Here is a 55870-nt window from a genome sequence, read left to right as displayed (position 1 = left end):
ATCCAGCGGTCGGTGATGGCATTGACGGGTTCGGCATTGAGGTAGTGCAGTTTCTCGCGGCCCCGCCGCAGCGTGGTGACCAGGTTGGCCGCCTCCAGCACGGCGAGATGCTTGCTGACCGCTTGGCGCGTCATGTCCAGTTCGGCTCCCAGTTCCCGCAGCGTCTGGCCGTTCCGCTCGTTCAGGCTGTCCAGCAGCCGACGACGGCTGGGGTCGGCCAGCGCCTTGAAAACCTCGTCCACGAACACCTCGCGTCTGTGCCGCTCGATATGCAACCCATCGGTTGCCGAATTCAGAATAGGCATCCATTCGGTTGCCTGTCAACGGTCACCGTGCGCACCCCTCCGCAGCAGTGCGGATCCCGATTTCACACCCCGCCGGGTGTGCCCGATTAGCGAAAGTCGCCTTCCTGCCCGGCAAACGGCAAGATGTCGAACGTGCTGCGCAGTTTCCAGGTGACTAATCACCGCTCTCTCGCCGAACCACAGGAGTTGCGGCTCACCCGTGGCAACGGGCCGGTCGCCACACCGGTCACTGCCGTGTACGGCGCCGCCGCCACCGGGAAGACCGGCCTCATCGACGCCCTCGACCGAATGCGCGATGCCGTGCTGAACTCGGTCACCGGCTGGGACCCCTACTCCGGACCGGTTCGAACCCCGCATCTCGGGTTCGCCGATCGCCCTTCGGAATTCATCGCGCAGTTCGTCGCGGAGGGCTGCCCGTACACCTACGGCTTCCGACTCGACAACGCCGATGTCACCGCCGAATGGCTGCACTCGCATCCACACAATCGCAAGCGGATCGTGTTCGAGCGCGCCGGCGAGGACATCCGGATCGGACCGCAATTCGAGGCCGCCCGATACGGATTGGGCGCGGTGGTGCCGCTGGTGCGCCCGAACGCCCTGCTGCTGAGCCTCTCCGGCCAGCTGTACGCCGAACCCCTGGTGCCCGCCTACCGCTGGTTCCAGTCCCTGCTGGAAGTGCAGTGCGGACAACCCGATCCGGCCGAGATCGCGCAGCGCGTCGGCAGCCACATCTCCCGATCCACCGATCACGCGGTACGGCTGCTCACCATGGCCCGCGCCGCGGACCTGGGCATCACCGATCTCCTGCTACCGGGCGACGATCCCATGTACGCCGACTACCTACGGGACCTCGACACCGATATCGCCTCCACCACAAAGGAAATCGAGAACTGCAATCTCTCCGCGAGCTACGCGGAGGAACTGTTCCTCGAACACGGCATCACCATCACGTTGCTGCAGCGAGAACTGTCGAACCTGTACGCGGCCCGCGACGCCCTCTACTCGCGGATGGTCGCACGCCGGGGCGTCGGACTGGGTCTGGTGCACGAGGGCATCGACACCGCCTTCGACATCGCCGACGAATCCAGCGCCACGCTGGCCATGCTGCGGCTGCTCCCGCCCATGCTGGACGCCCTCGACACCGGCGGCGTCCTAGCCGTGGACGATATCGACGCGTTCCTCACCCCGGAGACCGCCGACAGCCTGATCCAGCTGTTCCAGAACCCCGAGACCAATGCGCACGGCGCGCAACTCATCTTCACCACCGCCGATCGCGGGCTGATCGACCGGGGCAACGGGCGCTCGCAGTCCAAGCGGACCACGGTCTGGCAGCTGCGGCGCACCAGCGCGGGCATCTCCGAGCTGAACGCGCGCTGATCCGGCACGGTCGCGGGCAGAGTTCGCCGCGACCGCGCCCACACGGGCAGGAACCGGGCATATCGCCCACTCAGGCGGCCCGCCTACGATGGGGGAATGCTCATGCAGCTGACGTTCTTCCTGCTGATGGCCGGTGCGCTGGTCGCCGCGATCACGTACTACCGGCGCGGCCAGGGCGGGGGCGCCACGCCCGGTACCGCGCTGTTCAACGGTGGCGGCGGACGGGCGGGGGCCACCGAGTCCGGAACCCTCTATGTCACCGGGGTGAGCCCGCTGCCGGATGTCCCGGGCGAGCAGTACGTCACCATCAGCGGCAGCATCTCCGGACCCTCGGTGGTCGCCCACGAGGTGTACGGGCGATTCGCCTGGGACACCAACCAGTGGCCCTCGCCCGGGGATCAGATTCCGGTCGCCTATCCGGAGGGCAAGCCGGACCGCTGGCAGCTCGGGCACCCGGGCGCGCGCCCCTACTTCGGATCCCGCCCCGAGAAGCCGAGGAACTGACCCACCGAGGATTCGGAACCGGCCGTCAGCGCCGAACCGCCTGGAAGGTCCCGATGCGGGGATCGCCGTTGGCCAGGTTCCGGCCGTACGGCGCGACCTGGTCGTCCCAGGTGCGGAATTCGGTGTCCCACTCCTGCGCGGCGAGCAGCCATTCGACGGTGTCGAATCCGGCCGAGGCCGACGCCGCCGGGGCGTCGTCGCCGTCGCCCGACACCATGCGCCGCAGTTCCGGATACGGTCCGGCATTCGCGTCGAGAGCGAAACGACCGGAGCCGAAACGACTCCCGGGAGCGGACAGCTGCGTGAGGGTCTCGACCACCCGCCGATGATCCGGCGGGGTCAGGTACGCCAGCACGCCCTCGTCGACCCAGAGAGTGGGTTCGGAGGCACTGAATCCACTGTCCGACAGTGCTTTCGGCCAGTCGCCGCGAAGATCGGCGGGCAGGACGCGACGCGCGCAGGTCGGGATCGCATTCACGCGGGACAGCACCGCTTCCTTGAAGGCGAACAGCTCGGGCAGGTCGATCTCGAACAGGCGCAGGTCGGCCGGGAGGTCCATGCGGAAGGCCCGCGTGTCCAGGCCCGCTCCGAGCAGGACGACCTGACGGCACCCACCGTCCACGGCCTCGCGCACGCGATCGTCGAGCAGGCGCACGCCCGCGCTGCGCCCCTCCTGGAACTGCTCGGCCAGTGCCTCGAGGCGCGTCCAGCGCTCCGGCTCGAAACCCGCCCTGGCCGCGTCCGCGAAGTGCCGCGCGAGCGGGTCGAGGTAGAGCCGATCGGCGCGTTCGGATTCCCGGGCACGGATGACCGCGACCCCGATGGCGGTCATGGCCACGCCTGCGACCGGCACCGTGAATGCTGATTCGGGCATGATTCCTCCCTTATTTAACTTGCCGCCCGGCTAGGTAATTGCGGCTGTCCGAGACGTTAGGCTCCTCCTAGCCGGTCGTCAAGCAATCCGACCCCGAGAAAGGAGCCCGATGGACGGGCGTCGCAGCGATACCAGGGAGCGCATTCGTGCCGTGGCCATGGAGCTGTTCACCGAACGCGGGTACGAGAAGACCTCGCTGCGGGAGATCGCCGAGCGACTCGGGGTGACCAAAGCCGCGCTGTACTACCACTTCCGGACCAAGGAAGACATCGTCGCGAGCCTGTCGGACGATCTGCGCCGGGGCATCGACGACATCGTGTCCTGGGCCGACGCCACACCGGCGGGACCCGAACGCGCACAAGAGATCCTGACTCGCTACGGCGCGCTGTTGCACGGGCTCGGCAGGGACATGGTGCGCTTCTGGCACGAGAATCAGCCCGCGTTCCGCGAGCTCGGATTCGGGGTCGGCCTGCGCTATCAGTTCCGGGTGCTGGCCGATCTCATGACCGCGCCGGAGCACGCGCCGCTGGCGGTATTCCATGCGCGCCAAGCACTTCTGGCGCTCAGCTGGAGCATCTCCATGATGGGCGATCTGCCGCTCGACGACGACGAATGCTACGGCGCCGCCTCCGCCATCGCCTCGGACATACTGCGCCGGATGTAGGCGAGTTTCGCGCCGGAGCGGGAAACCCGCTCCGGCGCACCCACTCATTCGAAGGTGAGGGACTCCGGCTCGTCCGAGTAGGCGTGAGCGATTCCGGCGGCGAGCGTCAACGCTTCACGCGCCCAGGACAGCGGCGCACCCGCCAGACCGCAGACCGGAGAAACCAGGACCTGTTCGGCGAGCAGCCGACGGCGCAATCCGAGGCGATCCATCAGCCGCACACCGGATTCCGCGAGATCATGCCAGGTCACCGGCTTGTCCGGCGGCGACGTGGGAACCAGGCCCAGGGCCACGTATTTGCCGTCGTCCATGAGTTCGCCGATTCGGTCCAGATCCGCGGTGCGGATCGTCGACATGTCGAAACCGACGGCGGCGGCGGCGCTCCGGCGCAGGAAATCCAGCGCGGGGGAATCGGCGCAGGTGTGCACGAGCACCGGTCCGGCCTGCCGTTCGATCACCGAGTCCACGATGTGCAGGGCTTCGGGTTCGGGCATGGCGCGCACCGTGTTCATCACACTGACGCCGCGCAGCGATCCGGCCAGCACATCGGTCAGCAGGGGTTCGTCCAATTGCACCAGCACCTGGGCGCCGAGCCGTTTGCCGAGCTCGGCGGCATGATTCGCCAGCCCCTCGGCCATCGACTCCGAAAGATCGCGCAGCGCACCGGAATCGGTCAGCACCCGGTGCCCGAGCGGCAGCTCCACCTGCGCCGCGAGACTCAGCGGGCCGGTCGCCTGCACCTTGACCGTCCGGCCCGTACCGGTGAGACCCGCTGTCTCCCATGCTTCTTCCAGCGCGTCCAGGTCCGCGCGCAGCAAATCGTGTGCCCGGCGCGACACCGCGCCCGGCCGGACCGCCAGCCGATATCCCCGCGTGGTGCTGTCGAACCGCATGTCCACCAGCAGCGCCGAGACCCGCCCGATCATGTCCGCGCCGACGCCGCGCCCCGGCAGCTCCACCAGGTGCGCCAACTCCCCCAGTTCGCCCACCACGGTCGCGGCGGCCTCCCTCGGATCGGTCCCCGGCCATGACCCCACTCCGGTGGCGATTCCACCCCGCAGCACCCGCGCAGCACCGTCGACATCGCTCATTCGTGCCATCCCTATCGCTCGTCCGACCGAATTCCCGTACCTGACAAAACTTTTCGAACCATCGAGGGTCGGTCCGGCGAACCGATCAGCCCGGCCGACCCTGATGACAGACATACATCGGCGATCGTGCGGGCTCGACCGCACGGAAGTGTCCTCGAGCGGGGCCGTGTGCTCCTCAGACGCCGGGACCGGCAGGTCGCCGCCGTGACGCCGGTCGACGGACCCTCACCGCCAGTCTCCCTGCCCGCGTATCGACGGCCGCGACCGGATCCACGAGCCGGGCTTCCACGATCGCGCCCGGATCGTCCGTCGACCTCGAACCCGCGAGCGCCACCGAATCGACTCGGCACGCCGGTGCGCGGCGCGGCACGCCGGCGACCTGGCCCGGCATGCTGCACCCCAGACTCAACGGGTGCTGTCCGCGACCGCTTCGGTTGCGTACGAATGTGTTTCACGCTCGGTGCCGGAGATGGTGCCGCTGCCGATGACCTCGTCGCCGCTCGCGGAATCCGGGCGGTACAGCACCACGGCCTGGCCGCGCGCCACACCGGTGAGCGGCTCCCGCAGGCGCACCACGAGACCGTCGCCGACGGCTTCGCCCACCGCGGGTGCGGTGCCGCCGTGCGCGCGGACCTGCACGATGCACTCGATCGGGCCGTCGGGGGTCGCACCGGAGGTCCAGACGGCACGGTCGGCCAGGATCGTCCAGACCTCGAGATCCTTGGCGGAGCCCACCCGCACGACGCCGGAGTCCGGGTCGATATCGGTGACATAGCGGGGCTTGCCGTCGGCGGCGGGGCCGGGCAGGCCCAGACCCTTGCGCTGGCCGATCGTGAAGCCGTGCACGCCTTCGTGATCGGCGAGCTTGGTGCCGTCGGCATCGAGCACCGCACCCGGGCGGATGCCGATCTTCGCGCCCAGGAAGGCCTGGGTGTCGCCGGAGGGGATGAAGCAGATGTCGTGGCTGTCGGGCTTGTTGGCCACCGCCAGGCCGCGCTCGGCGGCTTCCTCACGAATCCGCGGCTTGGGGGTGTCGCCGATCGGGAACATGGCGCGGCCGAGCTGATCCGCGGTCAGCACCGCGAGCACGTAGGACTGGTCCTTGTCCTCGTCCACGGCGCGGCGCAGCACGCCGTCCTCGAGCCGGGCGTAGTGACCGGTCACCACGGCATCGAAGCCCAGCGCGACCGCGCGGTCGGACAGCGCCGAGAACTTGATCTTCTCGTTGCACCGCAGGCACGGGTTCGGGGTCTCACCGGCGGCGTACGCGGCGACGAAATCGTCGATCACGTCTTCCTTGAAACGATCGGCGAAATCCCAGACGTAGAAAGGAATTCCGAGCACGTCGGCGGCGCGACGGGCATCACCGGCGTCCTCCTTCGAGCAGCAGCCGCGCGATCCGGTGCGCAATGTGCCCGGTGACGCGGACAGCGCCAGGTGCACGCCCACCACCTCGTGCCCGGCCTCCACGGCGCGGGCGGCGGCAACCGCGGAATCGACACCACCACTCATCGCAGCAAGTACACGCATATTCAGAAGCCTCCCTTCGCGCCGGCCAGTCCGGCCGCCTTCGCCCGCTCCATGACCTGCGGCAGCACTGCCAGCAGGGCATCGATATCGGCGTCGGTCGAGTTGTGTCCCAATGAGAATCGCAGCGACCCGCGCGCGAGCCCCGGTTCCACGCCCATGGCGAGCAGCACATGGCTCGGTCCGGCGACGCCGGCATTGCAGGCCGATCCGGTCGAGCATTCGATCCCGGCCGCATCGAGCAGCATGAGCAGCGAATCGCCCTCGCAGCCGGGGAACGTGAAGTGGGCGTTGCCCGGCAACCGGCGCTCACCGGTCGCGCCGTTGAGCACCGCATCGGGAACCAGGTCCCGAACCCCGGAGATCAGCCGGTCCCGCAGACGTTCGGATTCCGCTGCGCGCACGGCCGATCCGGCGACGGTCTCGCGAATGGCGGCGGCCAGTCCGGCGGCGGCGGGCACATCGGAGGTGCCCGAGCGCAGGTCCCGCTCGTGCCCGCCACCGTGCAGCAGCGACACCACCGGGACCGTGCGGCCCAGCAGCAGCACGCCGACGCCGTGCGGTCCGCCGACCTTGTGCCCGGCGAAACTCGCCGCGGCGAGCCCGCTCCGGGCGAAGTCGATGGGCAGCTGCGCCGCCGCCTGCACCGCGTCGCTGTGCATCGGAACGTCGAATTCCTGTGCCACGGAGGCCAATTCGGCGATCGGCTGAATGGTGCCGACCTCGTTGTTGGCCCACATGACGCTCACCAGCGCGGTGTCATCGGCATGCGCGGCGAGGGCCTCGCGCAGCGTGCGCGGCGAGACGACGCCGTCGGCGTCCACCTCGAGCCAGGTCACCTGCGCGCCCTCGTGCTGCTCCAGCCACTCCACGGTATCGAGCACCGCGTGATGTTCCACCGCGCTGACGAGAATCCGGGTACGGGCCGGCTCGGCGTCGCGGCGGGCCCAGTAGATGCCCTTGACCGCCAGGTTGTCGCTCTCGGTCCCACCCGAGGTGAAGATCACCTCGGACGGACGCGCGCCCAGCCCCTCCGCGATCGACTCGCGCGCCTCTTCCAGGAGCCGTCGCGCGGCGCGGCCGGAGCCGTGCAGCGAGGACGCGTTGCCCACCTGGCCCAGCACAGCCGTCATCGCCTCGACAGCGACCGGGAACATGGGTGTGGTGGCAGCATGATCGAGGTAGACCGTCTGGGCACCTACCGGACCCGGGAAAGCCGACTTCATAACCGATAAAGCCTATCCCATCGTTGACCTGCGCAAGCTTGGGGTATCCCCGCGCTGTTCGCGGGATCACGGCGAGTCCGCGCCCCGTTTCGGGAACAGGCCGACCACCGCGCGATATTCCCGCACGACGGGGCATGGTTCGCGCTCGCCGCCGCGTGATCGGTCGATGACCGGACGCGTGAGGTGTCACACACCGTGCCCCTTGCCGCCGCCGGGGCGAGACCCGGCCGGGCATGGTCCGGCCCAGTCGCGAGCAGTTCGAGCTCTCGTCGGGGGTCTCTCGCGATTCGCGGTGACCCGACGCGTGGGATCGTTCGCCCTTTTCGCGGGATCGTTCCCGTGTCACTCGGCATGCCCGCCCTACGACCCCGATTGCGATATTCCACTCGGGATTGTCCACGGCGTCAGCACCCGCGCCCCTGCGATCCATGAACCTCTCGGACGATTCAATTTCGGCATTCTGCACAACGAATTCGGCATATTCAGCGCATATTTCACCCATTTCGGACAAAAGTTCGGTGTTTCGCCGAGGCAGTTCCGGGCTCGTGTTCGTATAGGGTTTGGTTCGTGTTCAGCGACCGTCGTACTCGTGTTTCGTTGGGCCCCTTCGATGCTCGAGCTCTCGTGCCCACCGCCGCCGGATCGTGGGCTCGCGAGCGTGGCGAGCGGCGACATATCGCGGTGACCTGACTCGCCCGGGTCGCCGGCCACTGCCTCACCCGCGCTCAGCGAAGCATCCGCACGCGAGAGAAAGGCCTTCATGTCCAAGCCCCGTGCACTCGGATATCTACGCCGTGATCTGTCCGGCGCGCGCCAGCAATGGGACGAATCCCAGATCCGCAGCCTGGCGGCACGATTCGGCTACGACCTGTGCAAGACGCTCACCTTCGGCTCCTCGGACGACGCCTCGGACAAGCAATTGCGCATCGCGGTGAACCGCACCCGCGCCGCCGCCGTGTTCGTGCCCAGCGCAACGCATTTCGGCCCCGCGGGTATCCCCGCCACGCTGATCGAACTCGTGGATGTGGTCACGGTCGACACCACCGAGACCTTCACCCGCCCGACCTCGCCTCGTGCGCAGCGGCGGCGGTGGAATCACCTCGGCGGCGGAATCATCGCGCGGGGGCGAGCGGCGGGCCGCGATCCGGCCACGGTCCAGCACGGAACCCTGATGAATCACACCGGGAGAGATCGAGATGAGCTCTGAACGCCACCGCGTCGCGGGCGCGCACCGCTATCGGCGCATGCACCACGAGGTACTCGACGCCGCGGAGACCCTTTTCACGACAGCCGATTTCCGCACCGTCACCCTCGCCGACATCGGCGCCGCCACCGGCCATCGAGCGGGCTCCATCTTCGCCCACTTCGCCACCACGGAGGCCGTGCTGATCGAAGTGCTGCACCGCCACTACGAGCGCACCCTCTCCCCCGAGTTGATCCGCCTGGCCACGGGCGACACCCTCGAAGGCATCCTCGACTTCGCAGGCCGCCGGAACGTGGCTGTACCGGCCCGCTGACCTCGCAGATGGCGACATCGGGTCGCACTGCCGCCGACGAGCCGACACCCCTGCGGTCAGATGAGGGTGCCCACGTCGTGGGCGACCAGGTTGTCGAGGGCTCGCTCGGCTATGGCCGCGATGGTCATGGAGGGGTTGCAGGCGGCGGTGTTGCCGGGCATGAGGGCACCGTCGAGGACGTAGAGGCCGGGGTGGCCGTGAACGCGGCCGTCGAGGTCGCACACGGTGCCGATGCTTGCGCCGCCGAGGGGGTGCCAGGTGGAGGAGACCAGCGAGTTGGTGTCGGTGAGGGTGGCGGTGGGACCCGCGATCCGGCGGACCAGAGGATCGATTCGGGTGTTCTGGATGAAGGCGTCGCCGTCGGCGGGCCAGTGCAGGGTGGCCTCGTCCTTGGCGGAGTCGTAGGAGAATCGGCCTCGGCCGTCGCTGACTCCGTAACCGACCAGCATGGTGCTGGCGGGGTCCGCCGGGAGCGGAGGCAGGGAGGCCTGGATGACGGTGCAGGCGGTGTGCGGGTCGTCCCAGTTCAGGCTGCCGTAGACGACCGGTCCACCCTGCGCGCCACCGAAGTTCGCCGCCGGGTCGGTCCAGACGTAGATGCGGTCCGCGTTGGTTCCCCAGCCGTTGCCGAGTTCGTCGGGGAGGTCGGGGATCTGGCCCTTGGCCGCGGCGCGCACCAGGAGTTTGGTGGTGTTGAGGCTGCCCGCGGCCATGATCAGGGCCTTGGTGGTGAGGATCTTCTGTTCCAGGACCTCGCCGGTGGTGTCGAGGCGGTCGACATACACGCGCCAGCGGCCGTCCTGCGCGAGTTCCACATCGGTCACCTGGTGCAGGGTTTCCACGCGCACCCGCCCGGTGGCCTCCGCCGCCGCGAGGTAGGTGACATCGACCGAATGCTTGCCGCCGTTGTTCACGCCCATGGCGCCGTCACCGTTGGTGTAGGACGCCTTCATCTCCCCGCGCAGTTCGGCGAGCGCGAAGTTCCAGTCGATGGGCATCGGAATCTTCGACAGCGGAAGCCCGGCCTGGCGCACTCGATCCGCGAAAACCCTTGCGGCGGTGTAGTTCGAGCTCTCCACCAGCTCATCGGGAGCGACGGCGAGACCGAGCATGCGGGCCACCCGGGGGTAGTGCACCCGGTCCATGGTGGCCCAGTCCAGCTCCTGCGGAAAGTGGGTGTTGAACACCGCCTCGGTCGGCTGCAACGACATGCCCTGGTAGATCAGCGATCCGCCGCCGACACCGGCCGCGCACAGGGCGGTCATGTTCTCCCCGGGCACGGCTTCCACCAGCCCGGTGTAGGGCTCGAAGATCAGGGGCCGGCCGAACAGCTCCGGGCTCGACCGATACCAGAGCACCCGCTTGTCCAATGCCGAAGCGCGCGGGAAGGTTTCGGCGTTCGGACCGGTCGGCCAGCGCAGCCCGCGCTCGAGCACCAGGACCGGAACACCGGCTTCGGCCAGGCGCAGCGCGGACACGCCGCCGCCGAACCCGGAGCCGATCACCACCACGCGATGGTCCTCGCGGGTGAGCGGAATCGAACTGCCCCGCAGGGAGATTCCGGGCGAGGCCGAGAGTGCGGGTGAGGCTCCGGCGAGCTTCGAACCGGCAAGGACGGCGCCGGCGGCGACCGCCCCGGTCAGCAGTGATCGTCGCGACATCGCGGACATGGCACACCTTCGTCGATGGGGGCAGCGGAGATCGGGGACGGCGCCATCCGGTCTGCGATGGCAACGCCCCGAATCACGCTGGGGTGGAAGAGGTTCGGGCGAGGCCCGTGGGATCAGGAGCCGATCGTGGAGCGCTGGTCGGCGGGCGGGGTGTAGACCGTCGGGGACAGGGTCATCGCCAGGAATCCGTTGTCCGCGCAGGTGGTCCAGAGTTGATTGCCGCGCCACTCCGGCGGCGAGAAGCACCAATCGGTGGACAGGTCGCCGAGGGCGAGCATCCCGGAGCGGGCGCTGGTGGCCTGCGCGGGATCGAACCGGCCCTGCAGCATGACCTGCACGACCGTGGGCGAGGCCAGCAGCGGCGGGCCGATGACCGAGGCCAGCGCGTGCGGCGAGTTGTAGAGCTCGGTGTTCTGCCCGGTGCGCGCGGGCGGGTTGAAGTAGGCGATCTCCCGGATCGAGGCGGGATCGCGCACGTCGAACACTCGAATGCCCGAGGAGGTCCAACTGCACGCCAGCGCGGTGGGATTCACCGGCCGATCGGCCGCGCAGTAGTGCGCGTCGTACGCGAACAACGAACCACCCGCCGCCGAAGCCAATGCGGTGTCCTGATTGTCGGGCAGGTCGATCTCGAGCTTGATGGTGTTCACCAGACGCGGATCCGCCGGATCGGCGACGTCCAGGACCTTCACACCACCCGACCCGGCCTCGTTCACGCTGAACACGTACGGCACGCCGTCATAGGTCACCGGAACGTTGTGCTGGGTGGCCCAGCCGTCGGTCCAGGTGATGTCAGACAGCTGGCGCACAACGGGATTCGGGTCGCGGCGCTGCACCGCGCTGATGTCCAGCACCATCAGTCCGCCGAGGTTGTTCGCCAGATACATCAGATTGCCGTCGGGGCTGAACCCCATGCCGTGCATCGAGAGTCCGGGCACGTTCTGCCAGATGACCCGCGGATTCGACGGATCGGTGAGGTCGACGGCGCTGACCAGTCCGGGCGCGACGCCCGAACTCCAGTAGGTGTTCCCGTCCGGGGAGAAGCCGCCCTCGTGCGCCGTGATCGGCACGGGCAGAGCCAGATTCGTGCCGGGACCCGGGTTGAGCAGGCGCGGATGCGCGCAGTCGGACAGGTCGTACACCGAGATCAGGCCCGCTCCGGTCAGCACGGGTGCGCCCGCGCCGACCAGCAGTTTGCGAGTCTCGTTGACCCGCAGGCTCTCCCAGGTTCCCGCCAGCATGGCCGGTTCACTCAGAGTGGCGGTCAGGACCGGGTTCGCCGGATCGGCGACGTCGAGCACCTGCACGCCCTGCTCCGGGCCGAGCAGATCGCCCGGGAAGAACGTGCCGACGTAGACGCAGTGATCGAAGCCGACGGACACGATCCCGCCGCCGCGGCCGCTGTAGCCGCCCACCCGCGTGAGGTTGCAGCCGTATCCGGCGCGGCTGCGGCCGCTGTCCCGCTCGGCGGCGGGCACGTCGCCCTGCAGACCCGGTTCGGGAGTCGAGCCGGGGCCGCAGTCCGCACGGCCCACCGCGATATCGGTGAGATCACCGATCTGACGCACCGTGCCACCGGACTCCGGTTGCGCGGCAACGATTCCGGTGGGCAGCAGGGCGATCAGGGTGGCTCCCAGGAGGCCGAGTCGCCGGGCTCTGATCGTGAAGGACGTAGTCATAGGTTGGCCTGCCCTCGACGGTGAGGGAACCTTTCGATCACTCGGCAAACGATCACTCGGCAACGATGCGGCGGGGGTTCCCGGCAGCACGGATGAGTGCGCCGAGCCTGTCCTGCGATCGCCATCCGGACTGTGCTGTCCGGATAGCGATCACAGTGTGCTTCAGACGACGGACCGCGTCAATACGTAGCCCACTTAACCGGAGTACGGATTCGCTGATCGGCTGTCCAAGGAGCGCACCGTAAGTCGAGTATCTGATCGCATTGGTCGGCATGGCGCGGGTGGTTTCAGGTGGGCAACTGTTCAACTCTGTTGCAGCGGTGGAGAGAACGATCGCCTATCCGCGTCGGCTGATCTTTCGCAGCGACCAGGCTGCGATCAGGGTGGCGGCGATCTCGAGGGTCAACCATCCAAGCATCGTCGTGTTGGGCCAACCATCCGCGAACAGGCTCACCACGCGCCCGAACGCTAAACCCCCGCACACGACAGCTCCCAGACACAGGGCCGGTATTCGCACTGCCGACCGGTGCAGGCCCAGCGCGAAGACAGCCGCGAAGGCCAGGTGCAGGCCGCCGTAGGTGGCACGAGCCTCGTTGAGGCCGGTGACGGCCTCGGCGTGCAGGCCCACTGCTGACACCGCCGGGCCGGGGACGATGATCCCCTTCAGTCCGAGCGCAGCGAAAGCGATGGTGGCCAGCGTGAGGTAGACACGAATGAGAATGTCCGGCAGAGCGTTCGGGCTGGCCTCGACGTCCGGGCGTGTCATTGCCCGCCTCCGCGCGGCCCGGAGTGGCGGGCGGTGCCCGGGACGGGCGATCGCGTCGGCTCCAAATAGGGAGTTCGCATACTGTCCTTTCGGTGGTTCCGGTGCGCCGCGTCCGGTCACGCAGGCGCGGGATCCGCCTGTGTGCGGTCGGGAGTGCCCGCTGAGAGCGTTGGCGTTGGCGTCGGCTATGCGTGCCGCGGGCGCCACGCAGTGGCGAGCAGCAGTGCGGCACAGCCGATTCCGGTTCCGGTGGTGATCGCCAGGGCTGTACCCGCAGCGGGATGGATCCCGAGCACGTGATCTACCGACCAGCGTCCGGGTCCCAACGCGGCGAGGGCCAGTGCGGCAACGGCTAGCACGGCAACGTATTCCCAACCCTGGCCAGGGTTGTAGATGAAGAACCCATTGCCGCGGTGGCTGGTGATCAGCGCGACGGCCATGGTGGCGACCACGGCGGACGCGGCCAGCGGTGTGGCCGCGCCGAGCAGCAGCAGGATTCCCGCTCCGGTCTCGGTGACCGTCGCCGCCAGCGCGTGGACCTTGCCCGGTCGTAGCCCGATGCTGTCGAACCAGCGAGCGGTGCCGGCGAGCTTGCCGCCGGAGAAGGCATGGCCCAGTCCGTGTACGAGCATGACCGTGCCCAACACCAGGCGCAGCAGCGCCGCGGCCGTGTCGACTCCGTTCACCCGTTCACCGCGGGTTCGGGCCGCGGGGCGGCTTCGCGGGCCTTCGCGGGCTGCCAGCCCGGCGGGGCGAAGATATATCCGAGCTTGTCGCGCAGCGTGCGGGCACCGCGCACGTCCCGCGCGATCTTCGCGAATTCGCCGTACTGCAGGGTGATCAGGTTGTAGGTCCCGATTGGGGTGGTGAGCCCGTAGGTCGGCCGGTGCAGCTCCTGCTGGAAGGTGCCGAACATGCGGTCCCAGATGATCAGGATGCCGCCGTAGTTCTTGTCCAGGTACAGCGTGTCGCTGCCGTGATGTACGCGGTGATGCGAGGGGGTGTTGAAGGTGTACTCGATCGGACGAGGGAGCTTACCGATTGTTTCGGTGTGAGTGAAGAACTGGTAGATCAGGTTCACCATGAAGGCGACGTAGATCGTCCAGGGCGCGAAGCCCAGCAGCGGCAGCGGGGCCCAGAAGATGGCCTCGGACCAGGGATTCCACTTCTGCCGCAGCGCGGTGCCGAAGTTGAAATATTCGCTCGAGTGATGCGCTTGGTGTGCGGCCCAACCCAGGCGGACGCGGTGCGAGAAAAGGTGGTTGCAGTACCAGGCGAAGTCGACGACGACCATCAGTAGCAGCCAGCTCCACCAGGTGTCGGTGGGGATGTGCCACGGCGCCACGTACTCCCAGAGGAAGACGAACACCACGAGTGTCGCCAGCTTGAATATCAGCGATGAGACGAGCGACCCGACGCCCATGCTCAAGCTGGTGCGGGTGTCCTTGGCCAGGTATCCGGTCGTCTTCTCGTGGTCGTGATCGCGCAGTGAGAATGCCTCGACCGCGACCGACAGGATGAACACCGGCACCGCGTAGAGCAGCGGAACGTTGATCTGATGCCAGACGTTCGACAGCATCGAGCCTCCTTGAATTGACTAAATCGTAAGTTACCAATTAGTCAATTCGGGGTCAATGGTGCGCTCACGCGGCCCGGAATAGACGACTCAGGTCAGTGTGGCGATGAGGCGATGGCTTCGCGCCGTCATCGCCTCAGCGCTCTGCTCGGGATGAGCCAGCCACCAGGCGACCAGCGCGGAGACCACCCCGGTCCATGCCGCGGTCAGCGCGGAGCGATCCGCGGGATCGAATAGGCCACGGTCATCGAGGAACGCGGATACACCGCGCGAGGCCTGCTCGGCGATGCGGGCACGAGCATCATGCGCGGCCTCGAACACCGGCCCCTCGGTCGGATGTGAAGCATCGAACACGACTTTCCAGTCGTGCGGCCGCGGGCGCAGCGCGGTGAAGATCGCGTCGAGCGTGCGCTGGGCCATTTCCAGGGTCGAGGGCGCACCATCGAGGGCCTCGTCGATGGCGTCGCCGAGCACCGCCGCAGCCCGGTGCTGGCATGCCAGATACAGGCCATCCTTGGTGCCGAAGTAGCTGTACACCAGCGGTTTCGAGACCCCGGCCGTGGTGGCCACCACGGCCAGTGACAGGCCCGCGTACCCTACTCGCGCGATTTCGGCAGCTGCCACGTCGAGGATCTGTGCCTCCCGCTCGGCGCGGGGGACTCCCTTGCTTCCCGCCGTGTTCGTCCTTGCTCGCGTCGCGCCCGCCATCGCGCTCCTTCCCGGTGTCCGGTCGTTTTGACACTGAATTGCACTGGAAGTAATTTACCGATTGGTCAATTAGCGAGGTTACCATCACGGTCACCCCGTTCACCGAGCATCACACCCGACAGGTGCCACATGAACAATCCCCTGATCACCGCCCTGCTCAACCCCGCGCCCTCGCTACGCGGCCTCACCCGCACGCCATCGACAAACCTGCACGGCAAGACCGTGATCCTGACCGGAGCTTCCTCCGGCATCGGCGAAGCGAGCGCGCACATGCTGGCCGAACGAGGTGCCACCATCGTCGCAGTAGCGCGCGACCATGACCGCCTCGCCCGCACATGCACCGCGATAACCGACGCCGGCGGCACCGCGCACCCGCTGTCCTGCGATCTGACCGATCCCGATCAGATCTCACACCTCGCCGCCACGGTGGTCGAGCGCTTCGGCGCGCCCGACATCGTGATCAACAACGCCGGCCGTTCCATCCGCCGAGCCGCTCTCGATGCCGTCGATCGCGCCCACGACTACGAGCGCACCATGGCGGTCAACTACTTCGGCCCGGTCCGGCTCACCCTGGCCCTTCTACCGACCCTGCGCCTGGCCGGCCGCGGCCACATCATCAACGTCGGCACCTGGGGCACCACCGCAGGTGTGATGCCCAAGTTCAGCGCCTACCATGCCTCCAAGGCTGCCCTCGCCGCCTTCTCCCGCAGCCTCGGCGCCGAATGCCACGACACCCCGATCGCCGTCACCACCCTCGGATTCCCGCTTGTGCGCACCCCCATGATCAGCCCCACCGGTGACTACGACACCCAGGCCGCCCTGACCCCCGAGCAGGCCGCGCGCTGGGTGCTCACCGCCATCGCAGAACGCCCTGTCGAGTTGTACCCCAGCTACGCCGCGGCTCTTCGACTGATCTCGGCGATCTCGCCACGCCTGACCGATTCCCTGGTGCGCGCCGCAGGGATCTGACGGCGGAGAATTCGAGAACACGATCATGCATTCGGCCTGCAGCTGTTCACTTCGCCCGTTGTCTTCGTTCAGATTCGCTCAGTCCGGCACACCCCGTGTGGTGTTGTGCTGCTGCAGGTCACGAGGGTTCGCCAGGGTCGGTAGAGGAAGAGTTGCGGGAAGCGAACCAGGCGAGATGGCTCGGATCGTCCACCGCGGCGGGATCGACGATCTGATCGAGCTCGGCGCCCTGTAGGAGCCGTTTGATCGGGATCTCGAGCTTCTTTCCACTGCGGGTGTGGGGGATCGCGGGTGCCTCGATGATCTCGTCGGGGACATGGCGCGGAGACAGGGTCGTTCGAATGGCGGTAGTGATCCGATCTCGCACCTCGTCGGTGAGTTTGATCCCGGTGGCGGGTACGACGTACAACGGCATCCAATAGCCACCGTCAGGTTGTTCCACACCGACAACGAGCGCTTCGGAGACCTCGGGGAGGGCCTCGACGACTTGATATATATCGGCGCTGCCCATGCGCACTCCGTTGCGGTTGAGCGTGGCATCCGATCGGCCGTGGACGACGATGCTGTTGTGCTCGGTGATCGTGACCCAATCCCCGTGACGCCATATCCCGGGATAGGCGTCGAAATAGGTTGCCCGGTAACGGTTGTGGTCCGGGTCGCTCCAGAACGAGAGCGGCATCGAGGGCATCGCGGCGGTGACGACCAACTCACCGACTTCGCCTCGCAGCGATGCCCCTCGGGCATCGAACGCGTCCAAGGCCACCCCGAGGTAGGGAGCGGACAACTCACCGGGCCGGGCAGCGACGGTGCTCACCCCGCCCGCGAAGGCAGACACGATGTCGGTTCCGCCGCTGATGGACGAGATCGCGATACCGCCGCCGACAGTCTCACGCAGCCACATCTCCGAGGAAGCCGGCAGCGGTGCCCCGGTGACGCCGATCAGCCGTACCGCCGACAGATCGTGGTCGCGCGCGGGCGCAGCGCCGGCTTTCTTGCAGGCCAGCACGTAGCCGGGGCTGGTCCCGAGCACGGTACATCTCAGGTCGCTCGCTCGCGCGAACATCGCATCGGGGCCGGGGTGAGTGGGGCTGCCGTCGTAGCAGACGATGGTCGCGCCCACCAGCAAGCCCGCGATCTGATAGTTCCACATCATCCAACTAGGGTTGGTGTACCACCAGAAGGTGTCCTCGGGCCCGATATCGGACTGCAGGGCAAGGGCTTTGAGGTGTTCCAGGACTACACCACCGTGGCCGTGGACGATGCCCTTGGGCTTGCCGGTGGTCCCCGAGGAGAACAGCACCCACAGCGGATGATCGAAGGCGACCGGCTCGATGTCGAGTGCAGTACCCGCACTCGAGGCGACCGCCTCCTGCCAGCTCAATGTCTCGGGTATCGCTTGGCCCAGCCGGGCGACCGCGAGCGTGCCGCGCACGGTCGGCAGCGCGGCGCGCAGGGTACGGACCTCGGCGCGGCGGTCGTGTTCCTTGCCGCCGAACCGGTAGCCATCCGCGGTCACCAACACGACCGGGTCGAGTTGCCCGAGCCGGGCGGCAGCGGCGTAACCGGTCCCGTCCTGCCCGCACACACTCCAGATCGCGCCGAGACTGGCCGTGGCCAGAAAAGCGATCACCGACTCGGCGATGTTGGGCAGATAGCCCACGACTCGGTCCCCGCGTTGCACCCCCAGCGACTGTAATGTCCGCGCGAACGCTGCGGTGTGGGTGAGTAGTTCCTGCCAGGAGTACTCGCGCACCGGGGCGTCTTCGGACACTGCGATGATCGCGGGCCGGTCGGCGCGCGCGTGTGCTGCGACCTGCTCGACGTAGTTCAGCTGTGCACCGGGAAACCACGAGACCTCAGGCATCTGCCCGCTCTGGACCGGCCCCGGAATGTCCCCGAGGTCGAAGTAGGTCCAGATCGCATGCCAGAACGTGGGGATATCGTCGATAGACCACTGCCACAGTTGCTGGTAGCCGTGCGTGCGTACCTCGTAGCGGTTTTCCAGGAACCGCGCGAAGACGGTGATGCGGGCATCGGCGATCGACTGTGGTGTCGGAACCCATTGCGGGAGAGGGTCTTCAGGCAGAATCTGTGTCATCGTGCGGTGCATTCCTTGTCGGTCACGGTGTGGGGTGCCGGGGTACGCGGCTGCCGTCTCGCAGGTGCGGGAGTTGATCCCGGTCGCGGATACGATGGCGTCCGCACGCTGGCCGGCAGTGATCGTGGTCGGCGATACCGCCGGCTCCGGCGCGCGATCTCGGGTACGGGTTCGTCAGTGTCGAGGGGACGGCGGCCGCGGCTCCAGAGCCGCGGCGATGCGTGGACTGTCGAATCTGATAGGGAGCCCGTGTCCCGGAACGAGAGTGTGGGCGTGTGCCAGTGCGAGGTGCGTAGCGGTGTCGTAGGTGAGCGCCTCGTCGTGATTGAACACCGCTGGTAGTAATTGAGGGCCGGCGTGAGGTAGCAGCGGATGTCCGGTGACGAGTGCATCTCCGGAGAAGAGAACTCCTTCGGAGGGCATGAGGTAGGCGGTGTGACCGCTGGTGTGCCCGGGGGTGGGGATCGCGACGAGCCCGCCGGGCAGTGCCGCGACGATGACGGGATCGACCGCTTCAGCCTGCGGGACGGCCATGCCTACGCGGCCGTGGACCGCCCATAGGGTGTGTGCGACCCAGCGGCGACCGCGGGCGGTGAGCAGTTGTTTGAGCATCCCTGTGGGCGTGATCTGTTGCAGGTATTCACGTTTGGCGTGCCGCACTTCCTCGGCGCCGGTGTAGACCGGCATGCCGACCTGTTCGATCAGCGCCGGAATCGCGCCGATGTGATCGAGGTGGGCGTGGGTGAACAGTACGGCCTGAACATCGGCCGGTCGATGCCCGATCTGGCTGATCGAGTCGAGCACGTCGGCGGTGTCGCAGGGATATCCGGCGTCGACCAGGGTGATCCCGGAATCGTCGCTGATCAGTGCCCAGTTGACGTTGGTGCCGGCTACGACATGGACGGAGTCGGAAACCTGATCGATTTTCATATCTCGCCTATTTCTCGATGTCGTGCTCGATGATTCCGACGCCCTCGATTTCCAGCCGCAGATGATCCCCGGGGGCGAGCCAGCGGCCCAGTTCCATCCCACTTCCACCGGGCAAGGTGCCGCTGGACAGCAATTCGCCGGGGTAGAGCTGTTCGCCGCAGGACACGTGCGCGATAGCTTGGGCCATCGAGTATCGGGCATCGTGAGTTCCGGTGCGGGCGACGGTTTCACCGTTGATCGCGACCGTGGCGGTCAATCGATCGAGGCGATCAGCGAGCGCGGGCCCGGCGGCCGCGGTGCCCGACATGGAGGTGAGGAAGTGCTTGGCTCGTTGCGGACCGAAACCCGATCGCATCTCCGCCAACTGGACATCGCGGGCGGAGAAGTCGTTGATCACCACCACCGCGGCGATCGCGGCTGCCGCCTGTTCGACGGTGGCGTCGCGCAACGGGGCACCGAGCACGACGCCGAGTTCGAGTTCGAAATCCAGTGCCTGCGTATAGGCAGGGGCGGTGACCGGCACCCCGGACGGGACGATCGTCAACGCGTTGGACATGTAGTAGATCGGTTGCCGGTACCACAGAGCATGTGGTCGGAACGCCGGAAAGGTGTGTCGGGTGACCGTCTCGTAGGCGGCGGCGACCCGGGACACCGCAGGCAGGAACCGGCGGGCCAGGCCACGTGCGGCGTCGACGGCGTGCTGTTCGAAGATCATGAAGTCGCGGAACGAGACCGGGCACACCGGCAGGACGAGAGCCCCGTCGCCCAGCCCGAGGGTCTCGTACCGCGATAGCTCGAAGTCCAGTGTGAATGCGGGCTCGAGTCTCGGAAATGCTTGGCCGCCAGCGGATTCAGTGACAGCGTGCCATCCAGTTCCGGTGTCGATTTGGGTATCGATGCGGTGCGCGCCGCGATCGAGGATGCGCCGCATCCGAGGGATCGCAGCGCTGGTGGTGTGGGATGAGTGGGTCATGCGGTGACCCCGTCTCGCACCCTCAGGTGCTCGCGAAAGAATTTCGTCGACAGCGCCGTCCACTCCTCGGCGTGGCCCATGGCGCAGTGATCATCCTCGGCATAGAGCACCAATTGCGCGTCCGGTGCCTCGATGGCGATGTCGATCGAGTCGCGAGTGTCGGCGAGGGTGTCGCGGGCGCCGTTGATCACCAGCAGCGGGATGTCGATGTGGCGATAGTGTTGGGCGAGTGAGAATTTCGCCAGCTTGCGCGACAGATCGGCAGGGCCACTGGCTCCGAGGGTCGAGATCAGCGTCGAGACGACGATCTCGGGCATCCCTATCGAGTTGAGCAGCCCGAAACTGCGGTCCGAGAGCGGGCCGTTGGACACCGCTACCGCCAGTCTCGGGTCGACGGCGGCCATGCGCGTCGACCAGTAGGCGCCGAAACTGAAGCCCAGCATGCCGATCCGGTGCGAATCGATGCGCGAGTCCGCGCACAGGTGGTCGATGACGGTCGAGTAAATGGTCTCGGCATCGGTGGTCAGAGGCTCGGTATAGGAGTAGGTGCCGGGCATTTCCATCACGAACACGCCCATGCCGGCGTCGCGCCGCGACAGCAGCGGCAGCAGCGCTTCGGCGACGGTGCCTTCCAGGCCGTTGGTAACAAGGATCGTCGGCACCGACGCCGCATCGGCAGGCAGCATCAGCAGCCCGCGGACGGTCTGAGTGCCGACCGGGATGTGCACCACTTCGATGCTCACGCCCATCGCGGTGTCGAGTGAGCGCAGCAGCACTTCGCACAGCCGGTGGGAGCGCTCGTAGGCGGCCAGCCTGGCCGGGCTGTACCCCGGCCAGGCGGCGATGAACTCGTACACCAGTGCTTTGATCAGCCCGTCGAGCGCGATCGCGGCATCGGCGGCATCGGGATGTGTCACGCAGAATCGGTCGACCGCCTCGGGATCGGCCACGGGTCCGCGGTCGGCCAGGATTGTCACCGCGGGTGCGAGCAACTCCCCGAAAGCAGGCAGATCGAGCGGCGCGGCTGCATCGAGCAGCAGCTCTGTCGACGGTCCGCCCAGGCGCAGCAATGCCGTGTCGGCCCGCGCGAGGTGTGCGCGGGCGAAGTCTCCCCAGTAGCCGGCCCAGCGGGCGTCGTCGAAGGACCGGCAGCCGTGCAGTTGACGCTGGAATTCCTCGGGGTCGATCCCGCCGAGGTGGGTGAACCTGTCGGCGAACAACCGGGGCAGGAACGCTCCCACACCCATACGCTGGGCCGCACGCTCGGTGGTGTGTGTCATCGCACGAGCGCTGACGAGCACTCGTTTGCCGATCTCCCGCACAGACGTCATCGTGGTGCCTCTCGATCTCGAAATAGCAGAAAGTTCTGCTTTTGTGAGCGTAAGCACGTCGGTAGCCAAAAGCAAGAACCTCTGCTTTAGTATCGAATCTATGTCCGAAGCCGAGAACATCGAGCCGCTGCGCCGGCCCGGAGGCAGGGCGGAGAAAGTTCGCGAAGCCGTGCATAGCGCCGTGCTCGAAGCTGTCGAGGAACGCGGCGTGGACAAGGTCGGCATCCCCGACATCAGCCGACGCGCCGGTGTTCGCGACAGCTCTATCTACCGGCGCTGGGGAACGCGAGAGAACCTGGTACTCGATGTGATGCTCAGCGCCAGCGAGCGCACCCTTCCGCTACCGGACACCGGGTCGCTGCGCGGAGATCTCACCCTCTTCGCCACCGCACTCATCGACTACCTCGACACCCCGTTGGGCACCGGCCTTGCGCGCGCTCTGGCATTCATCACCGACTCCGACGAGATCGCCCAAGCACGAAAAACCTTCTGGGAGAACCGCTACGAAGCGAACCAGGTCATGGTCTCCCGTGCGGTCGAGCGCGGTGAACTGGCCCCTGGCACCGACGCAAGGACAGTCATCGAATCCCTGATCGCACCGATACATTTCCGCCACTTTCTCACTCACGAACCGATGAACGACCGCTTCGTCGATCAGCACATCACTCGGGTGATCCGGTCATTGCGGTCCGATCCGGCCGAACAAGCCACGGCCGATGACTCATCCGCTACCGCACGTCGAACAGGCAGCCAATGACCGACCGCGAATCCCAGAAGCCTCATGCGAATGGACTGCGCACCCGTCGAGCAGTCATGGGCGAGGAGTACGTCGCCCGAGCCATGGCCCGTACTGCCCACAGCGAATCGACAGACCTCCAGCACTTCGTCACCGAGCATGTGTGGGATGCGGTGTGGAATCGGCCTGGTCTGAACCGGCGTGACCGCAGCCTGCTCAATTTGGGCATACTCACAGCTTTGCGAGCACACGACGAGCTCGCTGGCCACGTGCGCGGCGCTCTCAACAACGGGCTCACTCGCACGGAGATCGCCGAGTCGATCATTCACACCGCCGGATATTGCGGCGCGCCTGCCGCGCTGGCCGCCATGCGGATTGTCCAGCAGGAGTTCGACAAACGCTGATCGCAATTGTCCTGCCCGCACGACCGAGTCCTTCCAGCTCCGGCAGACCTGCAGTCGCCGGGAGGTGCGCTGCCGACCTGGAACTGCCCCGGGTCAGCAGCGCACCCATCACCAGCGCAGCGAAATCGAGCCAGAGGCGCAGTTCTCTTTTGACCGCGCATCGGAATGAGCGGCCAACCGTGCCCGGCGTTCTCACGACGGGAACGCCGGTAGACCGAGATTGGTCCGCGAAGGTGCGTTCGCGGTGCGCTCGTTCATCTTGTCCAGGCTCACGAGTTTGGCTGCGGCGGCGTGCAAGCTGACGCGCAGTCCCTCCGCTTCCCCCGTCCAGCCGTTGGCTTTCGCTTCGGCGATGCGATCGCGCAGATTTGCAGTGATCTCGATCAGGCGAGGTCGGGCGCGCGGATCCACCCTCAGGCTGGGGCACCGGATACAGGCGTGCTCGTGGCGGCAGGGACTCCCATACGGGCGCGAGCAGGTGCCCAGTTCGAGCTTGCGCAGCTCGAAGTGCTGCTCGAACTCCCGCCATTCGACCTCTGTGGGGTTGCGGTACTCGGCTTCGGGGCGCAGCGCTCGACGGTCGTCCAGGAACGCCCGATACGAGCGCACGAGATGTTCGTCGAAGACCGCTACATAGGTTTGGGTGGTGTTGATGTTTCTGTGCCCCAGCAGTTTTGCTGCGATATGAATCGGCAGGCCGTTACTAACGGCGTCGGTGGCCCACAACCGCCGAAAGTCATGAGGGGTGTAGCGCAACGGCTGCCCCGCGGCGTCGGTGAGTCCGGCGCGCGCCAGGGTATCGCACAGGTAGTTCTGGACCGCGGTGTAGCTGAATGTCTTCCACGTCCACACGTGCCGACGCTGGAACAAGTGCGGAAGCGCCGGCCCGGTGACCTTCTCGTGCGCGTCGTAGCGCGCGGTCAGCGGGACAGTGCCGCCGTTGTGGGCGCGCAGCCGGGAGATGACCTCCGCGAGAACGCGGGCCAATTCCGGGCTGACCAGCAACAGGCGTTCTTCGTTGCTCTTGGAGGGAACGATCTGCAGCATCGGCACGACCTCGCCGGAGCCGGGCAAGGTGTAGGCGATAAGGCCGAGATGGGTGATTTCGAGCAGTTCCTCGATGCGGATACCGGTGTGGCGCAGCACTTCGATGACCGCCCATGCCCAGAACGCGTCCTGCTCGGCTCGGCCGATATCGACAACCACTCCGGTGGTCAGATCCTCGATGAGATCGGGCGGGCGAACGGCCAACCGGCTCGGGTCCGGCCCGACTGCGGGCAGCGGCCGCCGATAGGCTCGACCCTCATGGGTGAAGGTGTGCCCCGCTGGACTCCGCGCGGCCGCGCCCAGCAACGCGCCCTGCGCGACCCGGTGCCGCTCGGCCACCTCGACCAGCACCGGCAGCTGCTGCATGCGCTCTCGGATTCGCTGTGCCATCACGGCCTGGCGCCTCTTGTCCGCCTTGGCCGCGCCCCTGGTGTCGTTCTTACGGATCGGGTTGGGGAAGCTCCACTGCGCCCAAGATGGATCATGGACCGCCCAATCCTGCAGGTCACGGTAGAACGCGCGCACCATGATCAAGACTTGGAAATAGTGGTCCTCGCTACGGACGACACCGAATCGGGTGGGAGCGGTACGCAGCCGCACCTTCCACGCCTCGATCACCGAACGGGGCAGACGCAAAGTGGTGAGCTCGGGGTGGTGGGTCTGGATGTCGTACCAGAACGTGGCAAGCAGCAAGGTCGCCATGCTCGACCAGGTGGCGTAGTCCACGTGTGGTCGCCGCTCGTCGAAGTACCGGGTGAACACCTCGCGGACCTGGGGTGGGTGCACCCGGTAGTGATCGACGATCTCGGCGGCGGTCAATTGGCCGCGGCGAGTGGCATTTTCGAGCGTGGGATGTTCGCCGAGGTCGGCGATGCCGTACAGCAGCGACCACCCCAGCGACAGCCCTTTGGGTACCTGCCTGCCAGCTCGTCGGTGCCAGGCGCGGTAGGCCAGCAAGTCCTCTGCGGTGAGCTGGTCGGGATCCTTGCCGGTCCGAGTGGTAATTCTGCTGATCGTGGTAAGCGCTTCGCGGCAATGGATTTCGTCGATACCCCGAGCTGAGGCACGCTCCTGCATGAGCGCGTACAGATCCGGCCGATACAGTAGACGGTGCTTGTTGTAGATCCTCGACGACCCGCACCCGTTGAGTAGGTCATAACTGGGAAAGACGATCCGTAACAGAATCAGCGCGCTGATCCCGCCGAACAAATCGATCCGCTGCCGCTCCGGCGGCAGCGGATGCTCGATCTTCACCAGTTCATCGACCCAGTCGGTATTGCGATCTGAACCCGAGACCAACCAGCGCCGCTGCCACCCGTCAGCATCCACGCGCGCGAGCCAGGCCAGCACGTCGCGGGCACCGTCGACCACTCGGCGATTGGTGCTGCTTGGAGCCGACCACCATGACTGCTGCGGAATCAGCGCGAGGATCTGTGGAATCGACCAGTCGTCGCGCGCGCCGCCGCCAGTCACCTCGGTCTCTGCCAGTTCGTCGTGCCACACGACCACCGGCAACCGGCTACGCGGCCCTCCCGCGTGTGGTTCGGCGACAGCCTGTTTGCCGAGATCTGCGGTCACAGGCCACCTCCGAACAGCACAGACAGGTCGTGATCGTCATAGCCGGGTGCGGGCACGGGCAGAGGACGCGCAGGATCGGCGCGCTCTGCCAGATGGCGCCGAATCCTCGTGATGGTCTCGGCTTCGTCCTGCACGAGGTAGATCTCCGCGGTGGTCGACAGGTGCGCGTGCCCAAGAATGGTTTGCACATCGCGTTCACTCAGGTGCTCATCGCGTGCCATACGCAGGGCAGCGGTGTGACGCAGGTCGTGCATCGACCAATTCGTTCCCAACACCTCGTTGGCGCGGGTCAGGACTTTACGCAACGCTTCATAGGTCAGCGGCTGCCGACGCAGACCATCACCGTGGTCACGACGCCGAATTGTCTGCCACAGTGGGTGATTCGCTTGCATCGGCATCCCCAGCTCGGCGATCCAGATCCGCAGCCACACGAACGCCTCGGCGCTGGCAGGCAACCATTGACTCGCGCCGCTGCCCTTGCGAGTCACCCGCACCAGCTGCTCGCCCCAATCCAGATCGACTGGTCGCAACCCCAGGATCTCCGCAGAGCGTGCGGCGGTGCTGACCGTCAGCGACAACAGCGCCCGGTCGCGACTGTGACGCAATGCTGCGAACAGTTGCTGCCACTGCGGATCTGGGATCTCGCGTGGGCGCTGTTTGGGCAGCTTCGGGCTGTAGCGGAGTCGGCCCCCTGCCCGGAAAGGTACGAGCGGGTTGTGGTGGGCGTTGGGTTGTGCGCCTCGGCGGCTCAGCGGCACCGGGTTCAGCAGCGGGCCCTCACCGATCTCGATCCAGAACTCGTAGAACGAGCGCACCACGGCATTGGAGTGCCGGATCGTACGGGCAGCGTAGCGGTCATCAAGGTACCGCTTGCGGGTGATCGGGTTGATCGTCCCCATGGTGCTGCGTGACTTCGTCCTGGGTGAGGTCCGCGTCTTGGCGTGAAAACCCATCCACAGCAACAGATCCCGACATTCCGCAGGAGCCGCCATGTCCCAGCCCACCTCCACCGCAAGTAGCCACCGCCACCAGCGCAGCAACGTGTAGGCATAGCTACGCACCGAGCGCGGACTGTTGCCTTGCGCGACGAAATCGGTCAGGAACCGGCGGATCGGCACCACCGGCACCCCGCCGGCGTCGATGACCAGAAACGGCACCACTCCCTCGGTCTGAATTACGCTGCCCCACCTCGGCAGGCGAACCTCGCGGATATCACGCTCGACCGCACCGTTCAACCTCATCACCTCTCCCGGTCAGACCCAAGAGGTTTACCGGGCTACCGGTTCGGGCGGTACCCGAAACGCCGAAGACTCGGTTGTTAGTCCGGTCAACAGCTCGGTGTATTCGCCCGGCCTGGGTGAATACGCGTGTTTCCGCAGGATCCCGGTCACCGGGACGGGTCATGCGTGTCCGGTATCGTTACGCCGATGACAGCGTCACCTCGACCGAACAGGGGCCCCGGGGCGGCGGCGGACAATCGGGCGGCGCTGATCCGCGCGGCCCGGAACGTCTTCGCGGAGAACGGTTTCGAGGCCCCCATGACCTCGATCGCGCGCACCGCCGGCGTCGGGCAGGGCGTCCTGTATCGGCATTTCCCGACTCGGGAGAGCCTGGCGCTGGCCGTCTTCGACGAGAACATCACCGAGATCGAGGCCATCGCCGACGATCCGGCCGCCACCGTCGATGACATCCTCACCGCCGTCGTCGAGCAGATCACCACGTCCGCGGCATTCATCGCCATGATCGACCCCACCAGCACCGAGGACGTGCGCCTGTTCGAGGCGGCCTGGCGCATGATCAACCTGATCACCGTCAAGCTCGAGGACCCCGGCCTGCGCGGCTCGCTGCGCGGGGACATCACCACCGCCGACGTCATCCTCGCCATTTCGATGCTGGCGGCGATCCTCACCAAAACCGAACCGCAGTCCCGCGAAGCCACCTCCCGTCAGGCGTGGCGGCTGCTGTCGCGGGGACTCACCGGCTGAACTACTTCGCCTCGGCCATCGCGATCGGAGTCTCGGCGACCTCCGGCTGCCGGGCGGGCGAACGGGTGGCGTCGGTGACGGTCGGCCCCTGCTCCAGCCGATGCACCAGACCCGCGAAGGCCCGGTTGGTGCTGTCCCCGCGCACGGCCCGCTCACAGCGCCGGGCCAGCTCGTGCCGATCCGTGCCGGGCTGTTCGAGCGGCTGCAGCACGATCTCCGCGACCACGCCCTTCGAGCGCAGGATGCGGCCGATGGAGTCGGCCATGCTGTCGTTGCCGACGAACCCGGGAACGGTGGAGAGTTCACCGTGGCGGTCCACGTAGCGCAGTTGCAGCGGCTGCACCGGGGTGCCGGTGTCGATCGCGGCCTGGAAGAGCGCGGGACGCATGCGGCCGTAGCCGCGCCCGCACCAGGTGGTGCCCTCGGGGAAGATGGCGACCCGCTCCCCCGCGCTCAGCCGGGTGGCGATCTGTCGCACGACGGCGGGGAGTTGACGCAGGCGCTCGCGCTCGATGGGGATCACCCGCACCTTGCGAGCGACCGCGCCGAGGACCGGCCAGTCGATCAGATCGGCGCGCGCGACGAAGCCGAGCGGCTCGACCGCGGACAGGGCGATCACGTCGGTCCAGCCGATGTGCCCGGCCACCACGAGGACACCCGCATTCGCGCTTTCGCCGAAACCGCTGCGAGCCTTGGGCTTTTCGCCGGATGCCGGATCGGCGGCGACCATGTTGTCGACGATGCGGACGCGAATTCCGCAGCAGGCCAGCAGCGCCCGGGCATAGCGCGCGTGCAGCGCCGCACGACGCCGACGCGGGGTGGCGAAATGCACCAGCGGGAAGCTGGCCACCACCCCCGCCAGACCGAGCACCCGCGCCGCGACGCGGAGGTCTCCGGCCTCAGCGGTGGTGTCGACGCACTCCGGACCACACGGGCTGCTCGGCATCCACGCGTGCGCGGAGGCCGAGGCCGGCGGACACGGCACCGAGACAGAACCGGGAGAGAGCAAGGCGGGCATCATGATTCATCACCGGCCGTCCATGGTCGCCACCGCGCCCTGCAGGCGCTCGAGGTAGCGGGTGTTGATGGTTTCCAGGCCGAGCAGGGCCACGAAGTCGGCGACCGCGAAGTCCGGATCGTGAGCGGGCTCGCCGCAGATCTGGGCGCCGAGGCGCAGGTAGCCGCTCATCAGGGGCGGCATCTTCGGGCGCGCCGGGGGCGTCAGATCGTCGAGGGAGATGCCGTCGACGATGACCGGGTTGTACGGGCGCACATGGCGTTCGGCCTCGAGCGCGTGCTTGCGCAGCAGCAGATCGCGCACGCCGCGCACGTTCACGCCGGGGGCATCCTCGGGGGTGGCCTGCATCGGCACCGAGACGCAGCCCATGATCCAGTCGTACCCGGTGAGCTGGATGTAGTGCAGGATGCCCGCCCACATCAGGGTGAGCGTGGAACCGTTGCGGTGATCGGGCACGACGCACGCGCGACCCATTTCCACGATCCGGTTCCCGGTGGGATCCAGTGCGGTGAGGTCGAATTCGGTGGCGGTGTAGTAGCCGCCGGCGGCGGTCACCTTGTCCGGCGGCAGCATGCGATAGCAGCCGACGAACTGATCGGTGAGATCGTCGCGCACCAGCAGGTGGTCGCAGTGGTCGTCGAAACGGTCGGCGTCCAGGCCGGTTCCGTTGTCGGGGATGGTGAATCCCGGCTCGTTCGCGAACACCTGGTAGCGCAGGCGCTGCGCGGCCTCGCGATGTTCGGCGTCGGAGGACACCACGAGTGAGTACTGGGACCGGCCCGACGTACGGGGCGCGGCCGGGCCGGCATATGACTGGGGCGGGAGCACCTTCGGGCTCGACGCTGCCATGGTGGTCATACCGTTGATCAAGCCAGTCCCAGACTGCGCCGGAGCGACGACCAGATTGCCTCGCGATGCCAGTCCGGTGAACGCGACACAGACCACACCCGGAGTTCATCCGGACTCCGCCGAACGTTCCCTACCAGGACAAACGCTCGTATTGTTGCGGGGTACGGGGACCGAAGAGCCGGTCCTGAACACCCACCGGCGCGGTCGTCCGACAGCGCCGTCCCGGCATCCGCGGATCCCCGGCGCAGGGATCGAAACGCACCGCCTCAGACCGCGGAACTCGCTGGGTCAGGTCACAGTACGCCTGCCTCGCGAGGGCCTTCCAGCGGCCCCGCCCCCGGCGGATCAGGGGCGGAACAGCCGTGTCACGCGTTGTCCCGGGCGAAGCTGCGCGCTCCCACGGTCATCAGGACCAGTGCCAGGGCCACCGTCACCACCGTGCCGACCCACACGTCCGAGCTGCCGAAGTCACCCCGGAACAGCGCTCGCGCCGCATCCACGGTGTGCGAGAAGGGATTCACCTTGGCCAGGTTCTGCAACCAGGTCGGTCCGACGTTCATCGGCAGCAGGATTCCCGAGAGCAGCATGACCGGAACCGAGATCGAGTTGATCACCGAGGCCAGGGTGGATTCCTGCTTCGCCCACAACCCGAGCGCATAGGAGGCCGAGGCCAGACCGGCGGCCATGATCGAGATGAGCAGCACCGAGAGCACCAGCCCCAGCGGATCGGGTCGCAGCCCGAACACCGCCATCGCCACCACGACCAGGATCGCCGCCTGCACGATCAGCAGCACCATGTCCTTGAGCACCCGGCCCAGCAGCAGCGCGCCGCGCGCGGCCGGGGTCACCCGCTGCCGCTCGACCACACCGGCCCGCAGCTCGGACACGATGCCGAAACCCGCGAAGGCGGAACCGAACAGCCCGATCTGGATGATCAGCGCGGGAGTGAGGATCTTCCACGGATCCGCGCCCTGCCCCAGCGACGGCGCGATGCCCTTCACCAGCGGACCGAACAGCAGCAGGTACAGAATCGGTTGCGCCACACCGATGATCACCCACACCGGGTTGCGCAGATTGGCGCGCAGCTGAGACCAGAAGATCAGTCCCGTTTCACGGACGAAGGTCATGACCGATCTCCTTCCCGGAGCGAACGCCCGGTGAGCGTGAGGAACACATCGTCGAGGCTGGGACGCTTGACCGTGAGCGCACCGGGCGTGATGCCCTTCGCCCCGAGCGCCTGCAGCAGCGGAACCACCGCGGCGTCACCCTGATCCACGGTCAGGTGCACGAGAGCCATTCCGGCCCTGCCGTTCTCGAGTTCCTCGGTGCGCATGCTGTGTCGCACGGTGACCGCCGACTCGGCGACCTCGATCGCCGAATCCGCACTGGCACTGGCGATTTCCAGGCTGATCACATCGCCGGAGATGCGCCGCTTGAGTTCGTCGGGCGTGCCCTCGGCGACGATGCCGCCGTGATCCATCACCAGGATCCGATCACACAGCGCGTCCGCCTCGTCCAGATAGTGCGTGGTGAGCACGACCGTGGTGCCCTCGTCCCGCAGCCGGCGAATGTGATCCCACAGGTTCGCGCGGCTCTGCGGGTCCAGGCCCGTGGTCGGCTCGTCCAGGTAGATGAGGGTCGGCCGGTGCACCAGGCCGAGCCCGATGTCCACCCGCCGTCGCTGCCCGCCCGAGAGCTGCCCGCACTTGCGTCGCTCCAGCCCGTCGAACTCCAGCGCCTTGGCCAGATCGGCGACATTGCGCGCCGCCTCCGCCTTGGACAGCCCGAAAAGCCGTGCCTGCAGGATCAATTCGTCCTCGACCAGTTCCAGGTCGTTGGTCGAGCCGCCCTGGGGCACGTAGCCGATGCGCGAGCGGACCAGGCGCGATTGGGTGCGCAGGTCCGCGCCCACCACGGTAGCCTCGCCCGCGGTGGGCGCGAGCAGGGTGGCGATCATGCGCAGCGTGGTGGTCTTGCCCGCGCCGTTCGGGCCGAGCAGCCCGATGATCTCGCCGTAGTGCACGTCGAAGTCGATACCGGAGACCGCGTGCACGGCTTCGGTTTTGGTCGTGAACGTCCGCGCCAGCCCGCGAACCCGGATGACCGGGTCGGAGGGTTCGCCGCGCACGGGTGATGTCGTTTCCACCCCACCCACGGTAGAAACGACATCACCAATAGTCAAGGTTGACTATTCAAATTTGATTAATACCCATCGGCCGGTCACCGCACCGGAGGCGGGCCCATCGCGCCCGACCACACATCGAGCTCACCGCTCTCGATCCGTTCCAGCGTGCGGCGCGACCACTCCAGATCCGCGCGCACGTGCCCCGCCGCCAGCCGCATGGCATCGGCCACGTGATGCGGCACAGTCTCCACCGGATCACCACTGCCCGCCAGAATTCGCGACTCCTCGCGCTCGAGATGAATCAGATCCGCCTCGAACTTCAGCACCCGGGCGCGCAGCGCGGCCATCACGTCCTCCTTCGGCGCGGACGGGAACAGCGCCACCGGCGTCACATACGGATGTTTCAGCGGCTCAGCGGAATACAGCGCGTCGCGCAGCATCTCGCCGAACTCCTTCTCCCCCTCGGCGGTCAGCCGATAGGTGGTGCGCTCGGGCCGCGCCCCGTCCTGCCCCACCCCGTCCAGGGCGATGAGCCCGTCCCGCTCCAGCGTTTTGAGCGCCCCGTAGATCGATCCGGGCTTCACATTGGCCCAGTCGTCGGCCTGCCAGGACAGCAGCTCGCGGCGAACGTCGTAGCCGTGCACCGGTTGCAGCAGCCGCACCACGGCCAGCACCAGCAGTCGGGTTGTAGGAACAGCAGCCATCTTCGCAGGTTAACTCCCGCACCCCGCCACATACACAAACACGAACGAGCCGCCCGGCGATGCCATGCCGGACGGCTCGTTCGACGATCGTGGTCAGGACGCGTTCGACCCGGCCAGAACCTTTGCCTTCGTGGTCTTTTCCACCTCGTCGAAGCCGGGGCGACCGTGCCCGATGAAGGCCACCAGCCACGAGAAGATCGCGGCGAAGCGATTGCGGAAGCCCACCAGGTAGAACAGGTGCACCGCCAGCCACGCGAACCAGGCGATGGTTCCGGTGAATCGAATGTGATCGTTCACCCGGGTGACCGCGCTGAAGCGGCTGATCACCGCCATGCTGCCCTTGTCCCAGTACTTGAACGGAGTGGCGACCCGGGTGGCGCCGCGAATGATGTCCGCGACGTGGCGGCCCTCCTGCATGGCCACGGGCGACTGGCCCGGGTAGCCGTTGAGCGAGGTCATATCGCCTATCGCGAAGATGTCGGCGTGCCCGCCGACGGTGCAGTCCGGATTGATCAGCAGGCGCCCGGCCCGATCGGTCTCGCACCCGGTGGCCTCGGCCAGCAGGGTCGCGAATCCGCCGACCTGCACGCCCGCCGACCACACCACGGTCTCGGCGGCGATGCCGCGTTCGACACCGTCCTTGCTCTTCACCGTCACCTTGCCGACCTCGATATCGGTGACGAAGGTGTCCAGCATGACCTCCACGCCACTGCGGGTCAGCGACTTCTTCGCGTACTCCGAGAGCCCGCCGCCGAAGGGCGGCAGCACCGCGCCCGCACCCTCGACCAGGGTGACCGACACATCGAGATGGAAGAACCGCTTGGACAGCTCCTTGAGCTGTCCCGCGACCTCGACGCCGGTCGCACCCGCGCCGACGACGACGAAGCTCAGCAGGCGCTCACGGGTCGCGGGATCGGCGTCCTTGGCCGACTCGAAGACGCGCTCGATCTGCGCGCGCAGGCGCTTGGCATCGTCGATGGTCTTGAGCGAATAGGTCTTGTCGGCGAAATCGTCACGGCCGAAATAGGACTGGCTCGCACCGGTCGCGGCGATGAGCTTGCCGTACCGAATCTTGCGCTCCCCCTGGGGAGTGTCGTAGGTGAGCACCGCGGCGTCGGCGTCGATACCGGTCACCGTGCCGAGGCGGGCCTCGCCGTTCTTGTGGTGCCGAATGATATTGGCGATGGGGGGAGCGATCTCGTCCGAAGCCAGCACACCCGTCGCAACCTGATAGAGCAGAGGCTGGAAAAGGTGCTCGGGGGTACCCGAGAGGAGAACGTAGCGGACCCCCGATTTATTGAGCTGCTTCGCGGCGGCGAGACCACCGAACCCCGATCCGACGATGACGACATCAGCGGTTTCGATTCCCGCATCCACGTGTTGCATGACAGCCTCCTTCTCTCATTACCAACCGTGGATTGAACCAGGAATGTTCCAGGGGTCAGGGCGCATAATTAAGATGACTCTTATCTAGGTTGATCATGAATTGGAGATGTGCCGTGGAGCTGCGACAACTGGCCTACTTCGTCGCGGTCTGCGAGGAGCTCAGCTTCAGCCGGGCCGCCACGCGAAGTTTCATCTCGCAGTCGGCGATCAGCCACCAGATCGCCCGACTCGAACGGGACCTCGGAGTGCCGTTGTTCGAGCGGTCGACCCGCTCGGTCGTACCCACCGACGCGACCACTCGGCTACTTCCTCTTGCGAAGCAAATGCTGAGCCTCGAATCCGCCATTCGCGCAGCTGTGCGGGCTTCCGGACCACGAATTCGCCTCGCAGCCAATATGTCCTTCGCAACAAGATCGCTCTCGGCCATCGCCGGAGCACGCGAGGCGCATCCCGGCGCGGAGATCGAATTCGTCATCAAGCCCTTCCGCCAGCGCATTCAGGCCGTGGCGGACGGCGACTGTGATCTTGCTCTCATTCGGGGCAGCGTGGATCAGCCGGGACTGACCGTGGAGGGGCTCTGGGTCGAGGATCTGGTCGTCGCGACCTCCACCGCGCACCCGCTCGCGGGACAGGAGAGCGTCACCCTCTCGGAGCTCAGCGCGTACCCGCTACTACTACCGCCGGAGCTCGATCAGGTGCTGCTGCACAATGTCGTGCGGTCCGCGTTCGCCGATCTGCCGACCGGGCCGGCGTACGGGCCGCCCATTCCGCTGGACCACACCGCCACCATGGAGCTGATCAATCGGCCCGACGCGTGGACCATCCTGTACGCCGACAGCCAGATCGACGGGATCGCCACCCTGCGGGTGACCGGACATCCACTGCGGATCCCGGTATCGGCCGTGCTGCGCAGCGATGTGCGGCGCACGCCCATCCTCACCACGCTGCTGGCCTCACTGCACTGCGCCTGAGGGAACTGGCGGATTCGCACCGGCAGTACGCAATTGAGGCGGCACGCCGCGGTTCTCCGACCTAGGCTGACCAGCATGAGTCAGGAGAACATGCGGGCGTCCGACGCCGACCGCGAGGTGATCGTCGGCCGACTACGCCAGGCCATGGACGAGGGCCGCTTGAACCTGCACGAATTCGACGATCGGCTGCAGCAGGTCTACGCCGCCAGGACCTACGGCGAATTGACCCCGCTGCTGAGCGATCTGCCCGCCGTGAAGAACTCACGCCTGCCCGCGAGCGGCGACCAGGCCGGCCTGGCGGTGCCGACCTGGGTCAAGATCATCTGGACGCCCTGGGTTTTCGTGAACGCACTGTGCGTGCTGATCTGGGTGGCGACCGGAGCCGGATACTTCTGGCCGTTCTGGGTGGCGGTGCCGTGGGGCCTGGCGCTGTTCATTCCGACCACCATCGGAATCCTGGTGGGACGCGACAATCAGCGAAACCTGCAGGAGCGCAAGGAACTCGGGCCCCGGGACGAACCCCGGCAGTGACGGGCTCGAGGCCGTGACGGCTCAGGCCAGAGCGGTCGCCACCGCCAGGTGCAGGGCCAGATCCTCCGGCTCCTGGTCCTCGTGCGCCCACACGATCTCCTCCATGGCGCGCATGAACGCCCAGCCGCGCGCGCGTTCGGGGTCGACCTCCATACCGGTCGCGGTGCGCTCGACGACGGTGCGGGCCTGCTCGGGCGTCGGCCAGCTCTGCACCTGGATCATGATCAGGAAGCCCGCGTCGAAGGCGGCCTCGCCCAGATAGGCCTTGGGGTCGATGAGCAGCCACGGTTCTCGTTCCGCAGCAATGATATTGCCGAGATGGGTGTCGCGGTTCACCACCAGCAGCGGGCCATCGGGCACGCGCAAACGAGCGCACCAGTCCGCGGCCAGCTCCCGCAGGTGCGCCGGAATCAGTTGCGCCAATTCCGGTTTCATATCCGAGAACATCCGGGTCCACTGCGAGACCATGTCGGCGGCCAGCGGCAGCGCCGGATAATCGGCCGGGATCCCGGCGGGCTCGCGGCGCAATCGCTTGTACAGCGTGCACGCGAACTCCACCTTGTCGATATTCCTGGCCTCACCCTCGAGGCTCGGAAAGCCCGGCTGGTACACCAGTTCCGTGCCCGGCTTCGCCCATTCGAGCAGCATCGAGTTACTGCCGGAATCGAATTCGTACATCCGGACCGCGCCCTCACCCGCGTAGCAGAACAACCCCGCGGCCTCACCGATGTTCTCGGGGTCGATGACGGGCACCTTCAGCACGGCCGTCGAGTCGTCGTCGCGGCGCACCGGAGCCACGAACGAGTGCGTGCCGCCGCTGAATCCGTCCCCGATCAGGGTCACGTCCCATTGCGCGCAGAGCTCCTCGACCACCGTCGGTAGATCACGCAGCCAGCGTTTCCCGCGCTCCCCGAAAATCTCCCGGATAGTGTCGGCGACATCCTGCGGCAGTGAGATGGTCACCGCTCCAGCCTGCCCGACAGCAAACCGGACGGGCAACCACTTTCGCGAATCGCGTCTGTGCCACCGAGACCGACGCGGGTGTGTCACCGAGGGCGACGCGCCGGTTCCACCGCAGGCGGAGCCGCCGTGTCATCCAGCGGCTGAGCGGCTGTGTCATCTGCGGCTGAGCGGCTGTGTCATCTGCGGCTGAGCGGCTGTGTCATCTGCGGCTGAGCGGCTGTGGCATCAAGGACGTAGCGCCGTTGTCATCACGGGCTGACCTATCGTGTCATCGAGGACGTACCGCCCGTCTCAGCCACGGGCGAACCGACCGTGTCATCAGGGCAAACCGCCCGTGTCTCAGCTCGATTCGGCCGGCGCGGCCGTCTCGTGCACGGTCCGCCACAGGTAGGTGCGGCCGTCGGTGACCAAGACCGCCGTCACCCAGCGGGTGGTGCGGGTCTCGCCGAGCTGGTTCTCCGCCGCGAAACGCACCACGATCAGGTTTCCGCTGCGCGCGATCTCGCTGACGTCGGAGACCCCGATCTCCAACCCGGGCTGCACGTTTCGCGCCGACCACAGGCCCGCCAGCAATGTCTCGCGATCCACCGCCTGCCCGGTGGTCACCACCGAGGTGAACCCTTCGTCCAGCGCGACCGACAACCGGTCGAACACCTTCGGCGGGGCGTCCGAACCCAGCCATTCGGCCAGATCCCAGTGAAACGCCGCGACCACTTCGGTCAGCCCGGATATATCAGACATGCGCGACAGTCTCTCCGACCACTCAGCGGACCGGTCGACACGACGCGCGTGGTGCATCCGGCTCACCGGAGGACCGAGCCGAACCGGCCCGTTTCCGGCGAGTTACCCCCAACTTGCCAAAACAGTTGCCGCGAAGCTAATCACAGGTGGGGCACGGTACATAACTGTCCGGTGGATCCGACATCGGCGCACTGTATGGTCCCGCCCGTGCGAGAGATGACAGCGGAACAGTTCCGCGCCGTATTGACCGGACTGAGTGCGGATTTCGGCCGTTGGCGCCGAGCCGACGTACTCGCGGCCTGCACGGCCGCGGGATGGACCATGACCGAGAAGTCCGACAAGACCGAACTAGACATACCGGGAGCCGAATACGGATGGGCAGCGGCGAATTCGCTGGCCGTCGATCCCGGCGAACCGGAGATGGAAGCGATCGGGGCGGCCGTCGCGCACGACGAACCCGAACATTTCCAGCGCTATCTGGATACGGCCGTCGCGATCTGGGGCGAGCCGTCCATGTACGGCGGCAACTGCGACGTGTTCGTGCGCTGGCGCGAGAAGTACACATTCCGTGAACTCTCGATGCACCACGACGGGCGGATCGGTGTGCGCGCGGCGTCCATCGAGGTGTTCGACGAATGGGACTACCGCACCTGGGATCTCGAGGACGACCTCGAGGAACTCCCCTTCACCTGGGCGGCGACCAACCAGGGGCCGGGCATGACCGGATTCTCCTGCGGTGAGAAGCCGCTGACCGAGTGGGATTCGCTCACCGCGGCGATCGTGCTGACTCTGCGCGACATCCACCTCGGCATGCGCGCACTGGGCACCGCCGAACCCGACGACGACGATCAGGTCGACGAGGTGGTCATCTCCTTCACCGCCGATCAGGAGGACGGGGCCGAGCGGGCCGAGGAGGACGACGCCCACGCCCGCGAGGTCCAGATACTGCTCTCCATAGATCTGGTCACCCTGCTGGTCAACGACGCCGCCGCGCTGCGGGACGAACTCGACGCCACCGGCTTCGCCAAGGACCCCGTCGACGGTTTCCGCTATCTGGAGCTCCCGATCGGCGAGGACGCCATCATCGAAGTCGCCGACCGCGCCGTGCATTTCCTGCAGGCACTGGGCTTCGACTCCCCCGAGGAACTGCGTCACGAGTCCTGGCGCGACCCGAGCCCCTTCGACGACTTCTGGATCACCAGCTTCGGCGTCGGCAGCTAGCGAAAGCCCAGTGCACACGGAAGTGGCCCCGGCGCAAAGCCGGGGCCACTTCCGTGACAACTGATTTGGCGAGTCGGGGGTAACTCACCGGGTACGAGCTGACCCGACCCCTACCTCCAGTGAGCCGGGTGCACAACGCAAGTCACACACGACCGGCCCGCAGAAGGTTCGGAGAGGCGGTCAGCTAGCCCTTGTGGGCCTTGACCGCTTCGGTCAGCTGCGGGGCGACGTTGAACAGGTCGCCGACGATTCCGTAGTCGCTGATCTCGAAGATGGGGGCTTCCTCGTCCTTGTTGACAGCGACGATGGTCTTCGAGGTCTGCATGCCCGCGCGGTGCTGGATCGCGCCGGAGATGCCCAGGGCGATGTACAGCTGCGGGGAAACCGTCTTACCGGTCTGACCGACCTGGAACTGACCCGGGTAGTAGCCGGAGTCGACGGCGGCACGGGACGCGCCGACGGCGGCACCGAAGGCGTCGGCCAGCGGCTCGACGACCTTGCCGAAGTTGTCGGCCGAACCGACGCCACGGCCACCGGAGACCACGATCGCGGCCTCGGTCAGCTCGGGACGGTCGCCACCGGCGACGGGCTCACGCGAGACGACCTTGGTGACGCCCTCTTCCTGCGCGGGCACCTCGACGGCGACCTTCTCGCCGGCGCCGGCCTGCGGGGCGGACTCGATGGCGCCGGGACGAATCGAGATCACCGGCACATCGCCGGTGGCCTTCGCCTCGACGGTGAACGCGCCACCGAAGATGGAGTGCTGGGCCGAGCCGTCGGCGTTGACCGAGATGACGTCGATCAGCAGACCGGAGCCGATGCGCGCGGCAAGGCGGCCCGACACCTCCTTGCCGTCGGCGGTGGCGGCGACCAGGATCGCGGCCGGAGCGGCGGACTCGGAGAGCCCGGCCAGAACGTCGACCTTCGGGGTCACGAGGAAGCCTTCGGCGTCATCGGACTCCGCGACGTAGATCTTCTCGGCGCCGGCGGCGGCCAGCGCGTCGGCCAGCTTGTCGGCGGTGCCGGGGGCGGCCACCACGACGGCGGCCGGGGTGCCCAGGCTACGGGCGGCGGTGATCAGTTCGCTGGTGACCTTCTTGGGCGCACCATCGGCGTGCTCCACGAGCACGAGTACTTCTACCATTGTCTTTCTCCTGAAGTTCGTTGCGGCTCGGGGGGCTTTAGATGATCTTCTGACCGACCAGGTAGGTGGCGATCTGCTGGCCGCCCTCACCCTCGTCGACGATCTTCTCGCCCGCCGTGCGCGCCGGCTTCGGGGTCACACCGGTCACCTGGGTGCCCGCGTTGGCGACGCCAACGGTCTCGGGGTCGACGCCCAGGTCGGCCAGCGTGAAGGTCTGAACTTCCTTCTTCTTCGCGGCCATGATGCCCTTGAAGGACGGGAAGCGCGGCTCGTTGATCTTCTCGGTCACCGAGACGATGGCCGGGAGGGAGGCCTCGAGCTTGAACACGCCCTCGTCGGTCTCGCGCTCGCCGGTGATGCGGTCGCCGTCGACAGTCAGCTTGCGCAGGTGAGTCAGCTGCGGCAGGCCGAGGTACTCGGCGATGATCGCGGGAACGGCTCCGGCGCGACCGTCGGTCGCCTCGTTGCCGGCGATGACCAGCTCGATGCCCTCGATCTGGCCGAGAGCGGCGGCCAGGATGTAGGACGTCTGCACGGCGTCGGAGCCATGGATGGCGTCATCGTTGATGTGGATGGCCTTGTCGGCACCCATCGACAGCGCCTTGCGAATGGCTTCGGTGGCACGCGCCGGACCAGCGGCCAGGACGGTGACCTCGCCGCCCTGCGCCTCCTTGATCAACAGCGCCTCTTCGACCGCGCGCTCGTTGATCTCATCGAGGATGGCGTCGGCGGCCTCGCGATCCAGGGTGTAGTCACCGCTGGACAGCTTGCGCTCGGACCAGGTATCGGGAACCTGCTTGATCAGTACGACGATGTTCGGCATGGGTCTTCGTCGACCTCCTGTTCTGGTGGCACGGGGTGGCGGGCACGCGATCCAGCTGAGCCGCGCGTCCGCAAAGTAGCTCCGGCAGGAGATTACCCTACGTTAAGTTACTCATGGGTAACTTAGGCTGTGATGTTCTCCATCGCCAGATCCGGCTGCTGCTGTGATATGGGTAACCGCTAACGTCGGGGGCATGAGCGAGGCCGTGACACACACCGAAAACGACACCGATCCCCTGCCGTTGACCGGTGAGCGGACGGTGCCCGGCATCGCCGAGGAGAACTACTGGTTCCGGCGCCACGAGATCGCCTACACCGAGCTGCTCGCGCGCTGCGCGGGCAAGGTCGTGCTGGAGGCGGGATCCGGAGAAGGCTACGGCGCCAACATGATCGCGGGCGTCGCCCAGCGCGTGATCGGACTGGACTACGACGAGAGCGCCGTCGCGCACGTGCGCGCGAAGTACCCGCGGGTGCAGATGCTGCACGGCAACCTCGCCGAGCTGCCGCTGGAGGACGCGTCCGTCGATGTCGTGGTGAACTTCCAGGTCATCGAACACCTGTGGGATCAGCCGCAGTTCATCCGCGAATGCCTGCGGGTGCTGCGCCCCGGCGGCACGCTGCTGATCAGCACGCCGAACCGGATCACCTTCTCCCCCGGTCGCGACACCCCGCTCAACCCGTTCCACACCCGCGAGCTCGATGCCGCGGAGATGACCGAGCTGCTGGTGGACGCCGGATTCGACGTCGAGCTGATGGCGGGCGTGTTCCACGGTCCGGAAATCGTTGCGCTGGACCGCAAGTGGGGCGGATCGATCATCGACGCACAGATCGAGCGCGCCATCGCCGGCGTGCCGTGGCCCGAGGATCTGGCCGCCGACGTGGCCGCCGTGCGCACCGAGGACTTCGCGCTGCTGGCCGATTCCGAGCGCGAGATCGACGAGAGCCTCGATCTGGTGGCCATCGCGGTGAAGCCGTCGTGAGCGAAAACTCCAGCGGCGGAGCGGATCAGCGCTCCACCGTGCCGGGCCAGTTCACCCTGGTCCTGCACTCGCACCTGCCGTGGCTGGCGCATCACGGGCGCTGGCCGGTCGGCGAGGAATGGCTGTACCAGTCCTGGGCGTCGTCGTATCTTCCGCTGGCCAAGGTGCTCAGAACCCTTGCCGCCGAAGGACGTTCGAATCTGCTGAGCCTGGGCATCACGCCGGTGCTCGCGGCACAGCTGGACGATCCGCATTCGCTCTCGGGCATGCACCACTGGCTGGGCAATTGGCGGCTGCGTGCGGACGAGGCGTCCATGTCGGGCAATACCGCGCTGGGCAGCCATGAGCATCGGCTCGCGTCGGAGGCGATCGCCGATTTCGAACAGCGGTGGCGGCACGGTGCGTCGCCGGTGTGGCGCGAGCTCATCGACGCGCAGGCGATCGAACTGCTGGGCGGGCCGCTCTCGCATCCGTTCCAGCCGCTGCTGGATCCTCGACTGCGCGAATTCGAACTGCGAGAGGGCCTGGCCGACGCCCGCCAGCGCTGGGGTCATACGCCCGCGGGCATCTGGGCACCGGAATGCGGATTCACCCCCGGAATGGAAAAGGGATACGCCGCGGCGGGTGTGACGCACTTCATGGTCGATGGTCCCGCCCTGCGCGGCGACACCACCGTGGGCCGGCCGGTGTGGGATTCGGATGTGGTCGCCTTCGGCCGCGATCTACAGGTCAGCTATCGCGTCTGGTCGCCGAAATCCGGATATCCGGGGCAGTCCGCCTACCGTGATTTCCATCACTACGATCACGCCACCGGTCTCAAACCGTCGCGGGTCACCGGCAAGACCGTGGCCGGTCCGGACAAGGCCCCGTACGACCCGGCGCTGGCCGCCGAGGCCGTGCGACGCGATGTCGGAGACTTCGTGGCAACCGTGCGGGAACGCCTGATTTCCGAGTCCGAGCGAATCGGCCGGCCCGCCCTGGTGGTGGCCGCGTTCGACACCGAACTGTTCGGGCACTGGTGGCACGAGGGCCCGCAGTGGCTCGAACAAGTCCTGCGCGCACTGCCCGAGGCGGGTGTCACAGTGGGCACGCTCGCCGATGCCCGGGCCGCCGGTTACGTGGGTGAACCCGTCGAACTGGCCGATTCCTCGTGGGGTTCGGGCAAGGACTGGCGGGTGTGGGCCGGGGATCAGGTCTCGGATCTGGTCGCGCTGAATTCCGAAGTGGTCCGGCTCGCGCTGGACACGCTCGACAAGATGCGCACGCACCAGGACGGGCTGCGCGATCCGGTGGCCGATCAATTGCTGCGCGAGGCCATCCTCGCCGTCTCGAGCGATTGGGCCTTCATGGTGTCCAAGGACTCCGCGGCCGGATACGCTCGGGACCGAGCCCATCAACATGCCCACGCGGTGCGGGAGATCGCCGCCGCGGTAGCTGCCGGGCAACTCGCCAAAGCAACCCAGTTGGCGGCAGGATGGTACGCGGCCGACGGATTGTTCCCGGCACTCGATGCGCGCCGACTCGACGCCGCCTCATAAGGACCCAGATGAAAATTTTGATGGTGTCGTGGGAGTACCCACCCGTAGTCGTGGGTGGGCTCGGTCGCCACGTCCATCACCTGGCCTGCGAGCTGGCCGCGGCCGGGCACGAGGTCGTCGTGCTGGCCCGCCGCCCGATGGGCACCGATGCCACCACCCACCCGACGCACTCCTTCATCGAGGACGGCGTGCTGGTCGTGGCGGTCGCGGAGGATCCGCCGTGCTTCGACTTCGGCGACGACATGCTGGCCTGGACCCTGGCCATGGGACACGCCATGGTGCGAGCCGGGATCGGGCTGAACAAGCCGGGCATCGGCGAGGGCTGGACGCCCGATGTGGTGCACGCGCACGACTGGCTCGTCGCGCACCCCGCGATCACCCTGGCCGAGCACTACGACGTGCCGCTGGTCTCCACCATTCACGCCACCGAGGCCGGACGGCACAGCGGCTGGGTCTCGGGCCGGGTGAACAAGCAGGTGCATTCGGTCGAATGGTGGCTGGCGCACGATTCCGACGCGCTCATCACCTGCTCGGAGTCCATGAAGGACGAGGTGCAGCGGCTCTACAACCCCGACCGGACGCCGATCACGGTGATCCGCAACGGTATCGATGTGGGCTCCTGGACCTTCCGCGAGCGCGCACCGCGCTCCGGGCCGCCGCGTCTGCTGTACGTGGGACGGCTCGAATACGAGAAGGGCATCCAGGACGCGATCGCCGCGCTGCCGCGAATTCGCAAGGCGCATCCGGGAGCCACGCTGACCGTGGCCGGTATCGGCACGCAGTTCGATTGGCTGCGCGAACGCGCGCGCGTGCATCGGGTGGCGCGCGCGGTGAACTTCATCGGACGGCTGGACCACGCGGATCTGCTCGGCTGGCTGCACGGCGCGGACGCGATCGTGCTGCCCAGCCGCTATGAGCCGTTCGGCATCGTGGCGCTCGAGGCCGCGGCCGCGGGTACACCCCTGGTCACCTCGAACGCGGGTGGCCTGGGCGATCTGGTGACCGACGGAGTCACCGGCGCATCCTTCGAACCGGCGGACGTGAACGGCATCGTGGACGCGGTGTGCTCGGTGCTGGACGATCCGGCCGCCGCACAGGACCGCGCGTGGGCCGCCCGCGAGCGCCTGACCGCCGACTTCGCCTGGGATGTGGTGGCGCAGGAGACCGCACTGGTCTATCAGTCCGCCAAGCGTCGCGTCCGCAACCCGACAGGCCGGCCCGTGATCGTGGAACGCCCACTCCCCGAACGGGATCCGAACCAGCCGTACTGACACCAGGACCGATCGGACCGGGGCCGCCCCGCCGATCGCCGCATATCCCCATGCCCACTGAACTAGAACGTGTTCTAATTGTCCGGTGGGTGGACAGGTACACGGTCACGCCGATCCCGCGTTTCGGACGGTGCGTGAGATCTTCGAGGACAGCCTCGCGGACGGGCAGAACCTGGGCGCGGGCATCGCGGTATACGTCGGCGGACGGCTGGTGGCGGACCTGTGGGGCGGCATCGCCGATGAGCGCACCGGACGCGAGTGGACGCGCGACACCCCCTGCGTGACGTTCTCCTGCACCAAGGCCGTCACCGCGACGGCGGCGCTCATGGTGGCGACCGCCGAGGGGTTCGCACCCGATGATCCGGTGGCGCGGTGGTGGCCCGAATACGCCTCGGCCGGAAAAGGATCCACCACCATCGCGGACCTGCTGACGCACAGCGCCGGGCTGCCCGCATTCGAGCGCGCGATCTCGGTAGCGGACGCCGCGGACCCTGAGCTGATGGCCGCGACCCTGGCCGCGCAGACTCCGCTCTGGGATCCGGGCACCCGGCACGGCTACCACGCGCTGACCTACGGCTGGCTCGCCGGTGAAATCGTCCGCCGCCGTGCCGATTCCAGCGTCGGAGAGTACACGCGCCGGCACCTGTCCCCCGACCTGCACATCGGCGCGAGGGGACCGATCCTCGAACAGGCTGCGCGAGTGACGTATCCGCCGCCGGAGCAGACTGCGTGGACCGCCGACCCCGGGCCGATCGACGCCGAGACCGTGGCGCGGATGTCCGGTGCGTACCGAGATCCCGGTTCGCTGGTCCTGCGCGCCTCCACCAATCCCCGCGGGTCGTACAACAGTCCGGAGGTGCTGGCCGCAGGCTGGCCCGCGACCGGTCTGGTCGCCACGCCGCGCGCGCTCGCCGGGTTCTATCGCGATCTGGTGCGGGGCGAACTGCTCCCGATCGAGGTGCTGCGCGACGCGGTCCGGGAGCGGATCCGCGGGGTCGACGCCGTGCTGCTCATGGAGACCGCCTACGGCCTCGGGTACACCCTGCCCGCGCAGAACATGATCGTCCCGGAATCGGCCCGCCCCACCGTGTTCGGGCATCCTGGTGCGGGCGGCTCACTGGGACTCGGAGATATCGAGAACCAGGTCGCCCTCGCGTTCGTTCCCAATCTGCGGCGCGACTGGCTGGCCGGAGACCGCCGCGCGTACCGGCTCGTCGAGGCGGTCTACGCGGCGCTCTGACGGAGCGGCGGGAGCCCGAAGGCATTGCGGCGGTGGGCAGTTCCCCTGGCCACTGGAACGCGATGGCGGCGAAACGGTGTGCAGCCCCTCGGGCGGTGGCCGCCCTCGCATGGCCTAGTCCATCTTCTTCAGGGCTTTCTGCACGGTGAGGAAGGTGCGGGTGGTGATGTCCTTGCCGTAGGTCTTCTCGATCACGGCCATGAAGCCGGTGGTGCTGGGGTCGGTGTTGTCGATGACCGAGAGCAGTGCGCCGGCCTTCTTGTCGTAGCCCAGGAGGGTCACGGTGGGGCCGACCGCGTCCGACAGGGCTTTGGGCATGCCCGCCTTCGGATCGCGGGTGAAGGTGACCGTCAGGTAGGTCTCGCGGCCGTGGGTGAGACCGGTGAAAGGGTCCGAGTCGACCAGGGCCCGCAGCTGATCCTGGGTGCGCAGGAGTGTGCCGCCGGGGATGCCCAGTTCGGCGGTGAGCGCCTGCTGGATTCGGGTTTCCAGTGCGGCGGCGTCGGTTTCGTCGGTCCGGAAGACCACATTGCCGCTCGAGAGCAGCGCGCTCACCTTGTCGAAGCCGAGTCCTTCGAACACACCGCGCAGCTTGTCGTTGCGCATGTTCGGGTTGCTCGGCATGATCCCGCGAAGGAAGGCGGCATAGCGAATCATGCCGCCGAACCTACCGGGGACTCCCGACACTCGTCAGGAGGCGGACACGCCGTTCTTCTTGCGTTCGATATCGGCGAGTGCGGCCAGATGCGCGGCGCGGGCCTCGGCGGCGGCGTCCCAGGCGTCCTTGCGGTTCTTCACCACGCGGGCGGGCGCGCCTACGGCGATGCCGTAATCCGGAACCTCGCCCTTGACCACCGCGTGCGCGCCGAGCACGCAGCCGCGACCCACGCGGGTCGAGCGCAGCACGGTCACCTTGGCGGCGATCCAGGTGTCGGGGCCGATGCGCACCGGAGACTTCACGATGCCCTGATCCTTGATCGGCAGGGTGATGTCGTCGGTGACATGGTCGAAATCGCAGATGTAGCACCAGTCGGCCACCAGGGTCGATTCGCCGATCTCGATATCGAGGTAGGTGTTGACGACATTGTCCTTGCCGAACACCACCTTGTCGCCGATGCGCAGCGAACCCTCGTGGCAGCGGATCGCGTTGCCGTCGCCGATGTGCACCCAGCGGCCGATCTCCAGGCGAGCCAGATCCGGGGTCGCGTGGATCTCGACATTACGGCCGAGGAAGACCATGCCGCGCAGTACGACGTGCGGATTGGCCAGCTTGAACTTCAGCAGGCGGTAGTACCGCACCAGGTACCACGGCGTGTACGCGCGGTTGGCGATCATCCAGTCGAGCGAGGCCTTGGTCAGAAAGCGCGCCTGCTCCGGATCCCGGCGACGCGACCCTGCCCAACGCGTGCGCAGCGGTGCGCCCCACATGCTCGTCACGAACGTGCTCCCTAACTAGTGCCGACAATGCCGCATCGGACGTTTCGACGAGGGTATCGGTCCCGCCCGCGCGACACGAAAGTAGGCTGTGCTCCGGTTGCACAGCCCCATGACATTTCCATCAGACTCCCGTACCGGCAGAAGGGACACCAGCAGGTGCGAAGCGGCAGGCGGCAGACCGGACGTGCTCTCGTTCAACCCTTGGTGGTGGCCGCCGTCGGGTTGCTCGCACTGACCGCGTGCGGAAGCACCACGGTCGACGACATCCGGGTGGGTCCGGGCAAGGGATGGCCGCAGGCCTTCCACGACTCGCGCAACTCCGGAGCCAGTCCCGTCACCGGGTCACGGAACCTGGCCTTGAATTGGACTCGCCCGCTGGGCGGTCCGATCGCCGAGCCGGTGACCATCGGGCCGGACGGGCAGATCTTCGTCACCACCCGCACACCGTCCTGCAACATCTTCTCCTTCCAGATGGAGACCGGGCGCAAGCGGTTCTGTAATGCGATGGGACCCAGCGCCATCGCGGGTGGCACGGCGGTGGACGGCGCGACCAATGTGTACGTCGGCGACGACGGCGCGGTGATCACCTACAACGCGCTCGGGCAGCCGCGCTGGCGCACGCCGGTCGCGGGTGTGCCGGTGTCGGTGCAGTTCACCGGTGACGGAAAAGTGTTGTCGGTGACCCAGTCCGGGCAGGTGGACGTGCTCAGCCGCCAGACCGGGGACCGCGAGGTGTCCACGTATCAACTGCTGGGCGAACCCGATTTCCTGAAGACCCCCGGGCTGAACCGGCCGCCGGACGATCAGGGCCTGGACGATTGCGCGACCGGCGGCCCGCAGTGCCCCGTCGCGAACGTGTCCGCGATGGACGAGAAGACCGGCCGTTTCTACGCGACGGTCTGGCAGCCGGGCGACGGCATCGCCGATCTGGTGGCACTCACGTACGACGGCAAGGAGATTCGCCGCGACTGGAGCGCGGCGATGCTCACCGACGGCAGCGGCACCAGCCCGACCCTGTCCCCCGACGGCTCCACGCTGTACGTGGGCGACAACGCGAATCACCTGATGGCCGTGGACACCTCGGACGGGCACACCAAATGGGTTCAGGATCTGGGCTTCTCGGCGCGGGGTGCGGTGTCGGTGATGGACGGCGTTCTCGTGCCCGCCGGTGACGGGGGCCATCTGATGGCGATCCGGGACAAGGGCGACAGCACCGAGATCGTCTGGGAACGCAAGGATCTCGAACTGCGCGGCCGTCCCGTCCAGACCGCCGGCGGTACCGGATACACCGTCGCCCCGATGGGCGACAACCTCACCCTGGTCACCTTCGACACCCGTTCGGGCGCGACGGTCCGCTCCAACGATCTCCCCGGCGCCGAAGGCAGCACCACCGGCACCTCCGTGGGCGCCGAGGGTGAAGTCGTGGTCAGCACCCGGATCGGCGAACTCTTCGTCTTCAAACCCGAGAAGTAGTGGGCAGTCCGCGGTTCATCCTCGAACGCTCTCGGTGATGGTGCCGTTCCCCGCCCTCGCTCATTCAGGGCCGGGACGGCACAGCGTCACGGTGTGGCGCAGAGGAAGACGGTGGCGGTGCGGCCGATTCTGGTGATCACCAGGGTGTGCGGGACGGAGCCTTTCGGCTTGATGCGGGCGCGCAGGGCGTCGGGGTCCAGGTCTACACCGCGGGTGAGGATTTCCAGGGGTCCGCAGTCTCGGCGGTGGAGTTCGGCGCGCAGGGGTTTCTCACGCAAGTCCATGCGGTCCAGGATGCGGAAGCCGCGCACCCCCTCGGGGGGCTTGTCGCCGGTGAGGTAGGCGATGCGGGGATCCAGTTGCCAGAGGGCGTGTTTCGCGGCGTAGTGGCGGACCAGGCCCGCGCGGACCACCGCGCCGTCCGGGTCGATGATCCATTCGCCGGGCTCGTGTTCGGGGATGTCGTCCGGGTCGGCGTCGGTGAGGGTCCAGGCCGCGCCCGAGGTGGACAGCACGGTGGCGCGGCGGGTGACGCCCGGCGAGGTGAGGCCCGGGGACCACAGGCAGGCCTCGCGGACGCCGCCGGCGAGAGAGGTCACCTCGATCTCGCCATCCCAGGCGAGAGTGTCGAAATCCAGTCCGGGAGCACACTTCACCGCCAGATCACGGCCCGCGTACGCCTCGAGCAAATCCGGCAGCGGCGGTTGCAACTTCGCCGGATCATGGGTGCGGCGACCATCGGCACGACGCGCCGGATCCGCGATCACCACCTCGGCGTCGCTGCACGGCACGAGCGCATCGGCCTTGGCCAGCACCACATTTCGGACCACGGCCAGTGCCGCTCCGGTCGAGGTCTCCGGCGCATCGGACGCGATCGTCCGGGCGGCCGAATCGTGCTCTGCCGCACGCGTATCGACCGGGCCGGAGCGGCCGACGGGCAGATCCGGCACGCCCGCATCGGGGCTGCCGCCGAGAGCGACGCGCAGATTGTGGGCGGCGAGATCGAGGCGGACGAGGTCCAGATCGCTGCCCATGACCGCGGGGCAGACTCGGGCCAGTTCGATCAGTTCCGCACCGATGGAGCAGGTGACATCGTGGACGGTGCGGCCCGCCAAACGGCCGGCGCGGTGGCGCGCCACGAGAGTCGGGGTCGCCTGTTGCAGGGCGTCGTCGGTGAAGAGCCAGCCGGAGGCGTCGGCGAGTTTGGCCGAGGCGCGGCGGCGCAGGCGGACCGTCTCGACCAGGGCGGCCGAGCGGTCGCCGTGGTCGCGGCGAATGCGTTCCAGGTCCCGCAGCAGTGACGCCGAGGTGAGGGGTCGAGTGTCGACGTCGGTCAGCGCGGCCGAGCCGGCCGCACTGCCGAGGTAGGCGACATCGTCGCGAGTGAAGCCGTAGCCCACGGGGTTTCGGCGCCGCTTACTTGCCGGACGCGGCCGGCTTCACGCCGGTGATCATGACGTTGTAGAAGAACTTGCGGGGCACGACGTGCCGCAGCACCTTCTCGTCCAGCTTGCTCAGACCCAGCCACGCCTTGTACTGGGCCAGGCGGTAGCGCATGGTCAGCTTGGAGTCCGGCACGGCGGCCTCGAAGGTGCGCACCGGCCAACCCCACAGGGCGGCGGCGAACTCTTCGGTCTTGGCCTTGACCTGGATCGCACCGGCGCTGCGCGCGATGCCCTCGAGGTCGGACGGATCGAAGGTGTGCAGATCCACGACGGCCTCGAGCGCGGCGGCGCGGGAGGACTCGTCCAGCTCCTCCTGCGTCTTGCGCCAGTCGGCCAGGAACGGCAGCTTGGTGATCTCGGTGGTGATCTTCCAGGTGACCTGGCCGAGGCGGCGCGCGTAGATATTGCCGATGGTGGTCGGCTCACCGGCGAACACGAAGCGCCCGCCCGGCTTGAGCACGCGCAGGCACTCCTTGAGCGCCAGCTCGACATCGGGGATGTGGTGCAGCACGGCGTGGCCGACGACCAGATCGAAGGTGTCGTCCTCGTAGGGAATGGTCTCCGCGTCGGCGACGCGACCGTCCACATCGAGGCCGAGGTTCTTGCCGTTGCGGGTGGCGACCTTGACCATGCCCGGGCTCAGGTCGGTGACCGAACCGGACTTGGCGACGCCGCCCTGCATCAGGTTCAGCAGGAAGAAGCCGGTGCCGCAGCCGAGCTCGAGCGCTCGGTCGTAGGGCAGCTGCGCGTCCGGTACCACCGCGTCGAAGCGACCACGCGCGTATTCGATACAGCGCTCGTCGTACGAGATCGACCACTTGTCGTCGTAGGTCTCGGCCTCCCAGTCGTGATAGAGCACCTGGGCGAGCTTGTTGTCGGAATACGCGGCCTGGACCTCGGCCTCGGTGGCATGCGGGTTCGGCGCGGGGTCTTCGGGACGAGCAGTCATGCAGGCAAGCCTAATGAACGCCCCGGTGAGCCCGCTTATCGGCCCACGAATCCGGCCGTGCCCGGGCCGTCCGCCAAATAGGAACGTGTTCCAATCTGCTGGTCATCGGTGCCGAACAATTCTGACCATTCGGTCCGAGCACGCTCGTGACCGTGCGTACCGGCCTCGAACACCCGCTTCGCCGCCGCCAGCGCGAGGCGCGGCGCACCGGTGAATTGCTTCGCCCACCGCAGTGCGGACTCGAGTACGTCATCCGGCGCGACGACCTCGTCGACCAGTCCGATCGCGGCGGCTTCCTTCGCGTCGACGAAGCGTCCGCTGTAGACCAGATCCTTCGCGTGCGCCGGGCCCACCAGCAGACTCAACCGTCGAATACCGGCCAGCGGAATCAGCCCCGCCTTGATCTGCGGCAGGCCCAGCTTGACGTTGTCGCCGATGATGCGGCGATCCGCGCCCAGCGCCAGTTCCAGCCCCGCCCCCAGCGCGTAGCCGCTGATCGCGGCCACGGTCGGCTGCGGCACCTTGGCCAGGCAGCACAGCGCCTCCTGGAAGTCCTTCGCCACGGCCTGGGCCTGCCCGGCCGTGAACCCCGCCAGCTCGGCCATCTCATCCCCGGCCGAGAACACCCGCTCGTCCCCGTAGACCACGACCGCGGCGACGGCCGGATCCGGTGCGATCTCCCGGGCGGCGGCCGCGACCTCCAGCGCCACCTGCAGGTCGATCAGATTCATCGGCGGGCGCGCGATCCGGAGAACGGCAACGCCCTCCGCCACACCCCGGTCCACGGTCACGAATTCGGCCACAGCCGATCACCCTACTGGGGCGGGATGCGAGGGTTTCGCACCCGCACCCCGGGGATGGCGCTATTCGGGCCGCTGCGAACCGCGCAGGCGGGCATTGGCGGGGAGATCCGCGAAATACGCGTCCGCGTGCGGGAAGGCCAGGGCGTGCGTCGCGCTGTCGGGGTCGTATATCGGCATGATCGGGTCGATGGTCCGGGTGGCCGCGAGAATCTCGGTGGTGGAGGCGAATTCGCCCAGGGCGATCAGCTGGGTCCAGGTGGGCGGGAGCAACACGTCCAGGCCCTCGCGCCAGCGCTCGAGGCCGTCGGCGGGGGTGCACCAGGTGACGACGTCGGCCTCGGAGGTGGCGCCGTCGGCGAGTTGCCCCTCGGGCAGCACCGCGACGAAGAACCTCGTGTCGTAGCGGCGCGGCTCGACCACGGGGGTGATCCAGTTGTCCCAGGGGCGCAGCAGATCCGCGCGCAGGACCAGCTTCTCGCGGGTCAGGAATTGCGCGAAGGACAGTTCACGGCGCTCGAGCCGGCCGCGCGCCTCGGCGTAGATCGAGGTGTCCGATACGACGGTGTCGGCGGTCGGACCGGCGAGCAGAACGCCGCACTCCTCGAAGGTCTCGCGCACGGCGGCGCACACCAGGGTCTGCGCGCGTGGCGCGTCGGTGCCGAATCGTTCTGCCCACCAGGCGGCTTCGGGTCCGGCCCACTCCAGTTCGATCGAGGCGTCGGAGGGATCCACCCCGCCTCCGGGGAACACCGTCATGCCGGCGGCGAACGCCATTCCGACGACGCGACGCTGCAGGAACACCTCGGGCCCGTGCGCACCGTCGCGCACCAGCATCACCGTGGACGCGTCCCGGACGGGCGCGGCGGCGGGCTGAGAATCGGGCGCGGCAACTGTCTCACTCACATTTCGCACCATAACCGTTGCCCGCGCGAAGGAACAGAAGCGGCCTCGCCGACCGGCTCCCCCGGTTCGCGCGCCATGCGAGGAGCAGCCGATTCGCCGCGAACGATCGGCGCGCGAGCCCCGCCACGCGGCCTCACATGCGGCCCCGAGCCCGGACGACCAGCGCGGGTACCTGGAGCGAGGCGACTCAATCGGTCAAGTGCACTGACCCGGTGCGGCTTTCGATCGCATAGGGGGCCGAGGCATCGGCCCGCTGCGTCCAGGTGCCCTGGAGTCTTCCGGTGCGGTAGTCCTGCACCTGGCTGATCACCGCGCCGTTGCCGTCGTCGGTCCAGGTGACCAGGAAGATGCCGGTCTCGACGGGTTCGATGGCGACCGGGGAGGTGGTTCTGCGGCCGGTGTCGGCCGCGACGTAGGTGAGGCTGCGGCCGTCGTCCGCGAAGGTGGCGGTGCCGCCGGAACCGCTCTCGTAGGTGAGTTGAACCGTCTTGCCGTGCAGGTCGGAGGGTATGACGGCGGGGCCGAGGCCCTCGGCCGTCTGGGTTCTCGAAACCTTGTGCGCCGCTGGCGGATCGGCCACGCATCCGGTCGCGGCGAGTGCAATCGACATGAGCGTCAGCGCACCTACGATCCGAGCCAACCCCTGCTCCCTCCGCCCGTATGCCCGCCGCTCGCGCCGCGGTAACCAGCGATCGGCTACCCGGCGGCGATCACGCGACATGCCAGCTCGATCAGATACCGGCGACATTGCGGACAGTTTGCCCGTAGCGGACGGGTGATGCAATGGCAGCGCGCCGCAACGCGACGGAAAGACAACTCGCCGCCACTTTCTCAGCGCGTGCGATGCCGCCCGAAGCGCGCGGAGCGACGCGCGAAGTAGCGCCCGTCGATCTGATCGAGCGTGATCGACTGCCGGAACGCCTCACTCAGATTCTCGGAGGTCAGCACATCGGTGAGCAGACCCTGCGACACCACGCTGCCCTCGTTCAGCAGCATGGCGTGGGTGAAGCCGGCCGGGATCTCCTCGACGTGATGGGTCACCAGGACCGTGGCCGGAGCGTCCGGGTCCGAGGCCAGATCACCGAGCCGCTCCACCAGTTCCTCACGTCCGCCCAGGTCGAGTCCGGCGGCGGGCTCGTCCAGCAGCAGCAGTTCCGGATCGGTCATCAGCGCCCGCGCGATCAGCACCCGCTTGCGCTCGCCCTCCGACAGGGTGCCGTAGGCGCGATCGGAAAGATGTTCCGCGCCCAGGCTTTCCAGCACGTCGACGGCGCGGTCGGTGTCCATCTCGTCGTATCGCTCGCGCCAGCGGCCCAGCACCGCGTATCCGGCGGACACCACCAGATCCGAGACCGTCTCGTCGCGCGGGATCCGGCTGGCGACCGCGGCGGAGGACAAACCGATGCGCGGACGCAGTTCGCTCATGTCGACCTTGCCGAGCGTCTCGCCCAGCAGGTTCGCGGTTCCGGAGGTCGGGTACATCTCGGCGGCGGCCATTCGCAGCAGCGAGGTTTTGCCGGCGCCGTTGGGGCCGAGCACAACCCAGCGTTCGTCGAGTTCCACCTGCCAGGTGACCGGCCCGACGAGGGTATGGCCTGATCGTCGGACGGTGACATCGTTGAAGTCGATGAGCAGATCGGGATCCGGTTGAGGCACGGGGTCCATCTTGGCCCACCGCCCTGGACGATCGTCAACGTGGTGGAGAAACTCGATGCGTGTCCTGTCCTGTCGGTCTGATTCGCGGGCGCGAATCACTCGGTGCGACGGTCGATTTCCGCGATGTCCCACGATGAGTCGGCGGTGTCCCGCGATGACTCGGCGGTACTCCGCGATAGCTCGGCGGTGCCCCGCGATAGCTCGGTGTCGCCGCGGCGCCGGGCGTCGTCCTTCGACGAGCGGAACATCCGCGCCAGGATCAGCGCCGCCGGAATCGACAGCGCCACCCACACGATGAGAATCACCAGAAGTGTCGTCATATCCGTTGGTTTCCTTTCGAGGAAACTCGTGAACCGATCCTTGTCCACCTCTCGCGGGATGTCGATACACCAGCGCAATCAGGCCAGTATGGCGACCATCCGGTTCGCAACCGGGACATTCCGCCGATCACGGCACCGCGATCACCGTCGTCGATCCCGGTGCGACTTCGGTGAATCCGGCATCGCGTACCGCCACCCCACTACCGTCCTCCACTCGTCCCAGCAGGCGAGCCCACTGCCCCGGATCAGCGTCGGCGACCGTGCACCGGAACCCGCGCGTCGCCCAGTCGTGCGCCTGCCGCACCGGGAGAGCGCCCGCCAGCAACATGCTCGCGTGCCCTACCTGTGCGGCCGCCTTGCCCACAGTCATACCCAATTCCGCGTTGATCCATAGCACCGGATACCGGGTATCGATCTCTTCGGTTTCCTCGACGGGTAATTCGGTGCCGCCGATCTGAAGGCGTTTGATCCGAGGGTCGGTCTCTCCGACCGGACCGGGAACCAGCGCCCGAGCCTGGGCCCCCTCGAATTCGACTGTCACACCCTCGACTTCCTGGGCGGCGAGCCAGTGCGCGCCGCGCGCCCGCCGCGCCACCTTCCGGATCCGGGAGCGCTTCCAGCCGAGATACCGCTCCTCCCACTCCCCTCCCGGCCCGACCCGCTCGTCCAGACACAGCGCCACCACCGACGTGGCGGCCGCGGCGAGCAGCGCGCGGCGCGCGGGCGGATCCGCCTTCGGAATGTGCAGCACCATCCCCATCGCCTGCACCCGCGCCGGATCCTGCGGATCCCCGCCCCCGCCGTACCCGCGAGCCAATTCGGCATGCCGTGCGGCGAATCCCGCATCGATGGTGGCCTCGACCCCGAACACCGGCACCACTCCTTTCCGGGGCACGAGTCCCGTGCACCCGAACGACATCAGCTATCGGCCAGGATAGCCACGCCGCCGAAACGCCCGAATCGCCCAGCATGCCCGAATCACCCAGCGCCGAGCGACCTGCCGCCACGGATGCCGCGGCGGAGCCGAACTACTGGACGGTGAGGTCGACCGCGAAGCGCTGGGCCGGTTCCATGCCCTGCTCCCACGGACGGCGGTACTCGATCAGCAGGCGGGTCGCGCCGGGAGCGGTCGCCACGAAATTGAAGGTGGCCTTGCCGCCGACCCCGACCATGCCGTCCGGGCTCGGGTCCTGCTCGTACTCCTGGCCGCCGTTCTGCTCGACGATGTTCTGGTCCAATTCGGCCAGCTGCCAGAGGTATCCGGTGCTCGGGTTGGAGGCGAGGCGCACGATCAGACCCTGGCCGTTCGCGAGGGTGATGCTCTTGCCGTCGGAGTCCGCACCGATCGTCACCGCCTCGGGGGTGGACGAGGTCGGGGTGGCCTTGCCCGCGGTGGACGTCGGGCCCGGGGCCGCGGACGAGGAGGTGCCATCGGATTTCGCGTCGGTCGAATCGTCCGTGCCGCAACCGGCCAGAGCCAGGCCCAGCATCAACATCACCAGCGATGTGCGCACGCGCAAGAGAGCCTCCTCGTCGTCATGGCCGGTACCCCGACCACGCTACCGACGGGTGGGCCGCTCATGACGCAGGCGAGCCGCACACCGGCGCGAACCGGCGGCGCGCTCGGGTGCGCCTAGTGCGGCAGCGGCACCCGGCTGAACAGACCGTCCCGCGCATCCGCGGCCTCGACCTCGTCGCGGGTCACGCCGAGAATGAACAGCACCGCGTCCAGGTACGGGTGCGAAAGCGCGGCGTCGGCGACCTCGCGCAGAGCGGGCTTGGCGTTGAACGCGATGCCCAGGCCCGCGGCGTTGAGCATGTCGATATCGTTCGCGCCGTCACCCA

56 protein-coding genes (2 of these 56 running past the window's edge) are annotated in these 55870 nt (G+C 67.5%); 17 read left to right on the top strand and 39 right to left on the bottom strand.

The genetic code is table 11. From position 1 onward, the window contains the following. On the bottom strand, positions 1–242 hold the beginning of the coding sequence (locus tag NJ1_RS13065; protein ID WP_067692951.1) for an ArsR/SmtB family transcription factor. It extends 547 nt beyond the left edge of the window; only the first 242 of its 789 coding nucleotides appear in the window; its start codon is at positions 240–242; its stop codon lies off the left edge, out of view. Between the two features lie 186 nt (positions 243–428). Here NJ1_RS13065 and NJ1_RS13060 point away from each other — a divergent pair, with 186 nt between their 5' ends. Continuing rightward, complete coding sequence (locus tag NJ1_RS13060; protein WP_245717361.1) at positions 429–1682, top strand: AAA family ATPase; 1254 nt, start codon at positions 429–431, stop codon at positions 1680–1682. A gap of 96 nt (positions 1683–1778) precedes the next feature. Next, positions 1779–2186, top strand: coding sequence for a hypothetical protein (locus NJ1_RS13055; protein ID WP_067692502.1), 408 nt, complete (start codon positions 1779–1781; stop codon positions 2184–2186). Positions 2187–2211: 25 nt separating this feature from the next. Here NJ1_RS13055 and NJ1_RS13050 read toward each other — a convergent pair whose 3' ends face one another. Then, the gene (locus NJ1_RS13050; RefSeq protein WP_245717360.1) at positions 2212–3060 is read right to left on the bottom strand and encodes an SAM-dependent methyltransferase; all 849 of its coding nucleotides are present in this window, start codon (positions 3058–3060) and stop codon (positions 2212–2214) included. A 109-nt stretch (positions 3061–3169) separates the two neighbouring features. On the opposite strand from NJ1_RS13050, the gene NJ1_RS13045 reads away from it, so the two are divergent. Continuing rightward, on the top strand, positions 3170–3724 hold the full coding sequence (locus tag NJ1_RS13045) for a TetR/AcrR family transcriptional regulator (RefSeq protein WP_067692500.1): 555 nt from the start codon (positions 3170–3172) through the stop codon (positions 3722–3724). A 44-nt stretch (positions 3725–3768) separates the two neighbouring features. Here NJ1_RS13045 and NJ1_RS13040 read toward each other — a convergent pair whose 3' ends face one another. From NJ1_RS13040 to NJ1_RS13030, 3 genes are all read right to left on the bottom strand, one after another. Further along, positions 3769–4815, bottom strand: coding sequence for a methionine synthase (locus NJ1_RS13040; RefSeq protein ID WP_067692498.1), 1047 nt, complete (start codon positions 4813–4815; stop codon positions 3769–3771). Between the two features lie 405 nt (positions 4816–5220). Beyond that, positions 5221–6345, bottom strand: coding sequence for a tRNA 2-thiouridine(34) synthase MnmA (gene mnmA / locus NJ1_RS13035; RefSeq protein ID WP_067692496.1), 1125 nt, complete (start codon positions 6343–6345; stop codon positions 5221–5223). 2 nt (positions 6346–6347) lie between these two features. After that, positions 6348–7568, bottom strand: coding sequence for a cysteine desulfurase family protein (locus NJ1_RS13030; protein ID WP_067692494.1), 1221 nt, complete (start codon positions 7566–7568; stop codon positions 6348–6350). 760 nt (positions 7569–8328) lie between these two features. On the opposite strand from NJ1_RS13030, the gene NJ1_RS39975 reads away from it, so the two are divergent. Beyond that, positions 8329–8775: a hypothetical protein gene (locus tag NJ1_RS39975; RefSeq protein ID WP_067692492.1), complete on the top strand. Its 447-nt coding sequence runs from the start codon at positions 8329–8331 to the stop codon at positions 8773–8775. Next, positions 8765–9085 carry a TetR/AcrR family transcriptional regulator gene (locus NJ1_RS13020; protein WP_067692491.1) on the top strand — a complete coding sequence of 107 codons (321 nt, stop codon included), beginning with the start codon at positions 8765–8767 and terminating at the stop codon, positions 9083–9085. Before NJ1_RS39975 ends, NJ1_RS13020 begins: the two co-directional genes overlap by 11 nt. 56 nt (positions 9086–9141) lie before the next feature. On the opposite strand, the gene NJ1_RS13015 is transcribed toward NJ1_RS13020, so the two are convergent. The 6 genes from NJ1_RS13015 to NJ1_RS12990 form a co-directional block, all read right to left on the bottom strand. Next, entirely contained in the window at positions 9142–10755 is a 1614-nt protein-coding gene (locus tag NJ1_RS13015; RefSeq protein WP_067692489.1) for a GMC oxidoreductase, read from the bottom strand. A gap of 113 nt (positions 10756–10868) precedes the next feature. Continuing rightward, a complete protein-coding gene (locus NJ1_RS13010; protein ID WP_067692487.1) occupies positions 10869–12434 on the bottom strand; it encodes an LVIVD repeat-containing protein in 1566 nt (521 codons plus the stop codon). A 337-nt stretch (positions 12435–12771) separates the two neighbouring features. Next, a complete protein-coding gene (locus tag NJ1_RS13005; RefSeq protein WP_067692486.1) occupies positions 12772–13200 on the bottom strand; it encodes a DUF4345 domain-containing protein in 429 nt (142 codons plus the stop codon). 185 nt (positions 13201–13385) lie between these two features. Further along, a complete protein-coding gene (locus NJ1_RS13000) occupies positions 13386–13886 on the bottom strand; it encodes a DoxX family protein (RefSeq protein WP_067692484.1) in 501 nt (166 codons plus the stop codon). Continuing rightward, a complete protein-coding gene (locus NJ1_RS12995; protein WP_067692481.1) occupies positions 13883–14779 on the bottom strand; it encodes a sterol desaturase family protein in 897 nt (298 codons plus the stop codon). Before NJ1_RS12995 ends, NJ1_RS13000 begins: the two co-directional genes overlap by 4 nt. 87 nt (positions 14780–14866) lie before the next feature. Further along, positions 14867–15484: a TetR/AcrR family transcriptional regulator gene (locus tag NJ1_RS12990; RefSeq protein ID WP_067692478.1), complete on the bottom strand. Its 618-nt coding sequence runs from the start codon at positions 15482–15484 to the stop codon at positions 14867–14869. A 129-nt stretch (positions 15485–15613) separates the two neighbouring features. Between NJ1_RS12990 and NJ1_RS12985 the strand changes: the two genes are divergently transcribed. Beyond that, positions 15614–16453 carry an SDR family NAD(P)-dependent oxidoreductase gene (locus NJ1_RS12985; protein WP_067692475.1) on the top strand — a complete coding sequence of 280 codons (840 nt, stop codon included), beginning with the start codon at positions 15614–15616 and terminating at the stop codon, positions 16451–16453. 118 nt (positions 16454–16571) lie between these two features. Here NJ1_RS12985 and NJ1_RS12980 read toward each other — a convergent pair whose 3' ends face one another. From NJ1_RS12980 to NJ1_RS12965, 4 genes are all read right to left on the bottom strand, one after another. After that, the gene (locus NJ1_RS12980; RefSeq protein ID WP_067692942.1) at positions 16572–18551 is read right to left on the bottom strand and encodes an acetoacetate--CoA ligase; all 1980 of its coding nucleotides are present in this window, start codon (positions 18549–18551) and stop codon (positions 16572–16574) included. A gap of 174 nt (positions 18552–18725) precedes the next feature. Beyond that, positions 18726–19481 carry an MBL fold metallo-hydrolase gene (locus NJ1_RS12975; protein WP_067692473.1) on the bottom strand — a complete coding sequence of 252 codons (756 nt, stop codon included), beginning with the start codon at positions 19479–19481 and terminating at the stop codon, positions 18726–18728. A gap of 7 nt (positions 19482–19488) precedes the next feature. Next, positions 19489–20454, bottom strand: coding sequence for a fumarylacetoacetate hydrolase family protein (locus NJ1_RS12970; RefSeq protein ID WP_067692470.1), 966 nt, complete (start codon positions 20452–20454; stop codon positions 19489–19491). After that, entirely contained in the window at positions 20451–21905 is a 1455-nt protein-coding gene (locus tag NJ1_RS12965; protein WP_245717359.1) for an alpha/beta hydrolase family protein, read from the bottom strand. Before NJ1_RS12965 ends, NJ1_RS12970 begins: the two co-directional genes overlap by 4 nt. On the opposite strand from NJ1_RS12965, the gene NJ1_RS12960 reads away from it, so the two are divergent. Together NJ1_RS12960 and NJ1_RS12955 are read left to right on the top strand one after the other, a co-directional pair. Then, entirely contained in the window at positions 21886–22542 is a 657-nt protein-coding gene (locus tag NJ1_RS12960; protein WP_067692464.1) for a TetR/AcrR family transcriptional regulator, read from the top strand. The two genes, NJ1_RS12965 and NJ1_RS12960, sit on opposite strands and share 20 nt — an antisense overlap. Then, positions 22539–22925 carry a carboxymuconolactone decarboxylase family protein gene (locus NJ1_RS12955; RefSeq protein ID WP_067692462.1) on the top strand — a complete coding sequence of 129 codons (387 nt, stop codon included), beginning with the start codon at positions 22539–22541 and terminating at the stop codon, positions 22923–22925. The genes NJ1_RS12960 and NJ1_RS12955 overlap by 4 nt, the downstream gene beginning before the upstream one ends. Before the next feature lie 192 nt (positions 22926–23117). On the opposite strand, the gene NJ1_RS12950 is transcribed toward NJ1_RS12955, so the two are convergent. Both NJ1_RS12950 and NJ1_RS12945 read right to left on the bottom strand, forming a co-directional pair. Then, positions 23118–25550, bottom strand: a complete 2433-nt coding sequence (locus NJ1_RS12950) for a tyrosine-type recombinase/integrase (protein WP_245717358.1) — start codon at positions 25548–25550, stop codon at positions 23118–23120. Beyond that, positions 25547–26791: a tyrosine-type recombinase/integrase gene (locus NJ1_RS12945; protein WP_067692937.1), complete on the bottom strand. Its 1245-nt coding sequence runs from the start codon at positions 26789–26791 to the stop codon at positions 25547–25549. Before NJ1_RS12945 ends, NJ1_RS12950 begins: the two co-directional genes overlap by 4 nt. 186 nt (positions 26792–26977) lie before the next feature. Here NJ1_RS12945 and NJ1_RS12940 point away from each other — a divergent pair, with 186 nt between their 5' ends. After that, a complete protein-coding gene (locus tag NJ1_RS12940; protein ID WP_067692459.1) occupies positions 26978–27535 on the top strand; it encodes a TetR/AcrR family transcriptional regulator in 558 nt (185 codons plus the stop codon). 1 nt (position 27536) lies between these two features. Here NJ1_RS12940 and NJ1_RS12935 read toward each other — a convergent pair whose 3' ends face one another. The 6 genes from NJ1_RS12935 to NJ1_RS12910 form a co-directional block, all read right to left on the bottom strand. After that, positions 27537–28481, bottom strand: a complete 945-nt coding sequence (locus NJ1_RS12935) for a lysophospholipid acyltransferase family protein (RefSeq protein ID WP_067692456.1) — start codon at positions 28479–28481, stop codon at positions 27537–27539. A gap of 81 nt (positions 28482–28562) precedes the next feature. Then, the gene (locus NJ1_RS12930) at positions 28563–29411 is read right to left on the bottom strand and encodes a GNAT family N-acetyltransferase (protein ID WP_174557073.1); all 849 of its coding nucleotides are present in this window, start codon (positions 29409–29411) and stop codon (positions 28563–28565) included. Positions 29412–29767: 356 nt separating this feature from the next. After that, on the bottom strand, positions 29768–30529 hold the full coding sequence (locus NJ1_RS12925) for an ABC transporter permease (RefSeq protein WP_067692453.1): 762 nt from the start codon (positions 30527–30529) through the stop codon (positions 29768–29770). Beyond that, positions 30526–31548, bottom strand: a complete 1023-nt coding sequence (locus tag NJ1_RS12920; protein WP_084478089.1) for an ABC transporter ATP-binding protein — start codon at positions 31546–31548, stop codon at positions 30526–30528. Before NJ1_RS12920 ends, NJ1_RS12925 begins: the two co-directional genes overlap by 4 nt. A 74-nt stretch (positions 31549–31622) precedes the next feature. Next, entirely contained in the window at positions 31623–32231 is a 609-nt protein-coding gene (locus tag NJ1_RS12915; RefSeq protein WP_067692447.1) for a PadR family transcriptional regulator, read from the bottom strand. Positions 32232–32324: 93 nt separating this feature from the next. Continuing rightward, complete coding sequence (locus NJ1_RS12910; protein WP_067692444.1) at positions 32325–33617, bottom strand: NAD(P)/FAD-dependent oxidoreductase; 1293 nt, start codon at positions 33615–33617, stop codon at positions 32325–32327. A 113-nt stretch (positions 33618–33730) separates the two neighbouring features. Between NJ1_RS12910 and NJ1_RS12905 the strand changes: the two genes are divergently transcribed. Further along, complete coding sequence (locus tag NJ1_RS12905) at positions 33731–34588, top strand: LysR family transcriptional regulator (protein WP_067692441.1); 858 nt, start codon at positions 33731–33733, stop codon at positions 34586–34588. 75 nt (positions 34589–34663) lie between these two features. Beyond that, a complete protein-coding gene (locus tag NJ1_RS12900; protein WP_067692438.1) occupies positions 34664–35119 on the top strand; it encodes a DUF1707 domain-containing protein in 456 nt (151 codons plus the stop codon). Between the two features lie 21 nt (positions 35120–35140). Here the strand turns inward: NJ1_RS12900 and NJ1_RS12895 are convergent, their stop codons facing one another. Together NJ1_RS12895 and NJ1_RS12890 are read right to left on the bottom strand one after the other, a co-directional pair. After that, the gene (locus tag NJ1_RS12895; RefSeq protein ID WP_067692436.1) at positions 35141–36082 is read right to left on the bottom strand and encodes an aminoglycoside phosphotransferase family protein; all 942 of its coding nucleotides are present in this window, start codon (positions 36080–36082) and stop codon (positions 35141–35143) included. Between the two features lie 339 nt (positions 36083–36421). After that, positions 36422–36823, bottom strand: a complete 402-nt coding sequence (locus NJ1_RS12890) for a hypothetical protein (protein WP_067692433.1) — start codon at positions 36821–36823, stop codon at positions 36422–36424. Positions 36824–37030: 207 nt separating this feature from the next. Here NJ1_RS12890 and NJ1_RS12885 point away from each other — a divergent pair, with 207 nt between their 5' ends. Next, positions 37031–38044 (top strand): hypothetical protein, encoded by a 1014-nt coding sequence (locus NJ1_RS12885; RefSeq protein WP_157573925.1) that lies wholly within the window; start codon positions 37031–37033, stop codon positions 38042–38044. Positions 38045–38228: 184 nt separating this feature from the next. Here the strand turns inward: NJ1_RS12885 and NJ1_RS12880 are convergent, their stop codons facing one another. Both NJ1_RS12880 and NJ1_RS12875 read right to left on the bottom strand, forming a co-directional pair. Beyond that, positions 38229–39188, bottom strand: a complete 960-nt coding sequence (locus tag NJ1_RS12880; protein ID WP_067692429.1) for an electron transfer flavoprotein subunit alpha/FixB family protein — start codon at positions 39186–39188, stop codon at positions 38229–38231. Between the two features lie 37 nt (positions 39189–39225). Further along, positions 39226–40011, bottom strand: a complete 786-nt coding sequence (locus NJ1_RS12875) for an electron transfer flavoprotein subunit beta/FixA family protein (RefSeq protein ID WP_067692427.1) — start codon at positions 40009–40011, stop codon at positions 39226–39228. Positions 40012–40204: 193 nt separating this feature from the next. Between NJ1_RS12875 and NJ1_RS12870 the strand changes: the two genes are divergently transcribed. The 4 genes from NJ1_RS12870 (at position 40205) to NJ1_RS12855 (ending at position 45039) form a co-directional block, all read left to right on the top strand. Continuing rightward, positions 40205–40990, top strand: coding sequence for a class I SAM-dependent methyltransferase (locus tag NJ1_RS12870; protein ID WP_067692425.1), 786 nt, complete (start codon positions 40205–40207; stop codon positions 40988–40990). After that, positions 40987–42528 carry a 1,4-alpha-glucan branching protein domain-containing protein gene (locus tag NJ1_RS12865; protein ID WP_067692423.1) on the top strand — a complete coding sequence of 514 codons (1542 nt, stop codon included), beginning with the start codon at positions 40987–40989 and terminating at the stop codon, positions 42526–42528. The genes NJ1_RS12870 and NJ1_RS12865 overlap by 4 nt, the downstream gene beginning before the upstream one ends. A gap of 8 nt (positions 42529–42536) precedes the next feature. After that, the gene (locus tag NJ1_RS12860) at positions 42537–43799 is read left to right on the top strand and encodes a glycosyltransferase family 4 protein (RefSeq protein WP_067692421.1); all 1263 of its coding nucleotides are present in this window, start codon (positions 42537–42539) and stop codon (positions 43797–43799) included. 85 nt (positions 43800–43884) lie between these two features. Beyond that, positions 43885–45039, top strand: a complete 1155-nt coding sequence (locus NJ1_RS12855; RefSeq protein WP_067692418.1) for a serine hydrolase domain-containing protein — start codon at positions 43885–43887, stop codon at positions 45037–45039. A gap of 114 nt (positions 45040–45153) precedes the next feature. On the opposite strand, the gene NJ1_RS12850 is transcribed toward NJ1_RS12855, so the two are convergent. Beyond that, entirely contained in the window at positions 45154–45696 is a 543-nt protein-coding gene (locus NJ1_RS12850; RefSeq protein WP_067692415.1) for a DUF1697 domain-containing protein, read from the bottom strand. A 33-nt stretch (positions 45697–45729) separates the two neighbouring features. Further along, positions 45730–46467, bottom strand: coding sequence for an acyltransferase (locus NJ1_RS12845; RefSeq protein ID WP_067692931.1), 738 nt, complete (start codon positions 46465–46467; stop codon positions 45730–45732). A gap of 213 nt (positions 46468–46680) precedes the next feature. On the opposite strand from NJ1_RS12845, the gene NJ1_RS12840 reads away from it, so the two are divergent. After that, positions 46681–47949, top strand: coding sequence for an outer membrane protein assembly factor BamB family protein (locus NJ1_RS12840; protein WP_245717376.1), 1269 nt, complete (start codon positions 46681–46683; stop codon positions 47947–47949). Between the two features lie 86 nt (positions 47950–48035). On the opposite strand, the gene NJ1_RS12835 is transcribed toward NJ1_RS12840, so the two are convergent. From NJ1_RS12835 to serB, 10 genes are all read right to left on the bottom strand, one after another. Beyond that, positions 48036–49349, bottom strand: a complete 1314-nt coding sequence (locus tag NJ1_RS12835; protein ID WP_067692410.1) for a THUMP-like domain-containing protein — start codon at positions 49347–49349, stop codon at positions 48036–48038. A gap of 16 nt (positions 49350–49365) precedes the next feature. Then, the gene (locus tag NJ1_RS12830; protein ID WP_067692407.1) at positions 49366–50343 is read right to left on the bottom strand and encodes a class I SAM-dependent methyltransferase; all 978 of its coding nucleotides are present in this window, start codon (positions 50341–50343) and stop codon (positions 49366–49368) included. Positions 50344–50378: 35 nt separating this feature from the next. Then, on the bottom strand, positions 50379–51146 hold the full coding sequence (locus tag NJ1_RS12825) for an enoyl-CoA hydratase-related protein (RefSeq protein WP_067692404.1): 768 nt from the start codon (positions 51144–51146) through the stop codon (positions 50379–50381). 60 nt (positions 51147–51206) lie between these two features. Next, entirely contained in the window at positions 51207–52061 is an 855-nt protein-coding gene (locus NJ1_RS12820; RefSeq protein WP_067692401.1) for an NUDIX hydrolase, read from the bottom strand. A 175-nt stretch (positions 52062–52236) separates the two neighbouring features. After that, a complete protein-coding gene (locus NJ1_RS12815; RefSeq protein ID WP_067692398.1) occupies positions 52237–52659 on the bottom strand; it encodes a MoaF-related domain-containing protein in 423 nt (140 codons plus the stop codon). Positions 52660–52880: 221 nt separating this feature from the next. After that, entirely contained in the window at positions 52881–53714 is an 834-nt protein-coding gene (locus tag NJ1_RS12810) for an ABC transporter ATP-binding protein (RefSeq protein WP_067692394.1), read from the bottom strand. An 86-nt stretch (positions 53715–53800) separates the two neighbouring features. Further along, positions 53801–54025 (bottom strand): hypothetical protein, encoded by a 225-nt coding sequence (locus tag NJ1_RS12805; RefSeq protein ID WP_067692391.1) that lies wholly within the window; start codon positions 54023–54025, stop codon positions 53801–53803. Positions 54026–54152: 127 nt separating this feature from the next. Then, positions 54153–54896 carry a peptidyl-tRNA hydrolase gene (locus tag NJ1_RS12800; RefSeq protein WP_067692928.1) on the bottom strand — a complete coding sequence of 248 codons (744 nt, stop codon included), beginning with the start codon at positions 54894–54896 and terminating at the stop codon, positions 54153–54155. 157 nt (positions 54897–55053) lie between these two features. Beyond that, positions 55054–55539 (bottom strand): protease inhibitor I42 family protein, encoded by a 486-nt coding sequence (locus NJ1_RS12795; RefSeq protein WP_067692388.1) that lies wholly within the window; start codon positions 55537–55539, stop codon positions 55054–55056. 119 nt (positions 55540–55658) lie between these two features. Continuing rightward, positions 55659–55870, bottom strand: the final stretch of a protein-coding gene (gene serB, locus NJ1_RS12790) for a phosphoserine phosphatase SerB (RefSeq protein ID WP_067692385.1). Its footprint extends 1018 nt past the window's final position; the window shows 212 of its 1230 coding nt (coding positions 1019–1230); the start codon falls outside the window, past its right edge — the gene reads right to left on this strand; its stop codon occupies positions 55659–55661.

Origin of the sequence: Nocardia jejuensis NBRC 103114 (assembly GCF_001613145.1) — a bacterium.
GTDB lineage: Bacteria > Actinomycetota > Actinomycetes > Mycobacteriales > Mycobacteriaceae > Nocardia > Nocardia jejuensis.
The sequence above is the reverse complement of the archived record's forward strand: the minus strand, read 5'-3'. Positions and strand labels throughout refer to the sequence as shown.

Excerpts from the sequence above, each read along its gene's own strand:
- NJ1_RS13060 (WP_245717361.1), top strand. The coding sequence starts at position 429 with ATGTCGAACGTGCTGCGCAGTTTCCAGGTGACTAATCACCGCTCTCTC.
- NJ1_RS13055 (WP_067692502.1), top strand. The coding sequence starts at position 1,779 with ATGCTCATGCAGCTGACGTTCTTCCTGCTGATGGCCGGTGCGCTGGTC.
- NJ1_RS13050 (WP_245717360.1), bottom strand. The coding sequence starts at position 3,060 with ATGCCCGAATCAGCATTCACGGTGCCGGTCGCAGGCGTGGCCATGACC.
- NJ1_RS13045 (WP_067692500.1), top strand. The coding sequence starts at position 3,170 with ATGGACGGGCGTCGCAGCGATACCAGGGAGCGCATTCGTGCCGTGGCC.
- NJ1_RS13040 (WP_067692498.1), bottom strand. The coding sequence starts at position 4,815 with ATGAGCGATGTCGACGGTGCTGCGCGGGTGCTGCGGGGTGGAATCGCC.
- mnmA (WP_067692496.1), bottom strand. The coding sequence starts at position 6,345 with ATGCGTGTACTTGCTGCGATGAGTGGTGGTGTCGATTCCGCGGTTGCC.
- NJ1_RS13030 (WP_067692494.1), bottom strand. The coding sequence starts at position 7,568 with ATGAAGTCGGCTTTCCCGGGTCCGGTAGGTGCCCAGACGGTCTACCTC.
- NJ1_RS39975 (WP_067692492.1), top strand. The coding sequence starts at position 8,329 with ATGTCCAAGCCCCGTGCACTCGGATATCTACGCCGTGATCTGTCCGGC.
- NJ1_RS13020 (WP_067692491.1), top strand. The coding sequence starts at position 8,765 with ATGAGCTCTGAACGCCACCGCGTCGCGGGCGCGCACCGCTATCGGCGC.
- NJ1_RS13015 (WP_067692489.1), bottom strand. The coding sequence starts at position 10,755 with ATGTCCGCGATGTCGCGACGATCACTGCTGACCGGGGCGGTCGCCGCC.
- NJ1_RS13010 (WP_067692487.1), bottom strand. The coding sequence starts at position 12,434 with ATGACTACGTCCTTCACGATCAGAGCCCGGCGACTCGGCCTCCTGGGA.
- NJ1_RS13005 (WP_067692486.1), bottom strand. The coding sequence starts at position 13,200 with ATGACACGCCCGGACGTCGAGGCCAGCCCGAACGCTCTGCCGGACATT.
- NJ1_RS12995 (WP_067692481.1), bottom strand. The coding sequence starts at position 14,779 with ATGCTGTCGAACGTCTGGCATCAGATCAACGTTCCGCTGCTCTACGCG.
- NJ1_RS12990 (WP_067692478.1), bottom strand. The coding sequence starts at position 15,484 with ATGGCGGGCGCGACGCGAGCAAGGACGAACACGGCGGGAAGCAAGGGA.
- NJ1_RS12985 (WP_067692475.1), top strand. The coding sequence starts at position 15,614 with ATGAACAATCCCCTGATCACCGCCCTGCTCAACCCCGCGCCCTCGCTA.
- NJ1_RS12980 (WP_067692942.1), bottom strand. The coding sequence starts at position 18,551 with ATGACACAGATTCTGCCTGAAGACCCTCTCCCGCAATGGGTTCCGACA.
- NJ1_RS12975 (WP_067692473.1), bottom strand. The coding sequence starts at position 19,481 with ATGAAAATCGATCAGGTTTCCGACTCCGTCCATGTCGTAGCCGGCACC.
- NJ1_RS12970 (WP_067692470.1), bottom strand. The coding sequence starts at position 20,454 with ATGACCCACTCATCCCACACCACCAGCGCTGCGATCCCTCGGATGCGG.
- NJ1_RS12960 (WP_067692464.1), top strand. The coding sequence starts at position 21,886 with ATGTCCGAAGCCGAGAACATCGAGCCGCTGCGCCGGCCCGGAGGCAGG.
- NJ1_RS12965 (WP_245717359.1), bottom strand. The coding sequence starts at position 21,905 with ATGTTCTCGGCTTCGGACATAGATTCGATACTAAAGCAGAGGTTCTTG.
- NJ1_RS12955 (WP_067692462.1), top strand. The coding sequence starts at position 22,539 with ATGACCGACCGCGAATCCCAGAAGCCTCATGCGAATGGACTGCGCACC.
- NJ1_RS12945 (WP_067692937.1), bottom strand. The coding sequence starts at position 26,791 with ATGAGGTTGAACGGTGCGGTCGAGCGTGATATCCGCGAGGTTCGCCTG.
- NJ1_RS12940 (WP_067692459.1), top strand. The coding sequence starts at position 26,978 with ATGACAGCGTCACCTCGACCGAACAGGGGCCCCGGGGCGGCGGCGGAC.
- NJ1_RS12935 (WP_067692456.1), bottom strand. The coding sequence starts at position 28,481 with ATGCCGAGCAGCCCGTGTGGTCCGGAGTGCGTCGACACCACCGCTGAG.
- NJ1_RS12930 (WP_174557073.1), bottom strand. The coding sequence starts at position 29,411 with ATGACCACCATGGCAGCGTCGAGCCCGAAGGTGCTCCCGCCCCAGTCA.
- NJ1_RS12925 (WP_067692453.1), bottom strand. The coding sequence starts at position 30,529 with ATGACCTTCGTCCGTGAAACGGGACTGATCTTCTGGTCTCAGCTGCGC.
- NJ1_RS12915 (WP_067692447.1), bottom strand. The coding sequence starts at position 32,231 with ATGGCTGCTGTTCCTACAACCCGACTGCTGGTGCTGGCCGTGGTGCGG.
- NJ1_RS12910 (WP_067692444.1), bottom strand. The coding sequence starts at position 33,617 with ATGCAACACGTGGATGCGGGAATCGAAACCGCTGATGTCGTCATCGTC.
- NJ1_RS12900 (WP_067692438.1), top strand. The coding sequence starts at position 34,664 with ATGAGTCAGGAGAACATGCGGGCGTCCGACGCCGACCGCGAGGTGATC.
- NJ1_RS12890 (WP_067692433.1), bottom strand. The coding sequence starts at position 36,823 with ATGTCTGATATATCCGGGCTGACCGAAGTGGTCGCGGCGTTTCACTGG.
- NJ1_RS12880 (WP_067692429.1), bottom strand. The coding sequence starts at position 39,188 with ATGGTAGAAGTACTCGTGCTCGTGGAGCACGCCGATGGTGCGCCCAAG.
- NJ1_RS12875 (WP_067692427.1), bottom strand. The coding sequence starts at position 40,011 with ATGCCGAACATCGTCGTACTGATCAAGCAGGTTCCCGATACCTGGTCC.
- NJ1_RS12870 (WP_067692425.1), top strand. The coding sequence starts at position 40,205 with ATGAGCGAGGCCGTGACACACACCGAAAACGACACCGATCCCCTGCCG.
- NJ1_RS12860 (WP_067692421.1), top strand. The coding sequence starts at position 42,537 with ATGAAAATTTTGATGGTGTCGTGGGAGTACCCACCCGTAGTCGTGGGT.
- NJ1_RS12850 (WP_067692415.1), bottom strand. The coding sequence starts at position 45,696 with ATGATTCGCTATGCCGCCTTCCTTCGCGGGATCATGCCGAGCAACCCG.
- NJ1_RS12845 (WP_067692931.1), bottom strand. The coding sequence starts at position 46,467 with ATGTGGGGCGCACCGCTGCGCACGCGTTGGGCAGGGTCGCGTCGCCGG.
- NJ1_RS12830 (WP_067692407.1), bottom strand. The coding sequence starts at position 50,343 with ATGACTGCTCGTCCCGAAGACCCCGCGCCGAACCCGCATGCCACCGAG.
- NJ1_RS12820 (WP_067692401.1), bottom strand. The coding sequence starts at position 52,061 with ATGGTGCGAAATGTGAGTGAGACAGTTGCCGCGCCCGATTCTCAGCCC.
- NJ1_RS12815 (WP_067692398.1), bottom strand. The coding sequence starts at position 52,659 with ATGTCGATTGCACTCGCCGCGACCGGATGCGTGGCCGATCCGCCAGCG.
- NJ1_RS12810 (WP_067692394.1), bottom strand. The coding sequence starts at position 53,714 with ATGGACCCCGTGCCTCAACCGGATCCCGATCTGCTCATCGACTTCAAC.
- NJ1_RS12805 (WP_067692391.1), bottom strand. The coding sequence starts at position 54,025 with ATGACGACACTTCTGGTGATTCTCATCGTGTGGGTGGCGCTGTCGATT.